Origin of the sequence: Streptomyces mutabilis, assembly GCF_046628145.1 — a bacterium.
Classification (GTDB): domain Bacteria; phylum Actinomycetota; class Actinomycetes; order Streptomycetales; family Streptomycetaceae; genus Streptomyces; species Streptomyces mutabilis.
In genome coordinates this window covers 3,997,131-4,053,600 of the sequence record NZ_CP176874.1, presented here as the reverse complement: position 1 = coordinate 4,053,600, position 56,470 = coordinate 3,997,131, and the positions used below count along the sequence as shown (strand labels likewise).

Below are 56,470 nucleotides of genomic sequence, written 5' to 3'. Positions count from 1 at the left end.
GTGCGGCCGTCCACCCGCAGCTCGGCGCGGACGTCCGGCGCGGCGGAGGCGGTACCGCCGGCCCGGGTCGGGGCGCTCGCCGACGGCGACGCGTCCGGGGCCCCGGACCCGGTGGCGCAGCCGGCCAGCGGGACGACGAGGGCGAGGGCGAGGGCGCCGGGCCACCGGCGGGCGCCGAGCGAGAGGTCACGGAGGGATCGCATGCCCCGAGCAGAGCAACCCTCGCGGCTCCTGTCCAAGATTCATATCGATGTCGATTCGATCAATCCCCGATATGATTACTGGTCGTGGACCTGGTGCGGCACCTGGAGTGCTTCGTGGCTGTTGCAGAAGAGTCACACTTCGGCCGTGCCGCCGCCCGCCTCGGCATGGCCCAGCCGCCCCTGTCGCAGCGCATCCAGCGACTGGAGAAGGAGCTGGGCGTCCGGCTCTTCGAACGCTCCAGCCGCCGGGTGACGATCACCGAGGCGGGCACCCTGCTGCTCGCCCAGGCCCGCGAGCTGCTCGCCCGTTCCGAGTCCTTCCTGGCCACCGCGCGCCGCATCCGGGACGGCGAGACGGGCCTGCTGCGCGCCGCGCTGTCCCCCGACGTCTCCGGCCGGACCGTGGCCGCCCTGCTGTCGGACTTCCGGCGCCGGCACGCCGGGCTGGAACTGGAGCTGCACGAGCTGTCCACCGCCGAGCAGCTCGCCGCCTTCGCCGCCCACGAACTGGACGTCGGCGTCATCCACCACCCCTGCGACGTCACCGGCCTGGAACTCGGCCCGGTCCTGCGCCGGGACCTCGGCGTGCTGCTGCCGCGCGGGGCCCCGCAGGCGACGGACGTCGAGGTGCCGCTGGCCTCCCTCACCGGCTACGACCTGGTCCTCTTCCCGCGTGCCCACGCCCCCGCGGTCTACGACGACCTGCTCACCGCGTGCGCCCGGGGCGGCTACACCCCCGCCGCCGTACGGCACGGCCGGGGCGCCAGTTTCGTACGCGGGCTGGTGCTGTCGTCCGGGGCCGTCGCCCTCGGTCCCCGCGACACGCAGCTCGCGGACCCGGCCGACCCGGACCTCGTTTGGCGTCCGCTGGCCGGGGCCCCGCTGGCCTGGCGGCACTCCGTGGCCTGGCCCAGGGGGCGCGGCGACGCCGCCGTCGACGCGTTCGCGGACGCCGCCGCCCACGCCCTGCGCACCACGGCCGACGCCCGCACCGAGACGACCGCCCGGCCCCTGCACCTTCGCCCGGCATCGGAGTACTGGCTTTGATCCACACCGCCCCCCTGAGCCACGCGTCCGCGACCGCCCCCGCGGCGCGCTCCGCCGACGCCCCGTACGCGGGCCCCCGGACCGCGGGGCGTCGGTCATGACCGACGCCGCCACCGCCGGCCGGCTGCACGCGGCCTTCGCCGACGCCGGGGTCACGGGGTGGCTGCACGCCGTGGACATCGACTCCGGAGCACAGGTCGAGGCCGGGGCGGACCAGCCGGTGTGCACGGCCAGCGTCCACAAGGTGTGTGTACTGGTGACGCTGCACGAACTGGCGGCGGCCGGGGAGATCGACCTGACCGAGCAGGTGGAGTGCCCGCCGGCCGGACGCACCCCCGGGCCCACGGGGCTCGCGGCGATGCTGGACCCGGTCCGGCTGTCGCTGCGCGACGCGGCGTTGCTGATGATGTCCGTCAGCGACAACACCGCCGCCGACCTGCTGCTGCGCCGGGTCGGACTGGACGCCGTCAACCGCACCACGGCCCGGCTCGGCCTCACCCGCACGCGTGCGGTGTACGGCTTCGCCGAGATGCTCGGCACCATGCGCGAGGACGCCGGGCCGACCGGCGCCCGGGCGCTGACCGACCCCCACGTCATCACCCGGCTGCGCGCCCTGGACCCGGCCCGCACCAACCGCAGCACGCCCAGGGACATGACCCGGCTGCTCAGCGCCCTGTGGCGGGACGAGACGTGCCCGTCCGAGTACGGCGCCGCCATGCGCCGCGTCATGGGCCTCCAGGTCTGGCCGCACCGCCTGGCCTCGGGCTTCCCCTTCGACGACGTCCACGTGGCCGGCAAGACCGGCACCCTGCCGACCCTGCGCAACGAGGTCGGTGTCGTCGAGTATCCCGACGGCGGACGGTACGCCGTGGCCGTCTTCACCCGCACCGCGAACCCGGCGGCCACGCTCCCGGCGGCGGACGCGGTGATCGGCACGGCGGCGCGGATCGCGGTGGACGCGCTGCGGGCGCCGTGAGGGGGGCGGCGGGCTGCAGTGGTGTGAGACGGGGCGGCGGGCTACGGCGCCGTAAAGCGGGACGGCGGGCAACGGCGCCGTGAGACGGGACGGCGTAGTCTCGGCGGGCGATCCGCATGGAGGGGGACGGCATGGGGAAGCGGGCGGCGATCGCCGTGTCGGCGCTGGTGGCGGTGGCCGGTGTGGCCACGGCCGTGGTGTACGGCGGCGGGGACGACGGGGACGGCCCGGACAGCGTGGAGTCCGTGACGGTCGGCGGCGGGGAGCAGCACGTGATCCCGTCGCCCGACGCGGGCCAACGGGAACTGCTGCTGAGCGATCTGGCGGCCGTCGACCCGGTCATCACCGCGGACGAGGACGAGGCGGTCGAGAACGCCCGTTGGCTGTGCGTCGACCTCCGCCAGGAACGGCCCGAGGACGAGGTGCGGGACGCGGCGGCCCAGCGGTTCCGGGTGACCTGGGAGCAGAGCGCGCAGGTGCTGGACGCCGTCCGGGGCACGTTCTGCTGATCCCGGGCGGTCGTGCTCCCGGCCGGCGGACCCGTCAGCCGTCGTTGTCCCGCCACCGGCCGCCGCTCGGGGCCGAGTCGAAGCGGGTGGCCGCCGAGGCGTTGCCGCTGAAGTCGTTGCCGGAGACCCGGCCGGCGGTCCAGGTGGCCTCGGGCGCGATCCACAGGGCGTGGGTCTGGGTGCGCGGGTGCCCGTCGTCCCGGATCCGGTTGCCGTGCACGTACGGGTGGGTGACGGCCGCGGCGGCGGTGAGGCCGGTGCGCGGCGACGGGGCGTCCGGGAGGCGGTAGGCGGCGCCGCGTGCGGGGGTGCCGTCGGACGGCCAGGCGGTCCGCGCTCCGGGGCGCCGCGGGGCGAGGGTGAGTTCGGTGGCGGTGTTGTCGGTGACCACGGCGGTGACCTCGGCGTTCCCGGTGGCGACCGTCAGCGTCTTGCCGCGGTGGCCGCCGGGGAACCAGTCGGCGTGCGCGTCGGTCAGGGACAGCGGGCCGCAGGTCACGTCATCGCCGCCGCCCTCCGTCGCCGGTGCGGCGCGGCGGCCGTTGTCGCGGACGCGGTTGCCGAAGATCGCCGGTTCGTGGAGCGGGGCGTCGACGCGGATGCCGTCCAGGCCGTTGTCGTGGATGTCGTTCGACTCCAGGACGATGTCCGTCGCGGGCTCCTGGTCGCCGCCGGCCAGGTTGTGCTGCCAGTAGCCGTACCGCCCGTTGTTGCCGACGCGGTTGCCGCGGAAGGCGTACGGCCCCGGAGTGTTGCCGAGCGCGATCCCGTCCCGCGCGTTGCCGTCGATCACGCACCCGGTGACGATGCCGCCGCGCCCGCCGACACTCGTGGTGCCCTGCGCCGACACGTCGAACCCGGCGACGTGGTTGCCGAGCATCGTGCAGGCGGTGACCAGCAGTCCCTCGGCGCCCCAGTCGGAGATGCCGTAGCGGTTGCCCTCGGTGTGGCAGGCGGTGACGCGGATGCCGCGCGGCGGGGCCCAGTGGTCCTGCTGGAGTTCGAGGAAGATGCCGTTGGTGCCGTTGCCGTTGGCCGTGCAGTCGGTCACCGCCAGTCGTTCGACGGATCCCCAGCCGCCGACCCCGATGCCGATGCCCGCACCGCCCATCTCCTCGCCGGGGTCCTGCCGTCCGCACCGTTCGGCGAGCACGCCCTCGACGACGGTGTCCTGGAGGAAGTCGCACCCGAAGCCGGTGGCGGCGGTGTCGTGGATGTACAGGTCGGTGAAGCGCCCGCGCAGCACGTACTGGAGGCCGAGCCCCTTGGCCAGCACGTCGTACTCCTCGGTCTCCACCCCCGAGCCGTCGATCTCGAAGTGCGCGAAGGTGACGTCGGCGATGTGGTTGTCCCGCCCGGCGCCGTGCTGGGCGGTGGTGAACCAGGCCAGCGGCACCGGCTGGGCGGGGGCGCCCGGGTTGGTGAGGGCGAAGCAGGTGGCGCCGCGTCCGGCGCCGATCAGTGAGACGCCGCTGCGCCACAGCACGGGCCGGTCCCGGATCACGTACCGCCCGGCGGGCACGCGGACGGTGCGCGGGCGGCCGTCCGCGGCGGTGGCGTCGCCGAGCGCGTCCACCAGTTTCTGCAGCGCCGGCCGGTCGTCGGCGGTGCCGTCCCCGACCAGGCCGTACTCCTGGGCGTCGGCCGTCAATGGCGCGGTCATACGGGCGCTCCTTCCGCCGGCGGGGCGAGGCGGCGCCTTCGGTACCGACGCCGCCGCACCGTCGGCCGGGTACCAGTGGGCGGCCGTCCTCAATCACGGCGGGCGCGCCCGGGGAGCACGGCGTTCCACAGACCCGCGACGCCCCGCGACGCTCTCGCTGCACACCCGCAGCACCCCACACCAGACTCGGACATACGTGGCGCTTTATCTCATTTGGGGGTACATAATCAGAACATGAGTACGGCAACGTATGAACTGCTGGCCGCGTCCTCGCACGCGCTCAACATGACCATCGCCTTCATCGGCGGGCTGGTGATCGCCGGCGCGCTGATCTGGGCCGTACGCATGGGCCTGAGGGTCATGGAACGAGAACCCGAACGCCCCCACGCCGACGAGCACGGCAAGCTCCCGGCCACCGGTGCCGTCCACGAGGAGCGGGAGATGCGGGAACCCGACGAGATCCCACTTGCGGCGGACGGCAGCCCACGGCTCATGCCGTACGAACTCCACCACTCGGGCAGCCGCCGCGGCGCGGACCAGAACCGCCGCCGCTGGCTGCCGGGGTCGAGCGGGTCCTTCGGCGGCGGCGGTCCGGGGCACGTCTGACACCGCTCCCCTGCGGACGCCCCGGACGGGGGACACCCGGAGTCCGGGTGTCCCCCGTCCGGCCCGACGCCGGCGTGCGCGGCGGTGTCCGCGGGCCTTCACTGAGGGAGACCCGCGTGCTCTCGCGGGCGGGTACTCCCCATGCTGCTGGAGGCGACGTGGCCGGTCACCGGGTGTTCAGTGCGGTCGGGGCGGTGGTCCTGGCGGGCACCGTGCTGGCCGGTTGCTCCGACGGCGGCGGTGACGGCGACGCACCGTCGGACGCCGGCAGCGCGGCGGCGAGCCGGGCCGCGTCGGCCGCCTCGTCGCTGGCCTCCGAAGGCGCGGACGCCGTGGCGTCGGCGACGGCGGAGGCCGGGCGGTGGCTGGAGGGCATCCGGGAGGGCGCCGACGTCGAGGCCGACGTACGGCTGGGCGACCCGAAGACGGCGGCCGACGGGCGCACCACCGTCGAGGTCACCGTCCGCAACACCGCCGACTCGACGAAGTCCTTCGCGGTGCAGGTGGACCTCACGGACCCGGGCGGCGGCCTGCGCGACACGGTCGTCGTCACCGTCCCCGACGTCCCCGCCGGCGAGTCCGCCCGCGCCACCGCACGCAGCAGCCACGACCTGTCGGGCGAGGTGCGCGCGGCGGTGGCCCGGGCCGTGCGCTACTGAGCGCCCTGAGCGCCCCTGGCGACCCGGGCGAGGTCACGGAGGCACGGCACCGGCCGCCGGCCCGGGGGAAATCCCCTCGCGCCGGCGCGGGGGCGTCGGTACCGTTTGGCGCATGAAGCGCGTCGGCCCCTTCCTGATGACGACGCCGGGGAGTGTCCCGGCGCGCTGACTGCTGACCAGAAGTCCGAAGCCCCGGGGCGAGCGCCCGGGGCTTCTTCGCGTGGTGCTCGTCCTCCGTCCGGAGGAGACCGACGTGCACGACGACGACCACAGCCACAGCGGCGGCCCGCAGGCCCACGATCACCCCCACGATCACGACCCCACCGACGCCCACGACCACCGGCGGCTCGGCCGCGAGCTCGGCCTGTTCGGCACCGATCCCCTGATGGGCGCGGGCCTGCCGTACTGGCTGCCCGACGGGGCGACCGTGCGGCACACCCTGGAGGAGTACGTCCGCGAGACCGAGCTGCGGGCCGGCTACCGGCACGTGTACTCGCCGGTCCTCGGCAAGCGCGAGCTGTACGAGATCTCGGGCCACTGGGAGCACTACCGCGACGACATGTTCCCGCCGATGGAGCTGGGCGGTCAGGAGGTCGTGCTCCGCCCGAGCCTGTGCCCCCACCACGCCCTCGTCTACCGCTCACGCTCCCGCAGCTACCGCGAACTCCCCCTGCGCATCGCCGAACTGGGCTCCATGTACCGCTCCGAGCCGTCCGGCGTGCTCGGCGGCCTGACCCGCGTACGGGCCATCCACCTCAACGACGCGCACGTCTTCTGCACCCCCGGCCAGGCCGCCGCCGAGGCCCGCGCCGCCCTCGGCCTGATCCGCCGGGCCCACGCCGACCTCGGCATCGAGGCCGCCCGGTACCGCCTCTCCCTGCCCGGTCCGGGCGGCAAGTACGTCGCCGCCCCCCAGTTGTGGCGGCGGGCCACCGCACTGCTGGAGGAAGCCCTGGACGGAGTGCCGTACGAGGCGGTGGAGGGCGAGGCCGCCTTCTACGGGCCCAAGATCGACGTGCAGATCGCGGACGCCGCCGGGCGCGAGTCCACCCTGTCGACCGTCCAGATCGACTTCCACCAGCCCGAACGCTTCGGCCTGCGCTACACCGGTCCGGACGGCGAGAAGCACCGCCCGGTCATGGTGCACCGCAGCGTCATCGGCAGCGTGGAACGGGCGGTCGCGCACCTGATCGAGGTGCACGGCGGGGCTTTCCCGGCGTGGCTGGCGCCCGTGCAGCTGGTCGTGCTCCCGGTCGGGGAGGAGCAGCGGGAGCAGGCGTACGCACTGGTGCGCCGGGCCGCCGCGCAGGGACTGCGCGCCGAGGTCGCCGGGCCGGAGCACGGCACCCTCGGCGCCCGGGTCCGGGCGGCGCGGAAGGTGCCGTACCGGGCGGTGATCGGCGCCCGGGAGGCGGCGGACGGCGACCTGGCGGACGTACGGCTGCGGGACGGGCGCCGGCCCGGGCGGCTGTCCGGCACCGAGTTGCTGCGGCGGATCACCGGCCGGGTCCGGGCGCGCGGCCCCGAGCTGTGGGAATCCGCCTGAGCTAGGGTCACCGGGACCGGCGCCCCCACGCAGACCGAGGAGCCCCCGCCGTGCCGACCGCCCCCGACCCGCAGCAGCCCGTTCCGGTGATCATCGACTGCGACACCGGCGTCGACGACGCCCTGGCCCTGCTGCTGGCGGTCCGCCACCCGGGGCTCGACCTGCGCGCGGTCACCTGCGTGGCCGGCAACACCGACGTGGAGGGGGTCGTACGCAACACCCTGACCGTGCTGGAGCAGGCCGGCGCCCCGGACGTCCCCGTCGCCCGGGGTGCCGAGCGTCCGCTGATCGAGGCGGTGCGCACCGCCCGGCACGTGCACGGGCACGACGGCATGGGCGACCTGGGCCTGCCCGCGCCCACCCGGGTCCCCGTCGACGTGGACGCCGTGACGCTGCTGCGCCGGGAGATCCTGGCCTCCCCGCGTCCGGTCACCCTGATCCCCACCGCCCCGGCGACCAACATCGCGCTGCTGCTGCGCACCCACCCCGAGGTCACCCGCAACATCGAGCGGATCGTCTTCATGGGCGGCGCGGTGGCCACCGGGAACGCCACGCCGGTCGCCGAGTTCAACGTCTGGCACGATCCGGAGGCCGCCGCGATCCTGCTCGGCGCCGGGGTGCCGGTCACGATGTACGGGCTGGACGTGTTCCAGCGGGTGATCGTGCCGGGCCAGGACGTGCGCCGGCTGCGCGCGAGCACCGAGCCCGGCACCCGGCTCGCCGGTGAGCTGCTCGCCCACCGCGGCCCGGCCACCGACGAGTCGGACCCCGGCGGCGGCCTCGGCGACGCGGGCGCGGTCTGCGCGGTGATCGACCCGGCGGGCCTGACCACGCACCGGCTGCCCGTCGAGGTCTGTCTGGCTCCCGGACCGGCCCGCGGCCAGACCCTCGTCGACCGCCGCGCCCGCGTCGGCGAGGCCGAACTCCACGGGGACACCCGCGAACAGCCCTTGGTGGACGTTGGGTTGGACGTGGATGTGGCACGGTACGTGGAGTTCTACCTGACCGCGGTGGAGCAGCCCCGGGGGCTCGTGTCCTAGGGCGGTTCCCTCCGGTCCGTACCGTCCGTACCGTCCGGGAGAAGCATGACGAGCAGGTTCACCGAGTTGACCGTCGACTGCCACGATCCGGAGAGGCTCGCGGCCTTCTGGTGCGAGGTCCTGGACTTCCAGGTGATCGACCGCGGCGAGGGCAAGGTCGAGATCGGCTCCTGGGTGCCGACCGTCGAGGACGTCCGGGCCCGCCAGATGCCGCCCACCCTGATCTTCGTCCGGGTGCCCGAGGGCAAGACCGTCAAGAACCGGCTGCATCTCGACGTCAGCCCGATCGACGGCAGCACCGAGGACGAGGTGACCAGACTGCTCGGCCTCGGCGCCACCAGGACGGACGTGGGCCAGGGCCGGGACCGGAACTGGGTGGTCATGGCCGATCCCGAGGGCAACGAGTTCGACGTCCTGCGCACGCTGGCACCGCGGGACCAGGACCGGCCGGGAGGGCGCCTTCTCTGAGCCGGACCCGGTGCCCGCCGTGTGCGGTGGAGACCGACGACGCGCCGAGGAGGAGGCGAGGGGAAGGGAGGCGGCGCGCACCGGTCACCGGTCCCCGCGCCGGCGCCAAGGTGTGCGGCGCCCGGCGCGTCGCGGGCGCGCGGGTTCGCTTTTCGGGTGATGTGGACAGATCTATTCGTGTCGCCCGCACGCACCGCGAAGGAGACCGCGTGTCCGTACGCAGCACCACCAGCACGCCCGACCTGTCGTCCAAGGACCCCAACTGGTGGCGGCAGGCCGTCATCTACCAGATCTACCCCCGCAGCTTCGCCGACGCCGACGGCGACGGGCTCGGTGACCTGCGCGGCATCACCCAGCGCCTGACCCACCTGGCCGCCCTGGGCGTCGACGCCCTGTGGCTCAGCCCGTTCTACCCCTCCGAACTCGCCGACGGCGGCTACGACGTCGAGGACTACCGCGACGTCGACCCCCGCCTGGGCACCCTGGACGACTTCGACGCCATGGCCGCCGAGGCCCACCGGCTGGGTCTGAAGGTGATCGTCGACCTGGTCCCCAACCACACCTCGCACCGCCACGCGTGGTTCCGCGAGGCCCTGGCGGCGGGCCCGGGTTCGGCGGCCCGCGACCGGTACGTCTTCCGCGACGGCCGCGGCGACCAGGGGGAACTGCCGCCCACCGACTGGCAGTCCGTCTTCGGCGGCAGTGCCTGGAAGCGGGTGCCGGACGGGCAGTGGTACCTGCACCTCTTCGCACCCCAGCAGCCCGACCTGAACTGGGAGAACGAGCAGGTCCGCGCCGACTTCCGCACCACGCTGAAGTTCTGGTGCGACCGGGGCGTCGACGGCTTTCGCGTCGACGTGGCGCACGCGCTGGTCAAGGACCTGACCGAGCCGCTGCGCGACCTCGGCTCCCCCGAGCTGAGCAGCGAGAGGGCGCTCACCGAGTTCGCCCCGGGCACCCACCCCTTCTACGACCGCGACGACGTCCACGAGGTCTACCGCGACTGGCGCAAGATCTTCGACACCTACACGCCGCCCCGGATGGCCGTCGCCGAGGCCTGGGTGCCGGGCGCCCGGCGCGCGCTGTACGCCCGTCCGGACGAACTGGGCCAGGCGTTCAACTTCGAGTACCTGCAAGCCGGGTGGGACGCGGCGGAGCTGCGCGAGATCATCACCGGCTCGCTCGCCGACGCCCGCGCGGCCGGGGCCTCGGCGACCTGGGTGCTCTCCAACCACGACGTGGTCCGCCACGCCTCCCGCCTGGTCCTGCCGCCGGGCACCGACACCGACGCCTGGCTGCTGTCCGGCGGCCGGGCCCCGGCCCTCGACGAGGCGGCCGGGCTGCGCCGGGCCCGCGCGGCGACGCTGCTGATGCTGGCGCTGCCCGGCTCGGCGTACGTCTACCAGGGCGAGGAGCTGGGACTGCCCGAGGTGGCCGACCTGCCCACCGAGGTGCTCCAGGACCCGATCTGGGAGCAGACCGGGCACGTCCGCAAGGGCCGCGACGGGTGCCGGGTGCCGCTGCCGTGGACCACGGACGGGCCGTCGTACGGCTTCGGCGCGGGCGCGGCGTGGCTGCCGCAGCCGCCGGGCTTCGCGGCGTACGCCGTCGACGCCCAGGACGGGGTCGAAGGCTCGACCCTGGAGCTGTACCGCACGGCCCTGCGCCTGCGCCGCAAGCTGCTCGACGGGGAGTCGCTGACCTGGGCGGACGACGTCCCGGACGGGGTCCTCCAGTTCGACCGCTCGGCCGGCTGGCGCTGCGTCACCAACCTCTCGGACCGGGTGGTGGACCGGCCGGCCGGTGAGGTGCTGCTGAGCAGCGCGCCGCTGGAGGACGGCCGCCTGGCCCCCGACACGACGGTGTGGCTGGCGCTGTAGGACCGCGGGGCCGGCGTCCGGGCCCGGGCCTGCTCACCCGGACGGCCCCGCACGCTGGTGGCGGGGCGGGCGGGGTGGTGCCGTGGAGGGTGCGACCGGCCCCGAACGGCGCCGCTCGCCCCGGCCCTCCAGGAGGCACCCCGATGCAGCACGCCGCGCTCGCCGCCCGTCCGCTGCCCGCCGCCGCGCTCTCGGCGCTGCTGGTGCTGACGGCGGCCGCCTGCTCCACCGGCGGGCGGGGAGCGGACCGGCCGGCCGGCACCGCGCCGGCGACCCCGCAGTCCCCGGCCGCGCTTCCGTCCGCCACCGTGCCGCCCGTGCTCACCCGGGAGCAGGCGACGGCGGCCCTGATCACGGCGGCCGACCTGGAAGGAGCGTGGGAGCCGACGCGGGGTGCGGCGACCTGGCGGGACGCGGTGCTCAAGTCGACCGCCGGGCGGCCCGACTGCGCCCGGCTGCTGGACGTCCTCTACACCGAGGACCTCTTCGGCGCCGACACCGCCCCGCGGGCCGCCACCGCCCTGGACGAGGTGACGGGCGGGGCCCAGCTCCACTACCGGATCACCTCCCACCGCGCCGCCGACATCGACGCCACGCTGGCCTGGCTCGGCACGCTGCCGGACACGTGCGGGCACTTCACGGCCCGCGCCGCACGCGGCGTCCCCCGGGACGTCCGGGTCACCGGCGTGACACTGCCCGGGGCGGGGGACGCCCGGCAGGGCCTACGGGTGACGGTGCACGCCGAGGACGCCGTCCTCACGGTGTCCCTCGCCGCCGTACGCCTCGGCGACGACGCGATCAGCCTCACCAACGGCACCCTCGACGAACCGGCCGACGACGCGACCCTGGCGGCCGTGGAGGCGGGCGCGGCACGCCTGGCGGAGGTGCGGCGACAGGGGCGGGCGCAGGTCTAGGCGCGGCCGGGCGCTCTGGCCGGCGGGGGCTGTCGGTGGGGGGCACCCCCTGGCCCGGGGCTGTCGGTGCGGGCGGCACCCTGGCCGGGGCTGTCTGTGGGGGCGGCACCCTGGCCCGGGGCTGTCAGTGGGGGCGCACCCTGGCCGGGGGCTGTCGGTGGAGGTCCGGGCACCCCGTCCGGCGGGACCTGCCGAGCGCGGGTCCGGCACCCCGCCCGGCGGGACCTGCCGGTCACGGGTCCGGCACCCCGCCCGGCAGATCCGATCGGTCGCGAATCCGGGCACCCTGCCCGACGGGTCCTGTCAATCGCCACCCTGGGCACCCCGCCCGGCGGCCCTACCGGTCGCGCTCGAAGCGTTGGCGGTGGGCCAGTACCTCGCGGGCCACGTCGTAGGCGCTGCGGCCGCGGGCGAAGGCGTCCGCGCGCAGGCGGGCCAGGGCCTCGTCGGCGCCGACACCCAGCTGGGCCATGATCATGCCGACCGCGCGGTAGACCTCGTCGTGGTCGCCGGCCAGCTCGTCCAGCCAGGCTTCCTCCCCGCGCGGCAGCGCCATCAGCGCCACCGTCATCACCCCGGCCACGAGCCGTGCCGTGCTCAGCTGGGGGCCGGTCAGCCCGCCGGGGGTGTCCCGGTAGAGGTCGAGGGTGCCCAGGCACACGGCGTCGCTGCCCAGCGGCAGCGCGTACACCGCCCGTACGCCGACGGCCGTCGCCTGCTGGGCGAAGACGGGCCACCGCCCCGCGTCCGCGTCCGACGTCAGGTCGCAGGCGAGCACCGGGGCGCCCGCCTCGGCGGCGCTCACACAGGGGCCGTCGCCCAGGGTGGCCTGGATCTCCGCCAGGTACGAGGCCCGGTCACCGCTGGCGCACAGCCGCACCGGCACGCCCTCGCCGCGCAGCGACGCGCTCGCGCCGGTCACCGGCAGCAGCCGCACCGCCATCCGGCACAGGCGGCCCGGCACCTCTCCGGGCGGGGCGCCGCGAACCTGGGCGGCGATCGCCTCGGCGGCGCGTGTCCCGTCCGGGGGCCAGGCGGGTTCCTCGCTGGGCCGCACGCGTACCGCCTCCTTCTCCGACGCGGCCGCAGGCTCGACTACCCGTGCCCGAACGGGGGAAACACGGGCCGCCGGCGGGTCGCGTACGAGGTCTCAGCGCTTCTCGTACGGGTTCGCGGGCTGCTCCACCCGCCGTACGTCCGTCGCGTCGAGGACCGGCGGCCAGGCCGCGTCCGAGCCGAGCGCTCCCTCCGGGTGCCAGGTGCCGGTGACCGTGACCCAGGTGTCGGCGGGCGGCGCGTCGGCCCCGCGGATCTCGGCCTTGCCGGTGGTGGCGTCGGCGGCGCAGCAGGAGACCTGGAGCCGGGTGACGTACCAGACCCCGTCGTCGCGGGTGACGAAGCCGGTCAGGCGGACGGTGCGGCCGGTGAGGGACCGTCCGCTGTCGTAGACCGCGCGGGAGCCGAACTCGGCGAGGGTCAGCTCCACCGGGTCCCCGGACGGCAGCGCCGGGAAGGTCCCGACGCCCTGCGCCGCACGCTGTGCCGCCTCGCGCTCGGCGCTGTAGGAGCCCAGGGCGGGCGGCGGGAACAGCAGCAGGGCGAGGGCGGGCAGGGTGAGCAGCCAGGCGACTCGGGGGCCGACGGGGCCGTGGGTGTGTGCGTGGTCGGGTGCGTCATCGGACGCGTGGCCGGGCGCCTGGTCGGGTGCGTTGTCGGACGCGTGGTCGGACGCGTGGCCGGGCGCCTGGTCGTCCGCAGGCCGGTCGGCGGGTGCCGGGCCGGGGTCGCGCTCGGACCCCTGGTCCTCCCCGGCCCCCGGCGCCGCACGCGCCGTCGTCGCCGTCGTCACCGCCGCGAGCAGCACCAGCACCGCACCGGACACGATCAGGTACGGCCGCAAGCCCGGCTGCACGTACCGCAGGTACAGGTCGCCGAAGAGCGAGATGCGCAGCACCGCCGCGCCGGTCAGCGCGAGCAGGACCGCCGGTCCGTACCGCCTCACAGCAGCCACCACCCCACCAGCACACTGCTCGCCACGGCCACCACCCACGTCACCGACGCGAACCGCACCGCGAAGGCCCGCCCGAAGGTGCCGGTCTGCAGGGCGATCAGCTTCAGGTCGACCATCGGCCCCACCACCATGAACGCCAGCCGCGCGGTCGGCGAGAACCCGCTCAGCGAGGCGGCGACGAAGGCGTCCGCCTCGCTGCACACGCACAGCACCACCGCGAGGACCGCGAGCAGCAGCACGGACAGCCAGGCCGAGTCGGTGAAGACGTCCAGGACGGAGCGGGGGACGGTGATGTTGAAGGCCGCCGCCGCGCCCGCGCCGACCACCAGGAAGCCGCCCGCGTGCAGGAAGTCGTGCCGCAGCCCGGCGACGAAGCCGGCCCAGCCCCGGGAGGAGGCCTCCGGAGCGGTACGGGTCCTCGGCAGCCGCAGCCACTCGTCCTTCCCGAACCGGGCCCACAGCCAGCCCATCACCACCGCCGCCGCGAGCGAGGCGACCAGGCGCGCGCCGACCATCGCGGGCTGCCCGGGGAAAGCGATCGACGTGGCCACCAGCACCACCGGGTTGATCGCGGGCGCCGAAAGCAGGAAGGCGAGGGCCGCCGCCGGGGCCACCCCGCGCCGCATCAGGCTCCCGGCCACCGGCACCGACGCGCACTCGCAGCCCGGCAGGACCACGCCCGCCGCCCCGGCGACCGGCACCGCGAGGGCCTGGTTGCGGGGGAGCAGGCGGCGGAAGACCCGCTCCGGCACGAACGCCCCGATCGCCGCCGAGACGACCGTGCCCAGCAGCAGGAACGGCACGCCCTGGACGACGACGGCGGTGAACACCGTCCACCAGGCGGCCACCGCGGGCGTGTAGAGGTCCAGCGTCAGCGCCGGCCCCAGCACCGAGACGACGGTCGCGATGGCGAGCAGCGCGGTGCCGCCGAGCACGGCGTACACCAGCGCGCGCACGGTGAGCCGGACGGCGTCCGCCACCGTCCGTCCCGTCACCACCCGTCGGTCGTCCACGTGCCTCGTCCCACTCCTCCCGAACCTCGCGGGCACGCTAACCGGCGCCGCTGTGCGCCGCCCAGGATTCCCTACAGCGGCGGCTGTGCGGGCGCCGGCCCCAGGGTCGTCGTACCGGGCGCCGTACGGTGCCCGAGGCCGGTGCGGTAGGCGTCCAGGGCCGCCTCCACCCGGCCGGTGCGGCGCAGCAGGTCGCCGAGGAGCCGGCACAGGTCGGCCAGGTCGCCGGCCGCGCCCGCCCGCTCCAGCAGGCTCAGCGCGCGGACGTAGTGCTCCTCGGCCGCCTCGGTGTCCCGGGCGTCCTCGGCGATGATGCCGAGCAGCCGGTGCGCGCCCGCGGAGTGCACCGCGCCGCGCTCGGAGGACAGGTCGTCCAGCACCCCGTGCAGCAGTTCGGCGGCCTCGGCGGACTTGCCCCGGCGGTGCAGTACGTCGGCCAGCTCGACGGCGACCTGGCTGCTGTAGAGGGTGGCGCGGCTGGCGGCGAGCATGCCGAGGGCCTCCCGCATCTCCGCCTCCGCGCGCGGCAGTTCCCCGTTCTGGGCGCAGACGTAGCCGCGCATCCAGTGGCAGTTGGCCAGTTCGGTACGGAGTTGCAGCGTGCGGTACAGCTCGGCCGCCTTGGCGAGCGACGCGTCGGCCTCGGCGAGGCGGCCCTCGGCGAGCAGGGTGCGGGCGACGGAGCGGTGCATGCGGGCGACCAGTGCGGGGTCGCCGGCGCTGGGGGCGAGGGAGAGGGCGAGCTCGGCGGCCTGGGCGGCGCGGGCGTGGGCGCCCATGTCCATGTAGGGGCCGATGGCGCTGGCGTAGAGGAGCAGCAGCGCGTCGGGGTCGTGCAGGCCGCCGCGGTTCAGCTCGTCGAGGGTGGTTTCGAGGAGGTAGACGGCGTAGCGGAGTTCACCGGCGAGGTAGTGGGCGAGGGCGCGTCCGCGCAGGGCGGGTACCCGGGCGGGCAGCGGGGCGCCGGCGTCGGCGAGGCACTGCTCGGCCTGCTCGAAGTACTGGCGTCCGGTGACCAGTTCACCGGTCTCCACGGCGCACTCGCCGAGCCCGAGCAGCGCGGCGGCCCGCTCCTCGGGCAGCTCGTACGCCTCGGCCTCGGCGAGCAGCCCGGCGTACTGCCCGGCCGCCTCCTCGGCGCCCTCGGTGGCGAGCGCGCGCTGCGCCTCGGTGAGCCGCAGCCGCAGATCGGTGGCGAGCCGCGCCGGGCGCCCGGTGGCCAGCTCCTCGTAGCCGACGCCGAGCCGCTCGGCGAGGTGCCGCAGCGCCTCCTCGGAGGGGCGGACCCGGCCGGCCTCCAGGGTGGATATGTAGGCGGGGGTGTAGGCCGGTTCGGCGAGCTGACGCTGGGTCATCCCGCGCTCTGCCCGCAGCCGCTGCACCCTGCGTCCGATGGTCTCCCGGTCGTCGCGGTCGCCCACTGCCAACTCCCCCTGCGGCTCTTGCCGTTCTGCCCCGGCGGCTCTAGGTTAAACCGCGGATTAAGCGCGCTTAACCGCACTTGACACGATCCGCAGAGGACGCCGTGCCCGTACGCACACGCACCGTCCTGGGGATACCTCCCAGGCCCTTCAGGCACTGGGGGAGGCACGCCAGGGCCGTCGCCGCCGCCGTCACCGCCGTGACGTGCCTGGTGCTGGCCTCGAACGCGGGACCGGCGGGCACGGCGCGCGCCCCGGCGCCCGCCACGGAACAGGACACCACCCCGGTCACGGACGCGGTCCCGGAATCGGTCACCGACCCGCTGGTCACCGTGGGCCACTGACCATTGGCCACCGGCCCGACTGACCACTGACCACTCGGCACCGCTGCCGGCCGCCGGCTCCGGCCACCGGGCCGGTCACTCCGGCAGGGCGCGCCGCAGCGCCTCGTCCAGCCGCCGCGCCAGCTCCGCGTCGCCCGGCGGGTCATCGGCGAACAGGGCTCCCAGTTCGGTGGTGAAGGTCTGGGTGAACGCCCCGTACAGCGGTGTGCGCGGACGGTGGACCGCGTCCCGGAGGGCGGGCAGCAGGACGTCGCGGGCGTACTCCGGCCGCCCTGCGGCGTCACGCGGCACCGTGTCGGCGCCCTCGCCGGTCGGTGCCGCCGAGGGCGTCGCGGCGGCCACCGCGCACGTCACCGCGTCGTCCGTGTACGCGGAGGTGCGCGTCGCCGCGAAACCGGCGTCGAGCAGGCAGCGCTCGCTCTCCCTCCCGGTCAGGTACCTGATCAGCTCGGCGGCCTTCGACGCCCGGGGCGATCCCGCGGTCACGGCGAGGTTCTGGCCGCCGAGCACGGCCCGCCCCGGCAGCGCGGTCACACCGAGCCGGTCGCCGCCCGGGAACGACTGGTGCAGCGCGGGGTACACGTACGGCCAGTGCCGCAGGAATGTGGTTCGGCCGGCGGCGAAGTCGCCGAGGGAGGCCGCCTCGTCGGAGTCGAACGCGTCCGGCAGGACGGTCCCCGCCTCGGTGCGGCGGCGCAGTTCGGTGATGCCCTCCGTCAGCTCCTCGACGGTGGCGTCGTAGTGGCCGTCCTCGTCGGTGAGCGCGAACTCGTCCCCCGCGGCGGACGCGAACGCCTCCACGGCGTTGACCGTGCGCCCCTCGTAGCCGGCGAGCTGGGTCGTCCACCCCTTCTCGTAGCCCTCGGGCTTGTGGTCGTCGAGGGTGGAGATCAGCCGCTTCAGCTGCGGCCAGTCCAGGCCGCCCGTCAGGTCGGGGCGCTCGACGCCCGCCTGCCGCAGGTGGTCGCGCCGGTAGTAGAGCAGGCCGACGTCGCTGTTGAAGGGCGCGGAGTACACCTCGCCCCGCCAGCGGGCCGTACTCGCCACGGCCGGGATGACGTCCTTGTCGAGCAGCGACCCGGGCAGCGGACTGATCAGGCCCGCGGCGGCGAACTCCGGGACCCAGGTGACGTCGAGGTTGACCACGTCGTAGGCGGCGCTGCCGGACTGGAGCGCGCCGAGCAGCTGACTGCGCTGTTCGTCGGCGTTCCCGGGCAGTTCGACCAGCCGGGCGCGGTAGCCGGTGCCCGCCTTCTCCTGCTCGGTGTTCCAGGCGTCGATGAGCCGCTGGCGGATGCCGTTCTTGCCGGTGACGTCCCGGCCGCTGGCGACCACGATGTCGCCGGGTACGCCGGTGGAGGGGGTGGCGGCGGGCACGCCACCGCCGTCGCCACCGCCGCTGCACGCGGTCGGCAGAAGCAGGAGCACCGCGGCCGGCAGGACGGCGAGCCACCGGCGCCGTGACCGTTGTGACTGACGTGGGCCCCGTGAGTGCCGGAGTCGCGGCATCTGCCGTCGTCGGACCATCAGGCCTCCCCCGTGCCGATGCGCGCGACCTCGTCGTGCAGGGCGGCGCCGAGGTCCTCGTCGGCGTCCACGCAGCGGCCGCCGCTCGCCTCGGAGACCTGGGCGTCCGGCTTCCCCTCGTCGCACGCGCCGCCCTTGAGGGAGACCATCGCGACGGGTACGTCCACCGCGCGGGCGAGGACCAGCAGGTCGCCGAAGCGGTCGCCGCTGAGCGCGCCCACGTCCTCGTCGTCGGTGACGAAGACGATCAGCCCGGGGCGCTCGTCCTCGGCTCCGCGCTGCCTCATGGCGTCGAGCGCCGCCAGCAGCGCGCCGAGCGGGTCGGCCTCGGCGTCCCGGACCCGGGCCCCGCGGTCGATGGTGCGCTCGGCCGCCTCGCGGGTGTGCCGGCCGAAGGACAGCAGGGGCTCGTACGTGTCCCCGCCGGTGCCGGACACCTCCCACACGGCGTACTCGTCCCGTTCGCCGAGGCCGCCCAGGGACTGTTTCAGCAGGCCGGGGCCGCCGCTGGGCCCCTCCCACTGGCCGGCCATGGAGCCGGAGCCGTCCAGCAGGAACAGCACCCGGCCGGGGCCGTTGGCGCCCTTGTAGCCCTCCAGGGACGCCTCCATCGCGTCCCGTCCGGCGGACTCGGTCAGCGGGGACGGCGCGTGCAGCACTCCGTCGGCCTTGGTGTCCAGCAGGGCACGGTCACCGCCGGCCGCCCGGAAGCCGTCCCGGGCGAACGCCGCCCGGCCCCCCTCCCCTGCGAGCCACCGCCGGAAGCCGTCCGCCGCGCGGTCCCGGTCCGCCCGGTCGCGGTCGGCGCCCTGCCAGCGGACCCGGACGAAGAGGGGCTCCAGGCCGGGTACGTCGCCGGGGTACTGCGCCATGCGCGGGGTGCGGCGGGCGCTGTCACAGCCGACGCCGCTCTTCAGCAGGAACTCGGGGACGAGGGCCGCGGTGCGGTTGTCGACGGCGTCGTCGTCGGGCAGCGAGCACAGCAGCTCGGCGGCGGTCGGCGCGGGCGGGCCGGTCTGGGCGACCCGGTCCTCGGCGCGGCGGCGGTCACGGGAGGTGTCGCCGGTGCCGCGGTACAGGCCGATCGTCGCGAGCAGCCCCGTGTCGGTGTGCTCGGGGTCGGGACGGCGCACCCGGGCGGACGCGTCCCGGGCGCGCAGGGCGTCGATCATGCCGGTGAGCGGCGGGCCGGTGCGCTCGTCGCGGGCGTCGGCGGCGAGATCCTGGGGCACGGCGAGCACGATCGGGGAGTACGCGATGGGCTCCTCGTCGGCGTCCAGTTCGGCCACGGCGTCGGTGTCCTGCCCCGCGGTGACCCGGGCGGCGTCGGCGGGCGAGCCGGGTATCCACACGTCGGGCTGCGGGCCGACGTCGCGCTGCGGGTTGGTGTCGTCGTCGGGGGGCTCCTGCCAGGCGCGGGTCTGCTTGCGCAGGGCGGTGACCGCGTCGGCGGCGCCCGCGCTGTAGACGGTGATGCCGCTGAGCCGGCAGCCGTCGTCGGTGGTGTTCTCCCCGGACGTCAGGTACGCGTCGGCGGCGGCCCGGACGGTGGGTTCGAGGTCGGGGTCGGTCAGGACGCGCAGCTCCAGGGGCGGGGCACAGGAGGGCGGGCCGTCGGGGCGGCCGGTGAGCTGATGGACGCCGAAGCCGCCGGCGGCCAGGACGAGCAGCGCCGCGGCCCCGACGACCAGCCGCCGGGCCCATCCGCCCGGCTCCGGCCCGGGCACCAGGGAGTCGGCGACGCGAACGATGCCGCGGACCAGCGCCCGCCCGGCTCCGCCGACGGCACCCAGCAGCCTGACCAGCCGCGCCAGGGCCCGGCGGAGGAACCCCGGGCCGGGCGCGGGATCGGGTTCGGGTCGGGGGTGGGGGTGGGGGCCGGGCTCCGGACCGGCTCCGGGGGCGGGGCCGGGCGTGGGATCGGGGCCAGGACCCGGCACAGGGCCAGGACCCGGCACAGGGCCAGGACCCGGCACGGGGCCGGCACCTGGGCCGGGACCGGGCACACGACCACCACCGGGCCCGGAACCAGGCACAGACCCGGGCCCCAGGTCAGGCGCAGGACCTGCCGACCCGTCGAGGGCCTTCGCACCGGCGGCGAGGAGCACGTCCTCCCCCGGCTCGACGCGGCTCTCCGGCTCCCAGGCGTCACCCCGCACCGTCCGGCGCCCGGCGGCGGCCATCCGCGTCCGCAGGCCGTCCGCGAGAGCGCGGAACGAGACGTCGCCACCCTCCTTCAACAGCGCCACCAGCTCGGCGGTGAACGGTGTCGGCGTCTCGGGATCGCCCGCGTCGATCCGGTGGTTGGCCTGCACGCTCATCAGCAGCAGCACGCGCCGCTTGTCCCGCGGATCGGGGCGGATCCAGGCGGCGTTGCCCGCGAAGCAGCAGTCGAGGACGATCACGATCCGCCGGGCCGGACTGGCGGCGAGCACCGCCTGCACGGTGCTGAACATCTCCGCGCCGGGGAAGACCGCGTGCCCGCCGGCGACCACGCGCGCGTTGCGCATCTGGAGGAACAGCTCGTCACCGGCGTTCGGTATCGCCCCGTGCCCGGCGAAGTACAGCAGCAGGACGCCCTCGGCCTCCTTCGTGGCTGTCCACAGCTCCCGGCCGAAGGTGACCTGGTCGGGAGAACGGCACACCGCGATCTCCCGGTCGCCGAACACCCCGCCGTGCCGCAGAGCCTCCGCCAGTTGGTTCAGGTTGTGCTTGACCGCCGGGAGGTCGCCGGGCACACCGTCCGGGGGCGCCGTGTTGTCGTACTCGGACACCCCGACCAGCAGCGCCCGGTTCGCCTTTCCACGCGGGTCGTAACCGGTGTTCGCCTTCCCCCGCGAGTCGTGACCGGTCACCGGCCGCCTACCTGTCGTCGGGACGCACCGGCTCGACGCTGGCCTCGGGAGGCTCGCCGTCCTCCACCGCGCGGCGGTTGGCCCGCCATGCCTCCACGGAACGGATGACCTGGTCCACCACCGTCTGGAACATCGCACCGGCGGCGCCCCCGATCACCGCCACGACGATGTCCATGCCGATGCCCATCGGGGCGCCGGCCTCGTCGGTCCGGCTCCGTTCGTCGATGCGCAGCTGGTCGGTCCGGGCCAGATCCGCGAGCGGTTTCTCCCGTTCGAGCCATTTGTGCAGGGCGCCGATGTCACTCTCGCTCGCGGTCCCGTCCAGCCGGATGCGGATACCGCGCGTCACCACTCCATCCCCCTCAGCCATAACTCACCATCATGGCACCGCTGTTGCGCGCGGGGGAGGGTCCGTACGCCGCTTCCATGACGCGCACGCGGGCGCACACCGGCCAGGTGCGCCCCGGGCCGCCGCACCGGGGCCCCGCCTCGCTCAGCCCTGTGTCTGCAACCGGCTCAGCTCCCGCTGCACATGGTCCAGGGCGCCCTCGCGCCGGCCCGGCACCCGGCCCCGCAGCGCGGCGAGTGCCGTGCCCAGTTCACGGGCGGCGCCGGCGTCGCGGACCCGGCCCCACTGGTGGTGGGCCCGGTCGACGGCCGCCTCCACGGCGGGCGCCCCGGGCGGCTGGCCGGCGCCCAGGCGGGTCTCGGCGACCGTCAGCCAGGCCCGGCAGCTGCGCACCGGGTCCCCCGCGAACATCGCCAGGTCGGCCCGGACCTCCGCCCAGTGCAGCGCGTCCTCGGACGCGGGCCCGTGCGCGTGGGCGGCGGCCGCCTCGTGCCGGGCGGCGAGCGCGTCCGCGTCCGCGTGCCGGCCGGACTGCACGGCGGCGGCGATGACGGCGTGCGGGTCGCCCGCGGCGGGCCCCGGCACGGTCAGCACGAGGTCCGCCCCGGACGGCGTGCCGCCGGCCGCGGCGTCGGCCGCGACACGGGCCAGCGCCTGCTGGTGCAGCTGGTCCGTCGGCGGCCGGTGTCCGCTGCGCAGGATCGTCGCCACGGCCCGCATGTACGCCGGGGTCGCCACCGTCCGCCGCGAGGGCGGCGGCGCGATACGACCGTGAACCGCGTTGTTGCGACCGCAGTCCAGCGGGTTCGCCCGCAGCCACTGCCAGGTCTCCTGGTCGGCGTGCAGATCGAGCAGCAGCGTCGTCGCGCCGCTCGGCCGCAGCCTCAGCTCCTCCTTGATCCAGTGCCAGGGCAGCGCGGTGTAGCGGACGGTCGCCGGGGTGGTGCGGGCCAGCGCGAGGTGCGGCAGGCGCTGGCGCCGGTCGAGCTGGAGCTGCCCGACGACGTAGACGGTCAGCGGTCCGGGGGCCGCCGCGGCGGCACGCAGCCGGGTGAGGACGGCCTGCGGCTCCAGCGGGTCGGCGAGCTCGACGACGTTCGCGGTGTCGGCGCCGGAGAGCACGGCGGGCTCCACGGCCGCCAGCACCGGGAGCACGGAGGCGGCGTCCACCAGGCACCCCTTGCCCACGGGCGACGCCGCGAGCAGCAGCACGGTTCCGGGCATGTCCCCTCCCCCTGTCGATCACGTACGGCAGCACGTTAACCGCTGCGGCTGCAAAGCGGGGCACTCAGCCGTACGCCGGTCCGCCCCTGCGCCGTACCGCGAAGACCGTGGTGTCGTCCGAGAGCCGCCCCCGGCAGTGCCGCAGCGTGCCGTCCCGCACGAGCGCCACCAGCCGGGACGGCGCGGCGTTCGCGGGGTCGGCGGTGACGGCGCGGGCGACGTCGTCGGCGTGCCGGTAGAAGCAGCCCGCGGCGTCGCGCGCCTCCGTCACCCCGTCGGTGACCACCAGCAGCGTCTCCCGGGGGCCGAGGGCCTGCCGGGTGACCGGTGGCGTCGACGGACCGGGGAGGAGGTCGCCCATGCCCAGCGGCAGCCCGCCGGTGACCGGCAGGAACCGTACGCCGCCGGGTCCGGCCGCCAGCGGGGGCTCGTGGCCGAAGACGACGGCCTCGACGGCGTCCGGCAGGTCCTGGCTGAAGCCGATCAGCACGGCGGTGGCGAAACGGTCGCCGTCGGACCGGCCGAGGGCCGCGGTGTGCGCGCGGTGGCGCCGGATGCGGATCTCCAGGCGTTCGGCGACCGTGGCGAGGTCCGGCTCGTGGTACGCCGCCTCGCGGAACGTGCCGAGCAGCGCGGCGGCCGTCTCCACCGCGCCCAGCCCCTTGCCCTGCACGTCGCCGACGAGGACGCGGGTGCCGTGCGGGCCGGGCTGGATGTCGTAGAAGTCGCCGCCCACCCGGGCCACCGTGTCGGCGGAGAGGTAGACGGCGGCGTGGTCGAGGCCGCCGAAACCGGCCGGGATCGGGCGCAGCACGGTGCGCCGGGTGGTCTCGGCGATGTCCCGCATGTGCAGCATGCGCTGCTCCTGGCCGACCCGGACCGCGGCGGCCAGCACGGCGATGCACCCGCCGAGGGTGACCAGGATCAGGCCGGGCAGTCCGGTCTGCTCACGGTGCTGCCAGGTGGTGTCGGCGAGGACGTAGACGGCGACGGCGGCGACCGCGAACACGGCCGTGACCCGCACTCCGCAGATCGCCGCGGCGACGCCGGGCACGAGGACGGTCCAGGAGATGATGTGGAAGGCGCCGGTCGCGGTGTCGATCGCCGCGATGGCGACGAGCATCAGCAGCGGGAACAGCCAGCCCACGCTGTGGCCGCGCACGCTGAGCAGTTCGTGCCGGGACACGGCGTCGCCCTGGCCGGCGGCGTGGACGAGCCGGCCGAGCGGCCGCCACCGGCCGCGCACCGGCCTGCGGACGCGACCCCTCACGGGCCCCAGCGAAACACGGTCCCCGGCTGCCCGCATCCTGACTTGCCGGTCGGCGCGGGCAGGTGTGCCCTGGTAGGCGGGGGCGAGGCGAGAGGAGTGCTCTCATGGCTCACGCGGTACCGACAACCGGCACCTCCACCGGAAGGGGCGCACGCGGCCGTGCGCCGAACGCCCTGCCCGACGTGTTCAGCGAGCGGACCCACCTGATGGCGAAGTGGGCGCTGCCCGTCCTGGCCGGACTGGTCTACGGCTACTGGGCCGCGTCCATCAGCCGCCGCGGCGGCCCCATCACCGGCTGGAACCTGCTGTTCGGCTTCATGACCGCGCTCGCGTTCGCCATCCTCTACGCCGTGGTCCGCGCGGTCGCCCAGCGGCTGCCCCGCGAGGGCCACGCGGTGCTGTGGGGCGCGTTCGCGGGCAGCGCGGTGGGGTTCCTGTACTCCCGCAGCGGCGTGGCCATGTTCACCTGCGTCCTGGTGTCCCTGCTGGTCGCGGCTGCGGTCACCGGCGCCTTGTTCTACCGCTACTACACCTGCGAGGACGCGGAGGGCCACCGCATCGCCTGAGGGGCCGCGCGGCATCCGGTCGGTCAGCGGGGCGGCGAGGGCGGCGAGGAGCACCACCGGCTCCCCGCCGCGCCGCCACCGCGGCGTCCCCGGGAAGCCGCACGCCCGCCCGCGTGAGCGGGCGGACCGGGGCGGCGCCCGTTCGATGGGCCCGGGGCGGCCATATGCAGTCGCCCCGGTCGCCCCCGCCACGCGCGGGTCCTTGCCTGGAGGGGTGTCCCCACGTCCTCGCACCGCCCTGTCGGCCGCCCTGATCGCCCTCGCCTGCCTGCTCGCGCCGTGCGGCACGCTGGCCGCCTGGGCGGCGTACGGGCTGGCCGACACCGGGCGGTACGTCGCCGTCATGGCCCCGCTCGCCGGGGACCCGGACGTCCGGGACGCGGTCGCGGACGCCGTGGGCGACGGTGTCGCGGGCGAGGTCGCGGCGGCCGGCCCGCTGCACGGCACTGTGCGGGACTTCGTGGAGGACGCGGCACGCTCGTTCACGCGGACCGATGCCTTCCGCGAGGGCTGGAACGAGGCCAACCGGACCGTGCACGAGGCCGTCCTGCGCGCCCTGCGGGACGACCGGACGGCCGGCCGCCCCGTCACCGTCGACCTGGCCCCCGTCACCGCCCGCGTCAAGGACCGCCTCGCCGAGGACAACGTGCCCTTCGCGCGGCGCATCCCGGTCCGGCACACCGCGGTCACCGTGCTCCCGGCCCACGAGGCGGACCGGCTCAGGAAGGGCTACCACGTGCTCGACGTCGCCGCCTTCTGGCTGCCGCTCGCGGCCGTCGTCTTCGCGCTCACCGGCATCGCCGTCGCCGCCTGCCGCCGGCGCGCGGTCACGGCCGCCGGGATCGGTACCGCGCTCGGCGGGGCGCTGCTCGCCCTCGCCGTCGTGATCGGCCGCCGGGTCACCCTCGCCGGACTGCCCGGCGCGGTGGACGGCCCGGCCGCGGGCGTCGTCTACGACGCCCTCACCGAGACCCTGCGCACCGCCGCCTGGCTGCTGGTCGGCCTCGGCCTCGCGGTCGCCCTCGCCTCCTGGCTCACCGGCCGGTACGGCCACCTGCTGAGCCGCCGCCGGGCGCCCGCGGGCCCACCCGTCGGCCCGGCACCGTCCCGGCCGCCCCGCGCCCGGCTCTGAACCGCCCTCCCCACCGGGCAAGCGGAAGTCGCGGAAGCGTGGGGAGCGCAACTTTCCACCCGCCGCTCCCGTCTTTGAGGGAGGATCCGGACATCGCGGAGGCATGCCCCGCGGGACGAGGCACCGCAAGGCACGCACCGCCGAGACAGGCACCGCAAGGCACACGCACCCGCAAGACAGGCACCGCCGGGACAGGCAGCGCAAGGCAGGCACCGCACCCGCGAGCGAAGGGCCGGGACTTGGACACCGACACGGCGACCGGCGAATGGACGGACTCCCGCGACCGGCCGGCGGCCCGCCGCTCCGGAGGGCGGCGGTTCGGGGCGTGGTGCGCGGGCCTGCTGTTCGCCGGGGTGAGCGTGGTCGTCGGCTGCCGCGCCGCCGACACCGACGGCGTCACCCCCGTACCGCAGCTGCTCGCCTTCCTGCCCTGGCTGCTCGTACCGGCCGGCGCCGGACTGCTGCTGACGCTGCTCGCCCGGTGGTGGACCGGGGCGGTGTGGGGAGTCGTGCTGCTGGGGCTGCTGGCGTGGTTCATCGAGCCGTACGGCAAGACCGCCGAGCCCGCCGGACCGCCGCTCGCCGACCTGCGGGTGCTGACCTCCAACGTCGAGTTCGGCCAGGGCACCGACGAGCTGATCTCCGCCGTACGGCGCGAGAAGCCGGACCTCGTGTTCGTGCAGGAGTGCGAGTACACGTGCGACGCGGCGCTGCGGCGCGAACTCTCCGCCGACTACCCGCACCGGCGGGCCGTGGAGGGCGGCGGCTCCGAGGGCTCGGTCATCCTCAGCGCCTTCCCGCTCGAGGACGCCCCCGGCGTTCCCGGCACCATGGGCATGCCCGGCGCCGTCGCCGACGTGCGCGGCCACGCCGTACGGCTCCAGCTCGCCCACCCGATGCCGCCGCTGCCGGACCAGGTCGGGCTGTGGCGCGAGGAACTGGACGCGGTGCGCGACGCCGTCGCCGGGGCCGACGGGACCCCGACCGTCCTCGCCGGGGACTTCAACGCCTCCCAGGACCACGCCGCCTTCCGCCGCATCCTCGACACGGGGCTGTACGACGCGGCCCGGCCGGCCGGGGCCGACCGCACGGTCACCTGGCCGGCCCGGACCGCCCCGGCGTTCGGCGTGCAGATCGACCACGTCCTCGTCTCCGAGGAGTTCGCCGCGCACCGCGCCCGGTTCCTGGACCTTGCCGACACCGACCACCGGGCCCTGGTCGTCGACCTCACGCTGCACGGGGCCGGCTGACACCGGCCCCGTGCGGGAGAGCGCGTCCGGGGACCGGACTCAGACGCCGATGTCGCGGCCGTCCGCGCGCCACACGGCCACGACCGCCGGGCGCACGTACGTGCCGGGCCCGTCGGGCCAGGTGCTGGCCGGCTCCGCCACGGAGGCGCCGTCGACCTCGCCCGGGTGCTGCACGGCGACCAGCACACGCCGGTCCTGGATGAGCGGGCCGCAGGTCTCCGCGCCGGTCGGCACGGTCAGGAACTGCTTCAGCTCACCGCGCCGGTCACCCTTGGTCGCCACGCCGAAGAGGCCGTCGTGGCTGCCGAGCGCGTTGCCGTCGGTGGACAGCCACAGGTTGCCGTGGTCGTCGAAGGCGACGTTGTCCGGGCAGGAGATCGGGCTGACCCGGTCCTTGGGGAAGCCCGCGAAGTACGTCGCCGGGTCCTCCGGGTCACCGGCGACCAGGAACAGCGACCAGGCGAAGCGGGTGGCGTCGGCCCGGTTCCAGCGCTCGGTCAGCTCCAGGACATGGCCGTGCTTGTTGGAGTTGCGCGGGTTGGCCTCGTCGGGACCGGCGTAACCGGTCTTGCCGCGGTTGGAGTTGTTGGTGAGGGCGACGTAGACCTTGCCGGTCTTCGGCGACGGCTCGATGTCCTCGGGCCGGTCCATCTTCGTCGCGCCGACCTTGTCACCGGCGAGCCGCGTGAAGACGCACACCTCCTCGGGGGTCATGCCCTCGACGTGCGAGACGGCGCCGTCCTCGGTGGCGGTGACCAGCGGGATCCACGTGCCGCTGCCGTCGAACTCGCCGTCGCTCGGCAGCTTGCCCGTGCCGTCGATCTCGATCGAGGGGGAGTCGCCGGAGAGCTTGGCGACGTACAGGGTGCCCTCGTCCAGCAGCGACAGGTTGTGCTCGCGGGCCCAGCGGGAGTTGCCGTGCCGCATGCGCTTGCTGCCGACGAACTTGTAGAAGTAGTCGAACCGCTCGTCGTCGCCGGTGTAGACGACCGGGCGCCCGTCGTGGGTCAGCCGCACGGTCGCCGCCTCGTGCTTGAAGCGGCCCAGCAGGGTGTGCTTGCGCGGGGTGGACTCCGGGTCGTACGGGTCCAGCTCGACGACGTACCCGAAGCGGTGCGGCTCGTTCGGCTCCTGGGCGATGTCGAACCGCTTGTCGAAACGCTCCCACTTGCGCTCGGTGGCACCGGTGCCGATCCCGTACCGCTTGTCCGTCGCACTGCCGCCGTTGGCGAAGTACTGGTTGAAGTTCTCCTCGCCGTGCAGCGTCGTGCCCCACGGGGTGGTGCCGCCGGAGCAGTTGTTGAGGGTGCCGAGGACCTTGCGGCCGGTGCGGTCGGCGGAGGTCTTCACCAGGTCGGACCCGGCGGCCGGGCCGGTCAGCCGGAACTCGGTGGTCGCGGTGATCCGCCGGTTGAGGCGGTGCCGCGTGACGGGCGTCAGCTTCCCGCTCCGGCGCTCCTCCTCCACGACCACGGCGGACAGGCCGTGCGCGGCCCAGGCGATCTCCACCTGCTCGCGGGTCGGGTTCTCGGGGTCGTAGTCGCGGAACATGAGCACCTCGTCGGTGTACTCGTGGTTGGCGACGAGGACCTGCCGGCCGTGCTCACCGCGCAGCGGCAGCAGCGCCAGGAAGTCGTTGTTGTAACCGAACTGCCCCGCCTGCGCCTTCGCGGTCTGGTTCTCCGGGTCGAAGGCGGGCGCCCCGCGCAGGATCGGCTCGCCCCAGCGGATCACGACGTCCTGCCGGTACCCCTCCGGGACGGTCACCACGTCGTCGGTGTTGGGCGCGACGGGCGCGAACCGCAGCCCGCGCGCACCGTCCGTCTTCGACGGTTTCCCCGTCCCGTGTCCCTTTCCGGCCGCCGGCGCGGCCTGCGCCGACGGCGCCCCGGCCACACCCACGGCACCCGCGCCGGCCGCGGCGACGGTGACGACGGCGGCGGCACGCATCATGGAGCGGCGGCTGAGCGCGCCGGCGATGACGTCGCCGACGTACTCGTTGGAGCTGGTGTTGGGCACCTCGTGGAAGCAGGCGTCACCACACCGGAAACGGCAGGTCATGGCGGACCGGCCGCCGGGGTGCGAACCGGACGGCGTTCCGATCAACGGCAGCAGCTTGCGCACTGTGTTCTCCCTGAGATGCCCTCGTATGCCCTTGGTATCAGCGCGACCGTAGGTGCACATACGTGCGGGAGACGGGCGTCGCGGTGAACGACGGGTGAACCCGTGGCAGCCGGAAGGGAATTCGCGCGGCGTCTCGATCCCGCCTTGACGCGCCACCGCTTCCGTGGCAGACCCTGCACAAGATCACAAGTCGGGGCCGCTAACCTTACGTGTCCGTCCTGGCCAGGGATCTACGGGCATCAACTCACGCGAAGGGTTGCGCACATGGGCATTCTCACTCTCCTGCGGAACGCGTTCGGCCGGTCACGCAAAGACCGGGCCGCCCAGGCGGAGGGTGCGGTGCAGGAGACGGCACCGCCGGCCACCGCGCCGGAGCCGAAGCTCCCGTCCCAGCCCGCCGCGCCCACGGAGCCGGCCGAGGAGCCGGCCCCGTCGGAGTCCGCCCAGGTCCCCGAGCCCCGCCGGGAACCGGCCGCCCCCGACGAGCACGAACTCGTCAAGGCCGCCTTCGCCAACGTCACGGTCCCGAAACCGACGGAGTCCCCGGACCCGACCCCGGCTCCGGCCTCCGACCCGACCCCGGCTCCGGCCTCGGATCCGACCCCGGCCTCCGAGACCGTGGCAGAGCCCACGGCCGAGACCGAGCCGAAGCCGCCGGCCGACGCGGAACCCGTGGCGGAGGTGGCGGCTGAGACCCGGCCGGAGCCTGTGGACGGGGCGAAGCCTGCGGACGAGGCGGAGCCCGTGGTCGTGGTCGAGCCCGAGCCCGAGGCCGATCCCCAGCCCGAGGCGGAGTCCAAGCCCGACGCGGAGCCCGCAGCCGACGCGTCCCCCGAGCCCCAGCCGGAGCCCGAGATCGAGCCGGAGCCCGAGCCCCAGCCGGAGCGAACGGAGCCCGTGGTCGAGGCCGAGCCCGAGCCGAAGCCGGAAGCCGAGGCAGAGCCCCAGACCGAAGCGGACCCCACAGCGCCCGCGACCCCCGGAACCGAGCCGGAGCCCGCAACCGGCGCCACCACCGACACCCGGCCGGAGCCCGCAGCCGACACGGCCCCCGAGCCCCAGCCGGAGCCGGAGCCGGAGCCGGAGCCGGAGACTGCCCCGGCCGCGGCCCCCGCCCCCGAACCGTCAGCCGCCGACGGCGAACCCGCCCCACAGGGGCCACCCGCACCCGACGACGAAAGCAGCACGGGTGGTGCGGGTGGGAACACCCCCGCCGAAGGCGAAGCCGAGGCGCCCCCCAAGCCCACCACCCCCGCCACCCCCGCCACCCCCGCAGCCCGCATCCGCACCCGCGCCCCCGGCCTCACCACCGCCTACAAGGCCGCCGCGGCCGCCCTCAAGAAGCACGACCTCACCGGCACCCGCGCCACCGTCCACCTGGTCCTCGACCGCTCCGCCTCCATGCGCCCGTACTACAAGGACGGCTCCGCCCAGGCCCTCGCCGAGCAGACCCTCGCCCTCGCCGCCCACCTCGACTCCGAGGCCACCGTCCACGTCACGTTCTTCTCCACGGAAGTGGACGGCACCGGTGAGCTCACCCTCACCGACCACGAGAACAAGATCGACGAGCTGCACGGCGCCCTCGGCCGCATGGGCCGTACGAGCTACCACGCCGCCGTGGAGGCGGTTCTCGCCCGCCACGAGAAGCAGGCGCCCGGCACCCCCGCCCTGGTGGTCTTCCAGACCGACGGCGCCCCGGACGCCAAGACCCCCGCCACCCAGTCCCTCACCAAGGCGGCGGCCGACCACCCTGACGTCCACTTCTCCTTCGTCGCCTTCGGCGACCCGGAGAACAAGGCCTTCGACTACCTCCGCAAGCTCAAGACACCCAACACCTCCCACTTCCTCGCCGGCGAGACCCCGAAGGAACTCACCGACAAGGAGCTCTACGAGGGCGTCCTGGCCGCCTGGCGCCCGTAGGCGAACGGCGCCACCCCGGCGCCACCGCAGCCTCACCCTCGGGGGGTGGGCCGGAAGGACCCGGTCCACCCCCCGAAACGCGTGTGAGCCGATCCCCACCGGACCAGTAGGATTTCGCCCATGGCGGCCACTGGAACCGAGAAGCAGGGGGCGAAGGCGTACTACGTCTCGACCCCCATCTACTACGTCAACGACGCTCCTCACCTGGGCCACGCCTATACGACCGTCGCAGGCGACGTGCTCACCCGCTGGCACCGCCAGCGTGGCGAGAAGGTGTGGTACCTCACCGGCACGGACGAGCACGGTCAGAAGATCATGCGCACGGCCGAGGCCAACGGGGTCACCCCGCAGGCCTGGGCCGACAAGCTCGTCACGGAGTCCTGGAAGCCCCTCTGGGAGCACCTCGACATCGCGAACGACGATTTCATCCGCACCACGCAGAAGCGGCACACCGACCGCGTCCAGGAGTTCGTGCAGGACCTGTACGACAAGGGCGAGATCTACAAGGGCGGCTACGAGGGCCCGTACTGCGTGGGCTGCGAGGAGTACAAGCTCCCCGGCGAGCTGCTCGACGGCGAGGGCGAGTACGCGGGCCAGAAGCTGTGCCCGATCCACAAGAAGCCGGTGGAGATCCTCAGCGAGGAGAACTACTTCTTCAAGCTGAGCGAGTACAGCGAGAAGCTGCTCGCCCACTACGAGGCCAACCCGGGCTTCATCCAGCCGGAGTCCGCGCGCAACGAGGTCGTGAACTTCGTCCGCCAGGGCCTTCAGGACCTCTCCATCTCCCGCTCGACGTTCGACTGGGGCGTGCCGGTCCCGTGGGACGAGAAGCACGTGATCTACGTGTGGGTCGACGCGCTGCTGAACTACGCCACGGCGGTCGGCTACAACGAGAACCCGGAGAAGTTCGAGGCCACCTTCCCCGCCGACGTCCACCTGGTCGGCAAGGACATCCTCCGCTTCCACGCGATCATCTGGCCCGCGATGCTGATGGCGCAGGGCCTCCCGCTCCCCGGGAAGATCGCCGCGAACGGGTGGCTGATGGTCGGCGGCGAGAAGATGTCCAAGTCCAACCTGACCGGCATCAAGCCGCAGGACCTGACCTCGCACTTCGGCGTGGACGCGTACCGCTGGTACTTCCTGCGCGCGATCGCGTTCGGCCAGGACGGCAGCTTCTCCTGGGAGGACTTCTCCGCCCGCTACACCAGCGAGCTGGCCAACGACTACGGCAACCTCGCCTCCCGTGTGGCGGCCATGGTCAACAAGTACTTCGGCGGCGCGCTGCCGGCCGCGACCGCCGACGGCGACGCGGAGCGGGCGATCCACGACGGCCTGACCAAGGCGGTCACGGAGGCCGACCGGAAGATCGGCGAGGAGCTGGACTTCCAGGGCGGCATCCTGGCGGTCTTCGACTTCGTCAAGCAGGTCAACGGCTACATCACCGAGCAGGAGCCCTGGAAGGTCGCCAAGGACGACTCGCCGGAGGGCAAGGCCCGCCTGGCGACGATCCTCTACACGGCCGCGGAGTCCCTCCGCGCGGTGGCGGTGCTCCTCAACCCGGTCATGCCGGACACCTCCCAGAAGCTGTGGGACTCACTCGGCGCCGAGCCCTCCCTCGGCGCCCTCGCGGACCAGAAGGTCCAGGAGGCGGCGGACTGGGGCCGGCTGCCGGCCGGTTCGACGGTCACCAAGGGCGCGGTGCTGTTCCCCCGTCTCGAGGAGAAGCCGACCGCGTAACGCGCTCGCTACAGGGCGGGGCCCGGGAGGAGCTGAGCTTCCTCCCGGGCCCCGCCCTTTGCGAGGATCGGACCCACGACAAGCTCACCCGGGGGGACCGATCCATGGCACTGTTCGGCAACGCGCACCGCATAGACCCGGCGCAGGCTCAGCAGGAGTACGCCCGGCTGCTCGGCCACGGCGAGCAGATCCACGCCGCCTACCTGCTGATCCGCGACACCATCCTGTTCACCGACCGGCGTCTGATCCTGGTCGACAAGCAGGGCATCACCGGCAAGAAGACCGAGTACCACTCGGTCCCGTACCGCAGCATCACGCACTTCTCGGTCGAGACGGCCGGCCACTTCGACCTCGACGCCGAACTGAAGATCTGGCTCTCGGGCTCCCAGACCCCCATCCAGAAGACCTTCACCAAGGGCGTGGACATCTACGAGGTACAGGCGATCCTGACCCAGTTCGTGGCGCGGTAGGTCTCCCGGGACGAGGAGACGCGGCAGGCCGCGAGGCGAGGAGACGAGGGCCCGGCACCGGAGGTCGATCCAGTGCCGGGCCCTGCGCCGTGCCGTCGGCGGACTACTTCGGCTGCGGCTTGCGCACCGTCAGGTGCAGCTCCCTCAGCCGGGTCTCGTCCAGCTCGGTCGGCGCGCCCATCATCAGGTCCTGGGCGTTGCCGTTGAGCGGGAAGGCGATGGTCTCGCGAATGTTGGGCTCGTCGGCCAGCAGCATGACGATGCGGTCGACGCCCGGGGCGATGCCGCCGTGCGGCGGGGCGCCGAAGCGGAACGCGCGCAGCATGCCGGCGAACTCGCGCTCGACGGTCTCCGCGTCGTAGCCCGCGATCTCGAAGGCCTTGAGCATGATGTCCGGCTCGTGGTTCCGGATGGCGCCGGAGGACAGCTCGACGCCGTTGCAGACGATGTCGTACTGCCAGGCGAGGATGTCCAGCGGGTCCTGGTTCTCCAGGGCGTCCATGCCGCCCTGGGGCATCGAGAAGGGGTTGTGGGAGAAGTCGATCTTCCCCGTCTCCTCGTCCTTCTCGTACATCGGGAAGTCGACGATCCAGCAGAACCGGAAGACGTTCTCCTCGAAGTGCCCGGCACGCTGGGCGGCCTCGACCCGCACCGCGCCCATGATCTTGGAGACCTCGTCGAACTCGCCCGCGCCGAAGAACACCGCGTGGCCGGGGGCCAGGGCGAGCCGCTTGGTCAGCTCCGCGACGTTCTCCTCGGTGAGGAACTTCGCGATCGGGCCGGACAGCGTGCCGTCCTCGCCGACGCGGACCCAGGCCAGGCCCTTGGCGCCCTGCGAGACGGCGTAGTCGCCGAGCTGGTCGAAGAACTTGCGGGGCTGCGCCGAGACGTCCGGGACGGGCAGCGCGCGCACGTGCTTGCCGGCGAAGGCCTTGAACTCCGAGCCCTCGAAGATGTCGGTGATGTCGACGAGCTCCAGCTTGGCGCGCAGGTCCGGCTTGTCGGAGCCGTACTTCAGCATCGCCTCGCGGAACGGGATGCGCGGGAACGGGGAGGTGACCTCGCGGCCGCCGCCGAACTCGGTGAACAGCTCCGTCATCAGCTGCTCGATCGGGCGGAAGACGTCCTCCTGCTCGACGAAGCTCATCTCGACGTCGAGCTGGTAGAACTCGCCCGGCGAGCGGTCGGCGCGGGCGTCCTCGTCGCGGAAGCAGGGCGCGATCTGGAAGTACCGGTCGAAGCCGGAGATCATCAGCAGCTGCTTGAACTGCTGCGGCGCCTGCGGGAGGGCGTAGAACCGGCCCGCGTGGAGGCGGGAGGGCACGACGAAGTCGCGGGCGCCCTCGGGGGAGGTCGCGGTGAGGATGGGCGTCGCCATCTCGTTGAAGCCCAGGGCCACCATCTTGTGGCGGATGGCGGAGATGACCGCCGTGCGCAGCATGATGTTGCGGTGCATGCGCTCGCGGCGCAGGTCCAGGAAGCGGTACTCCAGGCGCCGCTCCTCGTTGACCCCGTCCTCGGTGTTGATGGTGAAGGGCAGCGGCTGGGCGGCGCCGAGCAGCTCGACCTCGCCCACCTCGACCTCGACCTCACCGGTCGGCAGGTCGGGGTTGATGTTCTCGGCGCCGCGGGAGACGACCTTGCCGTCGATCCGGACGGTCGACTCCTTGGTCAGCTTGTCGAGCGTCTCGTACGCCTCCGTGCCCGGACGGGCGACCAGCTGCGTGATGCCGTAGTGATCGCGCAGATCGATGAAGAGGATGCCGCCCAGGTCGCGCCGATTGTGCAGCCAGCCACTCAGTCGGACGTCGGTGCCGACGTCAGAGGAGCGGAGCTCGCCGCAGGTGTGGGACCTGTACCGATGCATCGTCGTTCATCCAGCCTTCGCGGATCGGGAGTGGTGTTTCGCGTTTCACGTGAAACAACCCCAGCGTACCGGGCGGCCACCGCTGCCATCCTCCCCATTGACTCCCGTCGGCTCCCGCCGACCGCCCCTCGGCCCCCCGTCCGGCCCCCTCCGGGCCCGGTCGCCGCCGGGACGAGCGGTGGCAGCGTCCGATCACCTCTTCTTAAAGTGGGGCAATGCGCACTGGTGAGCCCCTGCCCGAGGTGGGGGACGTCCTTGCCGCTCTCGCGACCGGTCTGTGGCACTGGAACACCGCCACCGGCGAGGTCACGGTCGACGCGGAGGCGGCCCGGCTGCTCGGGCTGCCCGCCGAGCGCGCCCGGCTCACCGAGGCCCAGGTACGGTCCCGGCTGCACCCCGTCGACTGGAACGAGATCACCGGGGTGGTCCAGCTCGCCGTCGCCGAGGGCACCCTCGCCGAGGTCCGCGTCCGGATCATGGACGAGCGGGGCCACATCGTCCGGATCGTACGCAGCCGCTCCAAGCCGTCGTTCGACCCCGTGCACAAGACGTACGAGCTGACCGGCACCCTCCAGGAGGTCGCCGAGCCCACACCGGGCACGCCCGCCGGGCGCAGCGCGGTCACCGGTGAGTGGCGCCGCTCGCGGGAGGCGTTCCTGCTGGACGCGGGGCGGGCGCTGGCCGAGGCACGGTCCACGGCGGAGGTGCTGCGCGTGGCGGCGGGCCTGGCGATGCCGGGGTTCTCACCGGACGGGCTCGCGGTCTTCGGCGTCTCGGGCGACCGTCTGACGGTCATCGGCCACCACGGGCAGCCGCACAACGACATGAACCCGTTCGTGAACATGCCCCTGGACACGGACTACCCGGCCGCCGAGGTGGTCCGCACCGGCCGCGCCGTCTACCTGTCCTCCCCCGAGCAGTACCGCTCCCGCTACCCCCTCACCTGGCCGCTGGCCGAGCGCTACGGCCGCCGCTCCTGGGCCTTCCTGCCGCTGACGGTGGCGGGCCGCCCGATGGGCGCGTGGATGGCCGCCTTCGCCTACCCGGTGGCGTTCACGCCGGACGAGCGCTCGGTGCTGACCACCGTGGCGCGGATGCTGGCGCAGGCCCTGTCCCGGGCGGGCGCCGCCGAGACCCAGCGGGAGCTGACCGACGGCCTGCAACGCAGCATGCTGCCCGTGCTGGGCCCGGAGATCCCCGGCATGGGCATCGCCGCCCGTTACGTCCCCACCGGCGGCGGCCTCCAGGTCGGCGGCGACTGGTACGACATGATCCCGCTGCCCGCGGGCCGCTTCGCCCTGGTCATCGGCGACGTCCAGGGACACGACGTGCGCGCGGCCGGCCTGATGGGCCAGTTGCGCATCGCCCTGCGCGCCTACGCCGCCGAGGGGCACCGTCCCGACGCGGTGCTCGCCCGCGCCTCCCACTTCCTGCACGGCCTCACCTCCTCCGAGGACGACCCCGGCGACACCCGCTTCGCGACCTGCTACTACGCCGAGGTGGACCCGGCGACCGGCACCGTGGAGAGCGCCCGCGCCGGACATCTCGACCCCGTCGTCCGGATGGCGGACGGAACGGCGCTGATCCGGGCCACGGCGGGCGGGCTGCCGCTGGGCATCGACCCGGACTCGGACTACCCGACCACCCGGCTGGCCCTGGAGCCCGGGGACACCCTGATGCTGTGCACGGACGGCCTGGTCGAGACCGGCGGCCACGACCTGCACACCGGCTGGGACCGCCTCCGCGTCATCCTGGAGCGGCACGAGGGCGATCTGGAGGAGCTGGCCGACGCGCTGGTCCAGGCCGTGCACGGACCCTCCTCGCACCACACCACCGGCCCCCTGGCCGACCGGCGGGAGGACGACATCGCCCTGCTCCTGCTCTGCCGCCAGGGCGAGGGGTGCGGCTGCGGCGACAGCCCCGTCATCCGGACGCCGGTGCGCCGCACGATGCTGACGGTCGCCCAGGCCGAGCCGGAGCGGATCGCCACCGCCCGGCGGCACCTGCGCGACCTCCTGCACGACTGGCCCAGCGAGGACCAGCTGGACGCCGCGGTGCTCCTGCTCTCCGAGATGCTGACGAACGTCCTGGTCCACACCGACGCCGACGCCCTGCTGGTCGCCGAGGTCACCGGGGAGCCGGGCGAGCGCCGCATCCGGGTGGAGGTCACCGACACCGGTGACGACCTGCCGCACAAGCGCCGGCCCGGCGAGATGGCCTCCTCGGGGCGCGGTCTGATGCTGATCGAGCTGCTCGCCGACGAGTGGGGCGTCGCCCCGCGCGGCGACGGCAAGAGCATCTGGTACGAGGTCTACGAGTCCACGGGCCCGGAGGACGGCCGCGGCGGCGGCCCGGAGGACGGCGCCGACGCCGCGTAACGCCCCTGGAGTTCGTGCACGATCCCGAACGCCGCCGCGGTCAGCGGGACGGCGAGCAGCATCCCCAGGATGCCCGCCACCGACGCCCCCGCGGTGAGCGCCAGGAGCACGATCACCGGATGCATGTGCACGGTCCGGCTCTGGATCATCGGCTGGAGCACGTGCCCCTCCAGCACCTGCACGGCCAGCACCACCCCGAGGGCCCACAGCGCGATGACGAATCCCCGGTCGGCCAGCGCGACCAGCACGGCGACGGCCCCGGAGATGAATGCGCCGAGGTAGGGGATGTAGGCGCCGACGAAGACCAGCGCGCCGAGCCCGACCGCGCCGGGCACCCGCAGGATCAGCAGCCCGACCGTGATGCAGACGGCGTCGATCAGGGCGATGAGGGTGGTGCCCCGCATGAAGCCCTCGACGGCCCCGAAGGCCCGCCGGGCCATCGCCTCGACCATGTCGGCGCCGCCGGGCGGGGCGACGGAGCGCACCGTGCCGACGGCCCGGTCGGAGTCGCGCAGGAAGAAGAAGACGAGCAGCAGGGCGAGCACGGCCATGGCCAGCATCTCCCCGACGACGCTGATCCCGGTGACCACCCCGGAGGCGGCGGTACCCCCGAACCTGCCCAGCAGCTCGCGCGCGTTGGAGGCGATGTCGTCCAGCGAGGTCCCGGCCGCCCCGAAGTGGTCGGCGATGTCCCGCGCCGCGGTCCGCAGCGAGGCGACGATCTGGTCCCCGGTCTCGATGAGCGCGGACACCACGATGTACACGGCCCCGCCGACCACGGCCACGACGGCGACGCAGGTGAGCCCGGCCGCCAGCGACCGCTGCACGTGCGCCTTCACCATCCGCCGGTGCAGCGGCCTGAGCAGCGCGGTGCCGAGCAGCGCGAGCAGCGCCGGGGTCACCGCGGTGCGGAACTCGACGCAGAGCCGGATCGCCACGTAGACGACGCCGCTGGCGAGCAGGATGACGGCGCACCAGGCGGCGAACCGGCGCACCGGGGCGGGAAGCAGCTGCACGCCCCCAGCCGATCACGCACCCGGGCGGGCTGTCCTGCGCGGACGGCCCGCCCGGGTGACGCGTCGCGGGCGTCGGCGTGTCAGGCCTCCGGCCCCGCCTCGGACATGCCGTGCACCGCGGGAACGGTCCCCAGCCGGCCCTTCTGGAAGTCCTCGAAGGCCTGCATCAGCTCGTCCTTGGTGTTCATGACGAACGGGCCGTAGTGGGCCATGGGCTCCCGGATCGGCCGGCCGCCCAGCAGCACGACCTCCAGGTCGGGCGTGTGCGAGTCCTGCTTCTCGTCCGCGCGGACGGTCAGCGAACCGCCGGCGCCGAAGACCGCCGTCTGACCCAGGTGGATCGGACGCCGCTCGGCGCCCACCGATCCGCGTCCGGCCATCACGTACGCCAGGCCGTTGAAGTCCTCCTGCCAGGGCAGGGTGACCTCGGCGCCGGGCGCGAGCGTCGCGTGGACCATGGTGATCGGCGTGTGCGTGATGCCGGGGCCCTCGTGGCCGTCCAGCTCACCGGCGATGACACGCAGCAGCGCGCCGCCGTCGGGGGAGGTGAGCAGCTGGACGCTGCCGCTGCGGATGTCCTGGTAGCGGGGGGCCATCATCTTGTCCTTGGCCGGGAGGTTCACCCACAGCTGGAGGCCGTGGAAGAGACCGCCGGACATGACCAGCTGCTCCGGCGGCGCCTCGATGTGGAGGAGGCCGGAGCCGGCCGTCATCCACTGGGTGTCGCCGTTGGTGATGGTGCCGCCACCGCCGTTGGAGTCCTGGTGGTCGAAGATCCCGTCGATGATGTAGGTGACGGTCTCGAAGCCGCGGTGCGGGTGCCAGGGCGTGCCCTTGGGCTCCCCGGGCGCGTACTCCACCTCACCCATCTGGTCCATCATGATGAACGGGTCGAGGTGGCGGTGGTTGATCCCGGCGAACGCGCGGCGCACCGGGAAGCCCTCGCCCTCGAAACCGCTGGGCGCGGTCGTGACGGTGAGCACGGGGCGTGCGACGGCGTCGGCCGGTGCGGATACACGGGGCAGCGTCAGCGGGTTCTCGACGGTCACGGCAGGCATGTCGACCTCCTCGGGCGGCGTGCGCCCCACTTTAGTTGAGCGTTGAACTTCTTGCCACCCAGAACCGAGAAAGCCCGGAGGGCATTCCCTCCGGGCTCACGGGCTCCGGCCGCACCGATCAGCCGTCCGCGCGGCATCGGCGTCTAGCCGTACATCCGGCGCATCGCGAAGTCGACCATCTGCTCCACGGCCTTGGCGTCGAACACCATCCGGTGCTCGCCCTCCATGTCCAGCACGAAGCCGTAGCCGGTCGGCAGGAGGTCGATCACCTCCGCGCCGGTGATCACGAAGTACTTGGACTCCTTGCCCGCGTACCGGCGCAGCTCCTTGAGGCCGGTGAACATCGGGATCACCGGCTGCTGGGTGTTGTGCAGCGCGAGGAAGCCGGGGTTGTCGCCGCGCGGGCAGTAGACCTTCGAGGTGGCGAAGATCTGCTGGAAGTCCTCGGCGGACATCTGGCCGGTGGTGAAGGCCCGCACCGCGTCCGCGAGCGAGGGCGGGGACGGCTCGGGGTACAGCGGCGGCTGCTGCCCGTACCCACCGGACATCGGCTGCTGCGGCGGTGCGTACTGCTGCTGCTGTTGGCCAGCGGTCTGGTCGTAGCCGTACATGCGACAAAGAGTAACGAGTGACGAGTCACAGATGGCCCGCTCGGGGTTGCTTCTTATTACCGGCGGGTAGCATCATCGTAGCTACTGCTCGGTACGTGCAGTCGGTATGTGTACAGATGCGAGGAGTCAGTGCCTCGCCGATCTCTCAACGGAGCCGTCGCCATGGGGCACTACAAGCCGAATCTCCGGGACATCGAGTTCAACCTCTTCGAGGTGCTCGGCCGTGACAAGGTGTACGGCACCGGCCCGTTCGCGGAGATGGACACGGACACCGCCAAGAGCGTCCTGGAGGAGCTGACCCGCCTCTCGGAGAACGAGCTGGCCGAGTCCTTCGCCGACGCCGACCGCAACCCGCCGGTCTTCGACCCGGAGACCAACACCGCGCCGGTCCCGGCCTCCTTCAAGAAGAGCTACCAGGCCTTCATGGACTCCGAGTACTGGCGCCTGGGCCTGCCCGAGGAGATCGGCGGCACCACCTCGCCGCGCTCCCTGATCTGGGCCTACGCGGAGCTGATCCTCGGCGCCAACCCGGCCGTGTGGATGTACTCCTCCGGTCCGGCGTTCGCGGGCATCCTCTTCGAGGAGGGCAACGAGGTCCAGAAGCACATCGCCAAGATCGCCGTCGACAGGCAGTGGGGCTCCACCATGGTCCTCACCGAGCCGGACGCCGGCTCGGACGTGGGCGCCGGCCGCACCAAGGCCGTGCAGCAGGAGGACGGCTCCTGGCACATCGAGGGCGTGAAGCGCTTCATCACGTCCGGCGAGCACGACATGTCGGAGAACATCCTCCACTACGTCCTCGCCCGCCCCGAGGGCGCAGGCCCCGGCACCAAGGGTCTCTCCCTCTTCCTCGTCCCGAAGTACGAGTTCGACTTCGAGACCGGCGAGCTGGGCGAGCGCAACGGCGTCTACGCCACCAACGTCGAGCACAAGATGGGCCTGAAGGCCTCCAACACCTGCGAGATGACCTTCGGCGACCGCCACCCGGCCAAGGGCTGGCTGATCGGCGACAAGCACGACGGCATCCGCCAGATGTTCCGCATCATCGAGTTCGCCCGCATGATGGTCGGCACGAAGGCGATCTCCACCCTCTCCACGGGCTACCTCAACGCCCTGGAGTACGCCAAGGAGCGCGTCCAGGGCCCCGACCTGGCCAACTTCATGGACAAGACGGCCCCCAAGGTCACCATCACGCACCACCCGGACGTCCGCCGCTCCCTGATGACGCAGAAGGCGTACGCCGAGGGCATGCGCGCGCTGGTGATGTACACCGCCTCCGTCCAGGACGAGATCCAGATCAAGGAGGCGAACGGCGAGGACGCCTCGACCGAGCACGCCCTCAACGACCTGCTCCTGCCGATCGTCAAGGGCTACGGCTCGGAGAAGGCCTACGAGCAGCTCGCCCAGTCGCTCCAGACCTTCGGCGGCTCCGGGTTCCTCCAGGAGTACCCGATCGAGCAGTACATCCGCGACGCCAAGATCGACACCCTGTACGAGGGCACCACGGCGATCCAGGGCCAGGACTACTTCTTCCGGAAGATCGTCCGCAACCAGGGCGCCGCGCTGAACTCGCTCGCCGAGGACATCAAGAAGTTCCTCGCCCTCGGCACCGGCGGCGAGGAGCTGTCCGGCGCCCGCGAGCACCTGGCCAAGGCCGCCGTCGAGCTGGAGGCCATCGTCGGCCTCATGCTGACCGACCTCGCCGCCACCGAGCAGGACGTCAAGAACATCTACAAGGTGGGCCTCAACACCACCCGCCTCCTGCTGGCCTCCGGTGACGTGATCGTCGGCTACCTGCTCCTCAAGGGCGCCGCCATCGCCGCCGAGAAGCTGCCGACGGCCTCCGCCAAGGACAAGGCGTTCTACACCGGCAAGATCGCGGCGGCGAAGTTCTTCGCCGCGAACGTCCTGCCCGGCCTCACCCTGGCCCGCAAGGTCGCCCAGGGCGTCGAGCTGGACCTGATGGAGCTGGACGAGGCCGCCTTCTAGGACCGGCCCGGCCCCTCCACCAATTCCACACACCCTGACGAGGGCCCGCTCCCGCTCCACGGGAAGCGGGCCCTCGCACGTCGTTAAGGTGAACCCCATGAGCGCACCCTCCCGCTTCGACCGCGGCCACACCGACGACCTCATGACCTTCCTGGCGGCGAGCCCCACGCCGTACCACGCCGTGGCGAACGCCGCCGAGCGGCTGGAGAAGGCAGGCTTCCGGCAGGTCGCGGAGACGGACGCCTGGGAGGGGACGGCGGGCGGCAAGTACGTGCTGCGCGGCGGCGCGATCGTGGCCTGGTACGTGCCCGAGGGCGCCGAGCCGCACACCCCGTTCCGCATCGTCGGCGCGCACACCGACTCCCCCAACCTGCGCGTGAAGCCCCGCCCGGACACCGGCGCGCACGGCTGGCGCCAGGTCGCCGTGGAGATCTACGGCGGACCGCTGATGAACTCCTGGCTCGACCGCGACCTGGGCCTGGCCGGCCGCCTCACCCTGCGCGACGGCTCCACCCGCCTGGTCAACGTCGACCGCCCGCTGCTGCGTGTCCCCCAGCTCGCCATCCACATGGACCGCAACGTCTCGGCGGAGGGCCTCAAGCTCGACAAGCAGCGCCACCTCCAGCCCGTCTGGGGACTCGGCGACTCCGTCCGCGACGGCGACCTGATCGCCTTCCTGGAGGAGGAGACGGGCCTCGCCCGCGGCGAGGTCACCGGCTGGGACCTGATGACCCACTCCGTGGAGGCCCCGGCGTACCTGGGCCGCGACCGGGAGCTGGTGGCCGGGCCGCGCATGGACAACCTCCTGTCCGTGCACGCCGGTACGGCCGCCCTGGCCGCCGTCGCGGCCTCCGGTGCCGACCTGTCGTACATCCCCGTCCTGGCCGCCTTCGACCACGAGGAGACCGGCTCCCAGTCGGACACGGGCGCCGACGGCCCGCTCCTCGGCAGCGTCCTGGAACGCTCGGTGTTCGCCCGCGGCGGCTCCTACGAGGACCGGGCCCGCGCCTTCGCCGGCACGGTCTGCCTGTCGTCCGACACCGGCCACGCCGTGCACCCCAACTACGCGGAGCGGCACGACCCGACGCACCACCCGCGCGTCAACGGCGGCCCCATCCTCAAGGTCAACGTCAACAACCGCTACGCCACCGACGGTTCGGGCCGCGCGGTGTTCGCCGCCGCCTGCGAGAAGGCGGACGTCCCCTTCCAGACCTTCGTCTCCAACAACGCCATGCCCTGCGGCACCACCATCGGCCCCATCACCGCGGCCCGGCACGGCATCAGCACCGTCGACATCGGCGCGGCCATCCTCTCGATGCACAGCGCCCGGGAGCTGTGCGGCGCCGACGACCCGCACCTGCTGGCGAACGCGCTGGTGGCCTTCCTGGAGGGCTGAGCCCCGGGCCTTCCCGGCCGGAACACCCTTGCCCCGCATGTGTGTTCCGGCCCGGGGTACCCGCACGGAACCGGATCGACCGGAAACCCGGAACCGACCGGATCTGACAGGGAGGCAACACTCATGGGCCTCGGCGGGTGCATCATCCTCATCGCCGTGGGAGCCATCCTCACGTTCGCGACCGACTGGGACATGCAGGGCGTCAACCTCGACCTGGTCGGTGTCATCTTCATGATCGTCGGCCTGATCGGTGTCGCGACGTTCAGCAGCATCGCCCGGCGCCGCCGCGTCGTGATGCCGCCGACCACCCCGGTCGTCGAGGAACGGCCCCACACCCACACCCGGGACGGGTACAACAACGGCTACGGCGCCTGATCCGGACGCGGGAGCAGCACGGCTCCCGCGCCCTCGCGGCTTCACGTCAGCGCGTGCCCCGTCGTCGCGTCCACGTGGTCGGGCACCTCGTCGTGCCGGTCGCCCACGGTCGACGTCCCCGTCGGCTCGAGGAGCAGGATCGCGGTGCGCACGGGGGCGGACGGCTTGTGCTCCGTGCCGCGCGGGACGGTGAAGACCGAGCCCTCGGGCAGGACGACCGTGCGTTCCCCGCCGGCTTCGCGCAGGGCGATGTGCAGTTCGCCCTCGACGACGAGGAAGAACTCGTCGGTGTGGTCGTGCACGTGCCAGACGTGCTCCCCCTCGACCTTGGCGATACGGACGTCGTAGTCGTTGACGGCGGTGACGATGCGTGGGCTCCACAGCTCGGCGAAGGACGCGAAGGCGGCGGCGAGAGCGACGGGTTCCTGTGTCATGACGCCATCGTTTCGCCACCGCCTCCGTCGGACGAGTGCTAGAAATCGCACATGCCGCAAGGATCCTCTCAACGCCCGCGTACCCATCGCGTCGCCGTGATCGTCGACGAGGGCACCAATCCGTTCGAGGTCGGTTGCGCCACCGAGCTGTTCGGTCTGCCGCGCCCCGAACTGGGCCTGGCCGGGCCGCTGTACGAGGTGGTGGTGTGCGGGCCGGCCACCGGCATCCGGATGAACCACGGGTTCTTCACACTCACCGACGTGCCCGGCCTGGAGGCCGCGGACGGGGCCGACACGCTCGTCGTCCCCGGTCGGCCGGACAACGTCGTACCGCGCGGCCCGGCCGTCCTGGACGCCGTCCGGCGCGCGCACAAGCGGGGCGCACGCATCGTCAGCCTGTGCACCGGCAGCTTCGCGCTCGCCGAGGCGGGGCTGCTGGACGGGCGGCGGGCCGCCACGCACTGGTTGTGGGCGGACTCCTTCCGGCGGCTGCATCCGCGCGTGCTGCTGGAACCGGACGTGCTGTTCGTGGACGAGGGCGACGTGCTCACCGCCGCGGGCAGCGCGGCGGCGCTCGACCTGGGACTGCACATCTGGCGCAAGGACCACGGCGCCGAGATCGCGAACGCCGTCTCCCGGCGGCTGGTGTTCGCCGGCCACCGGGAGGGCGGGCAGCGGCAGTTCGTGGAGCGGCCGGTGCCCGACGTACCCGACCTGTCGCTGGCGCCGCTGCTTGAGTGGGCGCGGGGGCGTCTGCACGAGCCGCTGACCGTGACGGACCTCGCGGACCGCGCCGCGGTGTCACCGGCGACGCTGCACCGGCGTTTCCGGGCCCAGCTGGGGACGACGCCGCTCGCCTGGCTGACGGCCGAGCGCGTGACCCTCGCGCGCAGGCTCATCGAGCTGGGGGAGGAGCGACTGGACGTGGTGGCGGCCCGCAGCGGCCTGGGCACCGCCGTGAACCTCCGGGTGCGGCTGCGCCGCGAGACCGGACTCAGCCCGTCGGCCTACCGACGGCGTTTCGCGACGGACGCCGGGGAAGCGATCTCGCCATGAGATTCCTCGTGCACGACCGGCTCCTCGGCTTCGGCGACGACTACTGGATCGAGGACGACAGCGGCAACAAGGTGTTCCTCGTCGACGGCAAGGCGATGCGGCTGCGGGACACCTGGGAGCTGAAGGACGCCCAGGGGCGGGTCCTCGTCGACATCCACCAGAAGATGCTCGCGCTGCGCGACACGATGGTGATCGAACGGGACGGCGAGCCGCTGGCCCGGATCAAGCGCAAACGGCTCTCGCTGCTGCGCAACCACTACCGGGTCGCCCTGGCCGACGGCAACGAGCTGGACGTCAGCGGCAAGATCCTCGACCGGGAGTTCGCCATCGAGTACGACGGCGAACTGCTGGCCGTCGCCTCCCGGCGGTGGCTCACCCTCCGGGACACCTACGGCCTGGACGTCGTACGGGACGACGCGGACCCGGCGCTGCTGATCGCGCTGACGGTGTGCGTGATCCACCTCGCGGAGAAGGAACGGGAGGGGCGGGAGGAGCAGGACTAGTGCCCGGGGGTGTCCAGGCCCAGCACCCGGTCCTTCAGGGCCGGGAACTGCTCCCTGGTACGGGCCACCTTCGCCGGGTCGAGGTCCACGGTGAGGATCTCCTCGCCGGCGCCGGCCTCGGCCAGCACCTCGCCCCACGGGTCGACCACGATCGAGTGGCCGGCCTGCGGGACCGAGGCGTGCGTCCCGGCCGTTCCGCAGGCGAGGACGAACGCCTGGTTCTCCACCGCCCGCGCCCGCGCCAGGAGCGTCCAGTGGGACCGGCGGCGCTCCGGCCAGCCCGCCGGGACGACGAGGGTCTCGGCGCCGGCGTCGACGAGGCCGCGGAAGAGTTCGGGGAAACGGAGGTCGTAGCAGGTCGCCACGCCGAGGGTGGTCTCCGGCAGACGGACCGTCACCAGCTCGCGTCCCGCGCCCATCAGCACGGCCTCGCCCTTGTCGAAGCCGAAGCGGTGGATCTTGCGGTAGGCGGCGGCCAGGTCACCGGAGGGGGAGAAGACGAGGGACGTGTTGTAGAGCGTCCCGTCCCCGTCCCGTTCCGGCACGGAGCCGGCGTGCAGCCACACGCCCGCGTCGCTCGCCGCCTTCGCCATCGCCTCGTACGTCGGGCCCTCCAGCGGCTCCGCCTCCGCGGCGAACCTCTCGAACGCGAACGCCCCCGTGGTCCACAGCTCCGGCAGGACGACGAGGTCGGCGGCGTCCGCCCGCTCCCGGACGAGGGACGCCACGCGCCGACGGCGCGCTTCAACCGTTTCGTCCTCGTTCACGGCGATTTGGATCAAAGAGGCGCGCACACTACCACCGTCCTGGCATTCGACCCGTCCACACGGGCCTACGATCGTCACACGAAAGCACTGCCGGGGTGCCGCACAGCAGCGTAACTTGGGGGTCCTCCCGGATCGAGCGCAGCCGAGAGCCGGGGGAGTGCCAAGCCGACGCCGACCGCAGCCACCTCCCACTGGCACCGCCGCCACCACCCACCCGAGTACCGACCGCCGAGGGGTCCCGTTCCGTGAGTCTGCATCCCACCCTCCAGCCCTACGCCGACGCTTGGACTCACTCCATCGAGGCGATATCCGAGCTGGTCCAGCCGCTCGCGGAGGCGGAGTGGAACCGGCGCACCCCCTGCCCGGCCTGGTCGGTGCGGGACGTCGTCTCCCACGTGATGGGTCTGGACTCGGAGATGCTGGGCGACCCGCGCCCCATCCACACGCTCCCGCGCGACCTGTTCCACGTCACCACCGACCACCAGCGCTACATGGAGATGCAGGTCGACGTCCGCCGCCACCACACGGCGCCGGAGATGACGTCCGAGCTGGAGTACATGATCATCCGGCGCAACCGCCAGCTGCGGAACGAGTCCCGGGACCCCGGTACGAAGGTGCGCGGCCCGCTCGGCGCCGAGCTGACCCTCCAGGAGTCGATGCGCCGGCACGCCTTCGACGTGTGGGTGCACGAACAGGACCTGCGCAAGGCCCTCGGCCGCCCCTTCGACCTCGACTCCCCCGGCGCGCACGTCGCCCGTGACGTGCTGCTCGACGAGCTGCCGGCCGTCGTCGCCGAGCGGGCGAACGCGCCGCGCAGCTCGGCCGTCGTCTTCGACGTCCACGGGCCGGTCGAGTTCCTGCGCACCGTCCGCGTCGACATCCAGGGCCGGGGCACCCTGGAGACGTCCCCGGCCCTCGGCCCCGCCGCGACCATCGCCCTCGACTGGGAGACGTACGTCCGCCTCGCCTGCGGCCGGGTGACGCCCCGGGCGGCGGAGGACCGCATCAAGACGGAGGGCGACCCGGACCTGGCGGCGGCCATCCTGCGCAACTTCACGGTGACGCGGTGACGCGGTGACGCGGTGACGCAGGCGGACGCCTCCAGCCCGTCCGGCGGTCGAGGGGGCGGCGGCGCATCCCGGCCCGCCCCGCCTCCCCCGCCGGGTGCCTACACGGGAACGTGCACCGTCTCCACCCGGCTCGCCACCAACCGCTCCCGCTCCCGGCGTGCCGCCCGCCTCCGCAACCGCAGGATCTGCGTCACCCCGAGCACCTGGAGCACGAACACCGACGAGAACGCGACGGTGTAGTCGTCGCCCGTCGCGTCCAGCAGCACGCCGATCGCGAAGAGCGTGGTCATCGACGCGATGAAGCCGCCCATGTTCGTGATGCCGGACGCCGTCCCCTGCCGCTCCGGCGGGTTCGCCGGCCGCGCGAAGTCGAAGCCGATCATCGACGCCGGCCCGCAGGCGCCCAGCACCGTGCACAGCACGACGAGCAGCCACATCGGCGCCCGGTCGGCCGGATAGGCCAGCGTCGCCGCCCACAGGGCCGCCGTCGCGCCCACCGTGCCGAGAGCCAGCGGCAGCCGCGCCGCGTGGTGCCGGGCGATGACCTGCCCGTAGACCAGGCCGACCGCCATGTTGGAGAGCACGACGAGGGTGAGCAGTCCGCCCGCCGTGCCCGGGACAGGCCCTGCGCCTCCACCAGGAAGGGCATGCCCCACAGCAGCAGGAACACCATCGCCGGGAACTGGGTGGTGAAGTGCACCCACAGCCCGAGCCGCGTCCCCGGCTCCCGCCAGGACAGGGCGATCTGGCGTCGTACGTACGCGGCGCCCTGGTGCGGCACCGGCTCCGGCTCGTGCCCCTCGGGGTGGTCCTTGAGGAAGAGCAGCAGCAGGACCAGCACCACGACACCCGCCAGCGCGCTGCCCGCGAACGCGGCCGTCCAGCCGATGCCGTGCAGCAGCCGGGCCAGGACGAGGGTGGAGACCAGGTTGCCCGCCATGCCGACCAGCCCGGCGAGCTGGGCGACCATCGGCCCGCGCCGCGCCGGGAACCAGCGGCTGCCCAGCCGCAGCACGCTGATGAAGGTCATCGCGTCCCCGCAGCCCAGCAGCGCCCGCGAGGCGAGCGCCATGCCGTACGACGGGGAGAAGGCGAAGCCCAGCTGCCCCACCGTGAACAGCACGACGCCGATGCCGAGCACCTTCTTGGTGCCGAGCCGGTCGACCAGCAGACCGACGGGTATCTGCATGCCGGCGTAGACCAGCAGCTGGAGGATGGAGAAGGTGGACAGGGCCGACGCGTTGACGTGGAAGCGGTCGGCGGCGTCGAGACCGGCCACCCCCAGGGACGTGCGGAAGATGACGGCGACGAAGTAGACGGCGACGCCGATGCCCCACACGGCGATCGCGCGCCGGCCGCCCGGAGGATCCCCGGGCAGGGCCTTGCCGCCCGACGTGGCCGAACTCATCGGACCTCCCCCCGGGCCAGGTGCGAGAACCAGCCCACGTGCCGGTGGACCACGCCGACGGCCGCGTCCGCGTCGCCGGAGCGCAGCGCGTCGAGGATCTCCTCGTGCTCGGCGAGGGTCTTGGCGATCCGGTCGGGGTGGGAGTGCATGACGGCGACGCCCATGCGCAACTGGCGGTCGCGGAGCTGGTCGTAGAGGCGGGAGAGGATCTCGTTGCCGCCGCTGCGGACGATCTCGGCGTGGAAGCAGCGGTCGGTGACGGAGGCAGCGGCGAAGTCACCGGCGGCGGCCTGTTCCTTCTGCCGGGCCAGCAGTTTCTCCAGCCGCTCGACCAGACCGGGCGGGGCGGGTACGGCCTTGCGCGCCGCGTGCTCCTCGACCAGCAGCCGGGTCTCCACCACGTCGGCGATCTCCTGCGCGGAGACGGGCAGCACCAGCGCGCCCTTCTTCGGGTAGAGCCGGATCAGCCCCTCGACCTCCAGCCGCAGCAGCGCCTCGCGCACCGGAGTGCGGGAGACGCCCACCGCCTCGGCGAGCTCCCCCTCGGTGAGCAGGGTTCCGCCCTCGTAGCGGCGCTCCAGGACGCCCTGTTTGACGTGGGTGTAGACGCGGTCCGCCGCTGGGGGCTGCTTCACTGCCGTGGTCATGCCGACAGGATAGATACAACAGGGACACAAGAAGGACGCCGTCCACGATGCGGACGCCCCGCCACCCGTCGGAGGGACCCGGCGCCCTCGCCCCGCCACCGCACAACCATCCGTGCTATTCACATGTCGCACAGACACGGCCGAACCCGCACCGACCACAACTCGGCCGCGCCTCAGGGGAATTCATCACAATCGGGGTACTCAACTTGATAAACGTCATTCCGGGCGCCCGTGTCCGCAGAGCCGTAGCCGTCGCCCTGACCAGCGGCGCCGTACTCGCGGCCGGCGCCCTCGCCACCACGCCCGCGCAGGCCGCGCCCGCGCACACGTCCGCTCAGGCCGCTCAGGCCGCTCTCGCGCGAGGCGTGCCCGCGCGAGCCGCCGCCGCGCCGTCGATCGTCGCCAAGGGCGGCTTCGTGATGAACAACGCGGACGGCAGGGCGCTCTACACCAAGGCCGCGGACACCAGGCGCGCCACCGGCTCCACGACCAAGATCATGACCGCCAAGGTGGTGCTCTCGCAGCCCAAGCTGAACCTGGACGCCAAGGTCACGATCCAGATGGCGTACAGCGACTACATCGTCTCGAAGAACGCCTCCTCCGCCCGCCTCATCGTCGGCGACAAGGTGACGGTCCGGCAGCTGCTGTACGGGCTGATGCTGCCGTCGGGCTGTGACGCCGCGTACGCCCTCGCCGACAGGTTCGGCTCGGGCAAGACCCGTGCCGCCCGCGTGAAGTCGTTCATCGGCAAGATGAACGCGGAGGCGAAGAAGCTGGGCATGAAGAACACCCGCTTCGACTCGTTCGACGGCATCGGCAACGGCGGGAACTACTCCACGCCGCGCGATCTGACGAAACTGGCGAGCAGCGCCCTGAAGAACTCCACCTTCCGCACGATCGTGAAGACGAAGAAGTACACGGCGAAGACGGTCACGAGGAAGGGCGGCACCCGCACGATGGCGCCCTGGGTCAACACCAACACGCTGCTGGACAGTTACAGCGGCGCGATCGGTGTGAAGACCGGCTCGGGTCCGGAGGCCAAGTACTGCCTGGTCTTCGCCGCGACCCGGAAGGGGAAGACCGTCGTGGGCACGGTCCTGACCTCGTCGTCCTCGGCGCAGCGCGCCAAGGACGCGACGAAGCTCATGAACTACGGCTTCGCCAGGCTGAACTGAGCCGGCCCGACCGCACGAGGGGCCCGTCGCAACCGCGACGGGCCCTTTTCCCGTTCCGGCGCGCCTGCCCGTTTGGAGCTGATGGTGATAGTGTCATTAGCACCATGCTGCTGAGTCTGGACACAACCGACACCCGCCCGCTGCACGAACAGGTCGCGGGCGCCGTACGGCGCGCCATCGCCGAGGGCGAGTGCGCCCCCGGGGACCGCCTGCCCTCCGCGCGCGACCTCTCGGCCGCGCTGGACGTCAACGTCAACACCGTGCTGCGCGCCCTGCGCGGACTGCGGGACGAGGGCCTGCTGGAGTTCCGCCGAGGCCGGGGGGTGACCGTCGCCGAGGGGGCCCGGCCGCACTCGGGCCTGCAGATCCGCGTACGGGAGCTGGTCGCCGAGGCGGCCCGGCTGGGCTACAGCAGGACCGATCTCATCGACATGATCAGGGGGATGCCGTGAAGGACACGACGGTGGCGGTGCGGACGACGGCGGTGGTCTGGACGGTCGGTGTCACGGCCGTGCTGGCCGGAATGCCGTTCATGGTGCGGGAGCGGCTGCCCGACCCGCTGGCGACCCACTGGGGGCTGGGCTCGGGGGAGCCCGACGGATCGATGCCCCTGTGGGCGGCCTCCCTCTTCCCGGCGCTGATCTGGCTGGTCACGGCGGGGCTGACGCTCGGCGTGCTGCTGCGCCGACGCTCCACGCCGCACCACCCGTGGACCGCCGCGACCCTGCTGCCCACCGGCATCGTGCTGGCCGGCGCGCAGGCCGCCCTCGTCCGGGCCAACCTGGACCGCACCGACTGGCACGAGGCCCGGCAGCCGACCGGCTGGATCGTCGCGATCCTCGTCGCGGCCGTCGTCACGGGAGTGGGCGCCTGGTTCGTCACCACCCGGCGCCCGGCGGACACCGCGGCCGCCGGTGCGCACGCGTCCGGCGTCCCGGCCCTGGACGTCCCCGACGGCCGACGGGTGGCGTGGTTCTCCCGGACCGCCAACCCCTGGCTCCGGCTGGTGGCGGCCGTGACCGGCCTCGTGGCCGTGGGGCTCCTCGTCGCCGTCGTCGGCGGCCTCGCGGACCCCGGCGGCCTGTGGGCGGCGTTCGCCGGCTGCGCCGTCGCGTCCCTGTCCTGCGCCCTGTTCTCCTCGGTGCAGGCGCGGGTCTCGGAGCGGGGCCTGGAGGTGTCCTTCGGTCCGCTCGGCTGGCCCGCGCGGCGCTGGGCGCCCGGCGACATCGACGCGGCGCGCGCCGAGGTCCGCGGTCCCGCCCAGGTGGGCGGCTGGGGTTACCGCGTCAGCGGCCTGGGCACCACGGTGATGCTGCGCGCCGGGGAGTGCCTGGTGATACGGCCCCGAGGGCGCCGTACGGACTTCGCGGTGAGCGTCGACGACGCGGAGCGGGGCGCCGCCCTGCTCAACGCGGTGCGCGCGGGCCGGGCTTCCTGAGTCCGGCGGTCAGCGAGGGTCGAGGCCGCCGACCAGGCGGTTGAGGAAAGGCTTCCGCGACGGAGCGGTGTCACCGGGACTCCGCCCGCTCCCTGAGCGCCCGCACGAGAGCGTCCGGTCTGTCGGCGGACACGTAGACGGTGTCGACGGTGACGGTGTCACCGTCGCCGAGATCCATCGGCACCGGCGGGTCCAGGTGCAGCCGGACACCGGTCGTGCCGCCGAGTGAGCAGGCGACGGCGGCCGGCTCGGTGGGTACCCGGCGCAGACCGCGGCCGGGGATCGTCCGCAAGGTGAGGGCCGCCGAACGCACCGCCGTACGCGGCAGGTCGAGGCTGCCCATGAAGCCGGTGTGCAGGACGACCCGGGACGCGGTGACCGTGTGCGGTTGCCGGGCGAGCGCCGCCAGGACGCCGAAGCCGGTGAGTACGAGGGCGGCTTCCAGGAGCGCGTGGAACGGCCGGGCCGGCGGCGGCAGGATCCCGGAGAGGAGGAAGGCCACCGGGATCTCGGTGAGCGTCAGGGCCAGGACCATGGCGCGCAGTTCGGAGGAGTGGCGCATCGCCGTCGCGCCCGGCTCGCCGTGGGCCGGCGGGCGGCGCGTGACGGCGGCGAGGAGAGACCGGTACAGGATGTGCGCCCGGTGGCGCACGGGCGGCTTCGGGTTCACCTCGGGCACGGCTCCTGAGACCTCCTGACCGGCGGCCCGGCCGGCCCCTCGGTCCAGCTTGGGCCGCCCGGACCCCCGGTACCAGTGACATACGTCATCGACCGGCCGTGAACGACGGAGCCGCGTGCCCCGGGCCGGGACACGCGGCTCCGTTTCTCGTGTTCCCGTGCCTACGCCCAGGTGAGCAGCCGCTTCGGCTGCTCCAGGATCGCCGCGACGTCGGCGAGCACCTTGGAGCCCAGCTCGCCGTCGACCAGACGGTGGTCGAAGCTCAGCGCCAGGGTGGTCACCTGACGCGGCTTCACCTTGCCCTTGTGCACCCACGGCTGGAGCTTGATCGCACCGACCGCCAGGATCGCGGACTCGCCCGGGTTGAGGATCGGCGTACCGGTGTCGACGCCGAAGACGCCGACGTTGGTGATGGTCACCGTGCCGCCCTGCATGGCGGCCGGGGAGGTCTTGCCCTCCCGGGCCGTCGAGACCAGCTCGCCCAGGGACTCGGCCAGCTGCGGGAGCGTCTTGGCGTGCGCGTCCTTGATGTTCGGGACGATCAGGCCGCGCGGCGTCGCGGCGGCGATGCCCAGGTTGACGTAGTGCTTGACCACGATCTCCTGCGCCGCCTCGTCCCAGGAGGCGTTGATGTCCGGGTTGCGCTTGATGGCGACCAGCAGGGCCTTGGCGATGAGCAGGAGCGGGTTCACGCGCAGGCCGGTGAACTCCTTGTCCTGCTTCAGCTCCTCGACCAGCTTCATCGTGCGCGTCACGTCGACCGTCACGAACTCGGTCACGTGCGGCGCCGTGAACGCCGAACCGACCATCGCCGCCGCCGTCGCCTTGCGCACACCCTTGACCGGGATGCGGGTCTCACGCGCGGTGTCGTACGACACCGCCGCCGGGGACGGGGTGGGGGCCACGGGGGCGGCGGGAGCCGCTGCCGCCGGTGCCGTCGCCGGCTCGGGCGCCTGCGCGAGGGCCACCGCCGCGTGCACGTCCTCCCGGGTGATGACGCCGTCCGGGCCGGTCGGGGTGACCGTGGCCAGGTCGACACCGAGGTCCTTGGCCAGCTTGCGCACCGGGGGCTTGGCGAGCGGACGCTCGCGGGTGGCCGGTGCGGCCGGTCCGTGGCCGTTCATCTCGGCCTGGATCGCGGCGGAGGCCGCCGGCGCCTCCTGGGCCGGGACCTGTGCGCCCTTGCGGGGGCGGCGGCGGGTCGAGGAGGTGGACACCCCGTACCCGACCAGGACCGGCTGGCGGGCCTCGGGCTTCTTCTCCTCCGCGGCCTCGGTCGCGGCCGGCGCCGCGGCCGGGTCCTCGACGGCCTCCTGCGCCGGTTCCGCCGCGGCCGCGTCGCCGACGGCCACCGCGATGATCGAGGTGCCCACGTCGACCGTGGTGCCCTCGGGGAAGTGCAGCTCGCGGACCACGCCGTCGTAGGGGATGGGCAGTTCGACGGCGGCCTTCGCCGTCTCGACCTCGCACACCACCTGGCCGTCGGTGACGGTGTCACCGGGCTGGACGTACCACTTGAGGATCTCGGCCTCGGTGAGTCCCTCGCCCACGTCGGGCATCTTGAACTCGCGTACGGACCCTTCGGTCATCGTCGTCACGACCCTCTCCTCAGTACGCCAGCGAGCGGTCGACGGCATCCAGCACCCGGTCCAGGTCGGGCAGGTACTCCTCCTCCAGACGCGCCGGCGGGTACGGCGCGTGGTAGCCGCCGACCCTCAGCACCGGGGCCTCCAGGTGGTAGAAGCAGCGCTCCGTGATCCGGGCCGCGATCTCCGCGCCCGAGCCCAGGAACACCGGCGCCTCGTGGACCACGACCAGGCGGCGGGTCTTCTCCACCGAGGCCTGGATCGTGTCGAAGTCGACTGGGGAGATCGAGCGCAGGTCCACGACCTCCAGGGACCGCCCCTCCTCGGCCGCCGCGTCGGCGACCTCCTGGCAGAGCTTCACCATCGGGCCGTACGCGGCCAGCGTCAGGTCGGAGCCCTCGCGCACCACACGCGCGGTGTGCAGCGGGCCCGGGATGGCCTCGGCGTCGACCTCGCCCTTGTCCCAGTAGCGCCGCTTGGGCTCGAAGTAGATCACCGGGTCGTCGCTCTGGATGGCCTGCTGCATCATCCAGTAGGCGTCCGCCGCGTTCGACGGGGAGACCACCTTGAGGCCGGCGACGTGCGCGAACAGCGCCTCCGGCGACTCGGAGTGGTGCTCGACCGCGCCGATGCCGCCGCCGTAGGGGATGCGGATGACGACCGGCATCTTGACCTTGCCCAGCGAACGGGCGTGCATCTTGGCCAGCTGCGTGACGATCTGGTCGTAGGCCGGGAAGACGAAACCGTCGAACTGGATCTCCACCACCGGGCGGTAGCCGCGCAGGGCCAGGCCGATGGCGGTGCCCACGATGCCGGACTCGGCCAGCGGGGTGTCGATGACCCGGTCCTCGCCGAAGTCCTTCTGCAGACCGTCGGTGACCCGGAAGACGCCGCCCAGCTTGCCGACGTCCTCGCCCATGATCAGGACCTTGGGGTCCGACTCCAGCGCGCGGCGCAGCGACTCGTTGATCGCCTTGGCCAGCGCCATCTTTTCGGCTGCCATGTCAGACCCCCTCGGCCTCTGCGAACGACGCCTGGTAGGCGGCGAACTGGGCCCGCTCCTCGTCGACGAGCGCGTGCCCGTCCGCGTACACGTTCTCGAAGATGGCGAACCGGTCCGGGTCCGGCATGGCACGGACCACTTCGCGCACTCGTTTGCCCAACGCCTCGCTCTCCGCCTCCAGTTCCCCGAAGAATCCCTCGTCCGCGTGGTTTGCGGACTCCAGGAAGCGGCGAAGGCGCAGGATCGGGTCCTTGGCCTCCCAGGCGGCGCGCTCGTCGTCGTGCCGGTAGCGGGAGGGGTCGTCCGAGGTGGTGTGGGCGCCCATGCGGTACGTGTACGCCTCGATCAGCGCCGGTCCCTCACCGCGCCGGGCGCGTTCCAGGGCCCAGCGGGTGACGGCGAGGGAGGCGAGGACGTCGTTGCCGTCGACGCGCACGCCCGGGAAGCCGAAGCCCTGGGCGCGCTGGTAGAGCGGCACCCGGGTCTGCTTCTCGTTGGACTCGGAGATCGCCCACTGGTTGTTCTGGCAGAAGAACACCACGGGGGCGTTGTAGACGGCGGCGAAGTTGAACGCCTCGCTCACGTCGCCCTGGCTGGAGGCGCCGTCGCCGAAGTACGCGATCACGCCGGAGTCCGCGCCGTCCTTGGCCACGCCCATCGCGTAGCCGGTGGCGTGCAGCACCTGCGAGCCGATGACGATGGTGTAGAGGTGGAAGTTGTTGCTGTTGGGGTCCCAGCCGCCGTTGTTCACGCCGCGGAACATGCCGAGCAGGTTGGTCGGGTCCACCCCGCGGCACCAGGCGACGCCGTGCTCGCGGTAGGTCGGGAAGACGTAGTCGTCCTCGCGGGTGGCCCGGCCGGAGCCGATCTGGGCGGCCTCCTGGCCCAGCAGCGAGGCCCACAGACCCAGCTCGCCCTGGCGCTGCAGGGCGGTGGCCTCGGCGTCGAAGCGCCGGGTGAGCACCATGTCGCGGTACAGGCCGCGCAGCTCGTCGGGGGTGATGTCGGCGACGTACTGGGCGTACTCGGCGTAGGCCGGGTCCTCGATCCGTTCGCCCTCGGGCGTCAGCAGCTGCACCAGCTCCGTCTCGGAGCCCTTCGCGGCTGCGGTGCCGGTCTTGCGAGTGGTGCGCTTGGCGCCGGTCGTGCCGGCCGCCTTGCTTCCGGCGCTGCGTCGCGGCTTGCGCGCGGCAGTGCTCTCGGTCACGTGTGCTCCTCCGTCGGTCCGGCCCCCGGGTTCGCCGGAAGCCAGTGCGGCTCACCTGCGGCCCGGCGGACGCACAAGGGTGG

Annotated in this window: 50 protein-coding genes and 1 pseudogene (1 of these 51 running past the window's edge); 27 read left to right on the top strand and 24 right to left on the bottom strand. The window is 73.5% G+C overall.

Annotated elements, in window-relative coordinates; all coding sequences use genetic code 11:
* Window positions 1-203 carry the 5' portion of an alpha/beta hydrolase family esterase gene (locus ACLIN4_RS18175; protein WP_290013111.1) on the bottom strand. Its footprint begins 796 nt before the window's first position, so 203 of the gene's 999 nt are visible here — the first part of the coding sequence; the start codon lies at window positions 201-203; its stop codon lies beyond the left edge, outside the window.
* A 114-nt stretch (window positions 204-317) separates the two neighbouring features.
* Between ACLIN4_RS18175 and ACLIN4_RS18170 the strand changes: the two genes are divergently transcribed.
* The 3 genes from ACLIN4_RS18170 (at window position 318) to ACLIN4_RS18160 (ending at window position 2,735) form a co-directional block, all read left to right on the top strand.
* On the top strand, window positions 318-1,250 hold the full coding sequence (locus ACLIN4_RS18170; RefSeq protein WP_411576010.1) for a LysR family transcriptional regulator: 933 nt from the start codon (window positions 318-320) through the stop codon (window positions 1,248-1,250).
* A 97-nt stretch (window positions 1,251-1,347) separates the two neighbouring features.
* Window positions 1,348-2,226, top strand: a complete 879-nt coding sequence (locus ACLIN4_RS18165; RefSeq protein ID WP_411576009.1) for a serine hydrolase — start codon at window positions 1,348-1,350, stop codon at window positions 2,224-2,226.
* 131 nt (window positions 2,227-2,357) lie between these two features.
* Window positions 2,358-2,735: a DUF732 domain-containing protein gene (locus tag ACLIN4_RS18160; protein WP_100046527.1), complete on the top strand. Its 378-nt coding sequence runs from the start codon at window positions 2,358-2,360 to the stop codon at window positions 2,733-2,735.
* Window positions 2,736-2,769: 34 nt separating this feature from the next.
* Here the strand turns inward: ACLIN4_RS18160 and ACLIN4_RS18155 are convergent, their stop codons facing one another.
* Window positions 2,770-4,398, bottom strand: coding sequence for a right-handed parallel beta-helix repeat-containing protein (locus ACLIN4_RS18155; protein WP_411576008.1), 1,629 nt, complete (start codon window positions 4,396-4,398; stop codon window positions 2,770-2,772).
* 234 nt (window positions 4,399-4,632) lie between these two features.
* Here ACLIN4_RS18155 and ACLIN4_RS18150 point away from each other — a divergent pair, with 234 nt between their 5' ends.
* The 7 genes from ACLIN4_RS18150 (at window position 4,633) to ACLIN4_RS18120 (ending at window position 11,511) form a co-directional block, all read left to right on the top strand.
* Window positions 4,633-5,004 carry a DUF6479 family protein gene (locus tag ACLIN4_RS18150; RefSeq protein WP_100046525.1) on the top strand — a complete coding sequence of 124 codons (372 nt, stop codon included), beginning with the start codon at window positions 4,633-4,635 and terminating at the stop codon, window positions 5,002-5,004.
* Between the two features lie 158 nt (window positions 5,005-5,162).
* Window positions 5,163-5,663, top strand: a complete 501-nt coding sequence (locus tag ACLIN4_RS18145; RefSeq protein ID WP_290013107.1) for a hypothetical protein — start codon at window positions 5,163-5,165, stop codon at window positions 5,661-5,663.
* Window positions 5,664-5,916: 253 nt separating this feature from the next.
* Window positions 5,917-7,209 carry a threonine--tRNA ligase gene (gene thrS / locus ACLIN4_RS18140; RefSeq protein ID WP_411576007.1) on the top strand — a complete coding sequence of 431 codons (1,293 nt, stop codon included), beginning with the start codon at window positions 5,917-5,919 and terminating at the stop codon, window positions 7,207-7,209.
* 50 nt (window positions 7,210-7,259) lie between these two features.
* Window positions 7,260-8,249: a nucleoside hydrolase gene (locus ACLIN4_RS18135; protein ID WP_411576006.1), complete on the top strand. Its 990-nt coding sequence runs from the start codon at window positions 7,260-7,262 to the stop codon at window positions 8,247-8,249.
* 45 nt (window positions 8,250-8,294) lie between these two features.
* Window positions 8,295-8,717, top strand: coding sequence for a VOC family protein (locus ACLIN4_RS18130; RefSeq protein ID WP_107480163.1), 423 nt, complete (start codon window positions 8,295-8,297; stop codon window positions 8,715-8,717).
* Window positions 8,718-8,926: 209 nt separating this feature from the next.
* Complete coding sequence (locus ACLIN4_RS18125) at window positions 8,927-10,597, top strand: glycoside hydrolase family 13 protein (RefSeq protein ID WP_307652446.1); 1,671 nt, start codon at window positions 8,927-8,929, stop codon at window positions 10,595-10,597.
* Between the two features lie 143 nt (window positions 10,598-10,740).
* Window positions 10,741-11,511: a hypothetical protein gene (locus tag ACLIN4_RS18120; RefSeq protein WP_289908585.1), complete on the top strand. Its 771-nt coding sequence runs from the start codon at window positions 10,741-10,743 to the stop codon at window positions 11,509-11,511.
* Between the two features lie 337 nt (window positions 11,512-11,848).
* Here the strand turns inward: ACLIN4_RS18120 and ACLIN4_RS18115 are convergent, their stop codons facing one another.
* The 4 genes from ACLIN4_RS18115 to ACLIN4_RS18100 form a co-directional block, all read right to left on the bottom strand.
* Window positions 11,849-12,568: a GAF and ANTAR domain-containing protein gene (locus ACLIN4_RS18115; RefSeq protein WP_257101641.1), complete on the bottom strand. Its 720-nt coding sequence runs from the start codon at window positions 12,566-12,568 to the stop codon at window positions 11,849-11,851.
* Between the two features lie 93 nt (window positions 12,569-12,661).
* Complete coding sequence (locus ACLIN4_RS18110) at window positions 12,662-13,513, bottom strand: TIGR03943 family putative permease subunit (RefSeq protein WP_411576760.1); 852 nt, start codon at window positions 13,511-13,513, stop codon at window positions 12,662-12,664.
* A complete protein-coding gene (locus ACLIN4_RS18105) occupies window positions 13,510-14,535 on the bottom strand; it encodes a permease (RefSeq protein ID WP_382051568.1) in 1,026 nt (341 codons plus the stop codon). Before ACLIN4_RS18105 ends, ACLIN4_RS18110 begins: the two co-directional genes overlap by 4 nt.
* Before the next feature lie 71 nt (window positions 14,536-14,606).
* Window positions 14,607-15,956 (bottom strand): helix-turn-helix domain-containing protein, encoded by a 1,350-nt coding sequence (locus ACLIN4_RS18100; protein ID WP_289908582.1) that lies wholly within the window; start codon window positions 15,954-15,956, stop codon window positions 14,607-14,609.
* Window positions 15,957-16,060: 104 nt separating this feature from the next.
* Here ACLIN4_RS18100 and ACLIN4_RS18095 point away from each other — a divergent pair, with 104 nt between their 5' ends.
* Window positions 16,061-16,300: a hypothetical protein gene (locus ACLIN4_RS18095; RefSeq protein WP_107480301.1), complete on the top strand. Its 240-nt coding sequence runs from the start codon at window positions 16,061-16,063 to the stop codon at window positions 16,298-16,300.
* Window positions 16,301-16,375: 75 nt separating this feature from the next.
* Here the strand turns inward: ACLIN4_RS18095 and ACLIN4_RS18090 are convergent, their stop codons facing one another.
* The 5 genes from ACLIN4_RS18090 to ACLIN4_RS18070 form a co-directional block, all read right to left on the bottom strand.
* Window positions 16,376-17,809: an extracellular solute-binding protein gene (locus tag ACLIN4_RS18090; protein WP_381911183.1), complete on the bottom strand. Its 1,434-nt coding sequence runs from the start codon at window positions 17,807-17,809 to the stop codon at window positions 16,376-16,378.
* Window positions 17,810-17,826: 17 nt separating this feature from the next.
* Window positions 17,827-20,682 carry a substrate-binding domain-containing protein gene (locus ACLIN4_RS18085; protein WP_411576005.1) on the bottom strand — a complete coding sequence of 952 codons (2,856 nt, stop codon included), beginning with the start codon at window positions 20,680-20,682 and terminating at the stop codon, window positions 17,827-17,829.
* A gap of 7 nt (window positions 20,683-20,689) precedes the next feature.
* Window positions 20,690-21,052, bottom strand: coding sequence for a hypothetical protein (locus ACLIN4_RS18080; RefSeq protein WP_107480575.1), 363 nt, complete (start codon window positions 21,050-21,052; stop codon window positions 20,690-20,692).
* 123 nt (window positions 21,053-21,175) lie between these two features.
* The gene (locus ACLIN4_RS18075) at window positions 21,176-22,255 is read right to left on the bottom strand and encodes a hypothetical protein (RefSeq protein ID WP_289908579.1); all 1,080 of its coding nucleotides are present in this window, start codon (window positions 22,253-22,255) and stop codon (window positions 21,176-21,178) included.
* A 64-nt stretch (window positions 22,256-22,319) separates the two neighbouring features.
* Window positions 22,320-23,561 carry a PP2C family protein-serine/threonine phosphatase gene (locus ACLIN4_RS18070; protein WP_107480153.1) on the bottom strand — a complete coding sequence of 414 codons (1,242 nt, stop codon included), beginning with the start codon at window positions 23,559-23,561 and terminating at the stop codon, window positions 22,320-22,322.
* A gap of 68 nt (window positions 23,562-23,629) precedes the next feature.
* Between ACLIN4_RS18070 and ACLIN4_RS18065 the strand changes: the two genes are divergently transcribed.
* From ACLIN4_RS18065 to ACLIN4_RS18055, 3 genes are all read left to right on the top strand, one after another.
* The gene (locus ACLIN4_RS18065; protein ID WP_107480154.1) at window positions 23,630-24,091 is read left to right on the top strand and encodes a hypothetical protein; all 462 of its coding nucleotides are present in this window, start codon (window positions 23,630-23,632) and stop codon (window positions 24,089-24,091) included.
* Between the two features lie 214 nt (window positions 24,092-24,305).
* The gene (locus ACLIN4_RS18060; RefSeq protein WP_290013097.1) at window positions 24,306-25,223 is read left to right on the top strand and encodes a hypothetical protein; all 918 of its coding nucleotides are present in this window, start codon (window positions 24,306-24,308) and stop codon (window positions 25,221-25,223) included.
* Window positions 25,224-25,462: 239 nt separating this feature from the next.
* Window positions 25,463-26,473 carry an endonuclease/exonuclease/phosphatase family protein gene (locus ACLIN4_RS18055; protein WP_381910938.1) on the top strand — a complete coding sequence of 337 codons (1,011 nt, stop codon included), beginning with the start codon at window positions 25,463-25,465 and terminating at the stop codon, window positions 26,471-26,473.
* Between the two features lie 39 nt (window positions 26,474-26,512).
* Here ACLIN4_RS18055 and ACLIN4_RS18050 read toward each other — a convergent pair whose 3' ends face one another.
* A complete protein-coding gene (locus ACLIN4_RS18050) occupies window positions 26,513-28,597 on the bottom strand; it encodes a PhoX family protein (RefSeq protein WP_289908574.1) in 2,085 nt (694 codons plus the stop codon).
* A 264-nt stretch (window positions 28,598-28,861) separates the two neighbouring features.
* On the opposite strand from ACLIN4_RS18050, the gene ACLIN4_RS18045 reads away from it, so the two are divergent.
* The 3 genes from ACLIN4_RS18045 to ACLIN4_RS18035 all read left to right on the top strand — a co-directional run bounded on the left by ACLIN4_RS18045 (window position 28,862) and on the right by ACLIN4_RS18035 (window position 32,724).
* Window positions 28,862-30,517, top strand: a complete 1,656-nt coding sequence (locus tag ACLIN4_RS18045; protein ID WP_411576004.1) for a VWA domain-containing protein — start codon at window positions 28,862-28,864, stop codon at window positions 30,515-30,517.
* Window positions 30,518-30,637: 120 nt separating this feature from the next.
* Window positions 30,638-32,254, top strand: a complete 1,617-nt coding sequence (metG, locus tag ACLIN4_RS18040; RefSeq protein ID WP_107477860.1) for a methionine--tRNA ligase — start codon at window positions 30,638-30,640, stop codon at window positions 32,252-32,254.
* Between the two features lie 104 nt (window positions 32,255-32,358).
* Complete coding sequence (locus ACLIN4_RS18035) at window positions 32,359-32,724, top strand: PH domain-containing protein (protein ID WP_100049374.1); 366 nt, start codon at window positions 32,359-32,361, stop codon at window positions 32,722-32,724.
* A gap of 103 nt (window positions 32,725-32,827) precedes the next feature.
* Here ACLIN4_RS18035 and aspS read toward each other — a convergent pair whose 3' ends face one another.
* On the bottom strand, window positions 32,828-34,591 hold the full coding sequence (gene aspS / locus ACLIN4_RS18030) for an aspartate--tRNA ligase (protein ID WP_100049375.1): 1,764 nt from the start codon (window positions 34,589-34,591) through the stop codon (window positions 32,828-32,830).
* A gap of 215 nt (window positions 34,592-34,806) precedes the next feature.
* Between aspS and ACLIN4_RS18025 the strand changes: the two genes are divergently transcribed.
* On the top strand, window positions 34,807-36,969 hold the full coding sequence (locus ACLIN4_RS18025; RefSeq protein ID WP_107477859.1) for a SpoIIE family protein phosphatase: 2,163 nt from the start codon (window positions 34,807-34,809) through the stop codon (window positions 36,967-36,969).
* On the opposite strand, the gene ACLIN4_RS18020 is transcribed toward ACLIN4_RS18025, so the two are convergent.
* From ACLIN4_RS18020 to ACLIN4_RS18010, 3 genes are all read right to left on the bottom strand, one after another.
* On the bottom strand, window positions 36,903-37,985 hold the full coding sequence (locus ACLIN4_RS18020) for an AI-2E family transporter (RefSeq protein ID WP_289908570.1): 1,083 nt from the start codon (window positions 37,983-37,985) through the stop codon (window positions 36,903-36,905). The two genes, ACLIN4_RS18025 and ACLIN4_RS18020, sit on opposite strands and share 67 nt — an antisense overlap.
* Before the next feature lie 80 nt (window positions 37,986-38,065).
* Window positions 38,066-39,043, bottom strand: a complete 978-nt coding sequence (locus tag ACLIN4_RS18015) for a pirin family protein (protein WP_411576003.1) — start codon at window positions 39,041-39,043, stop codon at window positions 38,066-38,068.
* A gap of 143 nt (window positions 39,044-39,186) precedes the next feature.
* Window positions 39,187-39,654, bottom strand: a complete 468-nt coding sequence (locus ACLIN4_RS18010; RefSeq protein ID WP_107477858.1) for an SseB family protein — start codon at window positions 39,652-39,654, stop codon at window positions 39,187-39,189.
* Window positions 39,655-39,816: 162 nt separating this feature from the next.
* Here ACLIN4_RS18010 and ACLIN4_RS18005 point away from each other — a divergent pair, with 162 nt between their 5' ends.
* The 3 genes from ACLIN4_RS18005 (at window position 39,817) to ACLIN4_RS17995 (ending at window position 43,414) form a co-directional block, all read left to right on the top strand.
* Window positions 39,817-41,643: an acyl-CoA dehydrogenase gene (locus tag ACLIN4_RS18005; RefSeq protein WP_107477857.1), complete on the top strand. Its 1,827-nt coding sequence runs from the start codon at window positions 39,817-39,819 to the stop codon at window positions 41,641-41,643.
* 97 nt (window positions 41,644-41,740) lie between these two features.
* Window positions 41,741-43,039: a M18 family aminopeptidase gene (locus ACLIN4_RS18000; protein ID WP_100048844.1), complete on the top strand. Its 1,299-nt coding sequence runs from the start codon at window positions 41,741-41,743 to the stop codon at window positions 43,037-43,039.
* A gap of 123 nt (window positions 43,040-43,162) precedes the next feature.
* Window positions 43,163-43,414 carry a DUF6458 family protein gene (locus ACLIN4_RS17995; protein WP_100048845.1) on the top strand — a complete coding sequence of 84 codons (252 nt, stop codon included), beginning with the start codon at window positions 43,163-43,165 and terminating at the stop codon, window positions 43,412-43,414.
* Between the two features lie 41 nt (window positions 43,415-43,455).
* Here the strand turns inward: ACLIN4_RS17995 and ACLIN4_RS17990 are convergent, their stop codons facing one another.
* Window positions 43,456-43,848: a cupin domain-containing protein gene (locus tag ACLIN4_RS17990; protein WP_289908568.1), complete on the bottom strand. Its 393-nt coding sequence runs from the start codon at window positions 43,846-43,848 to the stop codon at window positions 43,456-43,458.
* 51 nt (window positions 43,849-43,899) lie between these two features.
* Between ACLIN4_RS17990 and ACLIN4_RS17985 the strand changes: the two genes are divergently transcribed.
* Together ACLIN4_RS17985 and ACLIN4_RS17980 are read left to right on the top strand one after the other, a co-directional pair.
* On the top strand, window positions 43,900-44,904 hold the full coding sequence (locus ACLIN4_RS17985; RefSeq protein ID WP_290013092.1) for a helix-turn-helix domain-containing protein: 1,005 nt from the start codon (window positions 43,900-43,902) through the stop codon (window positions 44,902-44,904).
* Window positions 44,901-45,407, top strand: coding sequence for an LURP-one-related/scramblase family protein (locus ACLIN4_RS17980; RefSeq protein WP_100048846.1), 507 nt, complete (start codon window positions 44,901-44,903; stop codon window positions 45,405-45,407). Before ACLIN4_RS17985 ends, ACLIN4_RS17980 begins: the two co-directional genes overlap by 4 nt.
* On the opposite strand, the gene ACLIN4_RS17975 is transcribed toward ACLIN4_RS17980, so the two are convergent.
* The gene (locus tag ACLIN4_RS17975) at window positions 45,404-46,201 is read right to left on the bottom strand and encodes a carbon-nitrogen family hydrolase (protein ID WP_290013091.1); all 798 of its coding nucleotides are present in this window, start codon (window positions 46,199-46,201) and stop codon (window positions 45,404-45,406) included. The two genes, ACLIN4_RS17980 and ACLIN4_RS17975, sit on opposite strands and share 4 nt — an antisense overlap.
* A 218-nt stretch (window positions 46,202-46,419) precedes the next feature.
* Here ACLIN4_RS17975 and ACLIN4_RS17970 point away from each other — a divergent pair, with 218 nt between their 5' ends.
* On the top strand, window positions 46,420-47,244 hold the full coding sequence (locus tag ACLIN4_RS17970; protein ID WP_100048848.1) for a maleylpyruvate isomerase family mycothiol-dependent enzyme: 825 nt from the start codon (window positions 46,420-46,422) through the stop codon (window positions 47,242-47,244).
* Window positions 47,245-47,342: 98 nt separating this feature from the next.
* On the opposite strand, the pseudogene ACLIN4_RS17965 reads toward ACLIN4_RS17970, so the two are convergent.
* Window positions 47,343-48,652 (bottom strand): annotated as a pseudogene (locus ACLIN4_RS17965) (MFS transporter).
* Window positions 48,649-49,299: a GntR family transcriptional regulator gene (locus ACLIN4_RS17960; RefSeq protein ID WP_411576002.1), complete on the bottom strand. Its 651-nt coding sequence runs from the start codon at window positions 49,297-49,299 to the stop codon at window positions 48,649-48,651. The pseudogene ACLIN4_RS17965 and the gene ACLIN4_RS17960 overlap by 4 nt, the downstream one beginning before the upstream one ends.
* A gap of 206 nt (window positions 49,300-49,505) precedes the next feature.
* Between ACLIN4_RS17960 and ACLIN4_RS17955 the strand changes: the two genes are divergently transcribed.
* From ACLIN4_RS17955 to ACLIN4_RS17945, 3 genes are all read left to right on the top strand, one after another.
* Complete coding sequence (locus ACLIN4_RS17955) at window positions 49,506-50,474, top strand: D-alanyl-D-alanine carboxypeptidase family protein (protein ID WP_179342445.1); 969 nt, start codon at window positions 49,506-49,508, stop codon at window positions 50,472-50,474.
* Window positions 50,475-50,578: 104 nt separating this feature from the next.
* Entirely contained in the window at window positions 50,579-50,926 is a 348-nt protein-coding gene (locus ACLIN4_RS17950) for a GntR family transcriptional regulator (RefSeq protein ID WP_100048851.1), read from the top strand.
* Entirely contained in the window at window positions 50,923-51,912 is a 990-nt protein-coding gene (locus ACLIN4_RS17945; protein WP_107477855.1) for a DUF1648 domain-containing protein, read from the top strand. Before ACLIN4_RS17950 ends, ACLIN4_RS17945 begins: the two co-directional genes overlap by 4 nt.
* 70 nt (window positions 51,913-51,982) lie before the next feature.
* On the opposite strand, the gene ACLIN4_RS17940 is transcribed toward ACLIN4_RS17945, so the two are convergent.
* The 4 genes from ACLIN4_RS17940 to pdhA all read right to left on the bottom strand — a co-directional run bounded on the left by ACLIN4_RS17940 (window position 51,983) and on the right by pdhA (window position 56,387).
* Entirely contained in the window at window positions 51,983-52,591 is a 609-nt protein-coding gene (locus ACLIN4_RS17940; RefSeq protein WP_411576001.1) for a hypothetical protein, read from the bottom strand.
* 161 nt (window positions 52,592-52,752) lie between these two features.
* The gene (locus ACLIN4_RS17935) at window positions 52,753-54,180 is read right to left on the bottom strand and encodes a dihydrolipoamide acetyltransferase family protein (RefSeq protein ID WP_107477861.1); all 1,428 of its coding nucleotides are present in this window, start codon (window positions 54,178-54,180) and stop codon (window positions 52,753-52,755) included.
* Between the two features lie 19 nt (window positions 54,181-54,199).
* Window positions 54,200-55,165, bottom strand: coding sequence for an alpha-ketoacid dehydrogenase subunit beta (locus tag ACLIN4_RS17930; protein WP_179342446.1), 966 nt, complete (start codon window positions 55,163-55,165; stop codon window positions 54,200-54,202).
* Window positions 55,166-55,181: 16 nt separating this feature from the next.
* Window positions 55,182-56,387, bottom strand: coding sequence for a pyruvate dehydrogenase (acetyl-transferring) E1 component subunit alpha (gene pdhA, locus ACLIN4_RS17925; protein WP_411576000.1), 1,206 nt, complete (start codon window positions 56,385-56,387; stop codon window positions 55,182-55,184).
* Between the last annotated feature and the right edge of the window lie 83 nt (window positions 56,388-56,470).

What these genes read in the sequence shown, in the direction of transcription:
- ACLIN4_RS18090 (WP_381911183.1), bottom strand. Translation starts at nt 17,809, where the DNA reads ATGCCGCGACTCCGGCACTCACGGGGCCCACGTCAGTCACAACGGTCA.
- ACLIN4_RS18005 (WP_107477857.1), top strand. Translation starts at nt 39,817, where the DNA reads ATGGGGCACTACAAGCCGAATCTCCGGGACATCGAGTTCAACCTCTTC.
- ACLIN4_RS17980 (WP_100048846.1), top strand. Translation starts at nt 44,901, where the DNA reads ATGAGATTCCTCGTGCACGACCGGCTCCTCGGCTTCGGCGACGACTAC.
- ACLIN4_RS18065 (WP_107480154.1), top strand. Translation starts at nt 23,630, where the DNA reads ATGGCTCACGCGGTACCGACAACCGGCACCTCCACCGGAAGGGGCGCA.
- ACLIN4_RS17935 (WP_107477861.1), bottom strand. Translation starts at nt 54,180, where the DNA reads ATGACCGAAGGGTCCGTACGCGAGTTCAAGATGCCCGACGTGGGCGAG.
- ACLIN4_RS18070 (WP_107480153.1), bottom strand. Translation starts at nt 23,561, where the DNA reads ATGCGGGCAGCCGGGGACCGTGTTTCGCTGGGGCCCGTGAGGGGTCGC.
- ACLIN4_RS18155 (WP_411576008.1), bottom strand. Translation starts at nt 4,398, where the DNA reads ATGACCGCGCCATTGACGGCCGACGCCCAGGAGTACGGCCTGGTCGGG.
- ACLIN4_RS18120 (WP_289908585.1), top strand. Translation starts at nt 10,741, where the DNA reads ATGCAGCACGCCGCGCTCGCCGCCCGTCCGCTGCCCGCCGCCGCGCTC.
- ACLIN4_RS18045 (WP_411576004.1), top strand. Translation starts at nt 28,862, where the DNA reads ATGGGCATTCTCACTCTCCTGCGGAACGCGTTCGGCCGGTCACGCAAA.
- aspS (WP_100049375.1), bottom strand. Translation starts at nt 34,591, where the DNA reads ATGCATCGGTACAGGTCCCACACCTGCGGCGAGCTCCGCTCCTCTGAC.
- ACLIN4_RS18035 (WP_100049374.1), top strand. Translation starts at nt 32,359, where the DNA reads ATGGCACTGTTCGGCAACGCGCACCGCATAGACCCGGCGCAGGCTCAG.
- ACLIN4_RS18025 (WP_107477859.1), top strand. Translation starts at nt 34,807, where the DNA reads ATGCGCACTGGTGAGCCCCTGCCCGAGGTGGGGGACGTCCTTGCCGCT.
- ACLIN4_RS17995 (WP_100048845.1), top strand. Translation starts at nt 43,163, where the DNA reads ATGGGCCTCGGCGGGTGCATCATCCTCATCGCCGTGGGAGCCATCCTC.
- metG (WP_107477860.1), top strand. Translation starts at nt 30,638, where the DNA reads ATGGCGGCCACTGGAACCGAGAAGCAGGGGGCGAAGGCGTACTACGTC.
- ACLIN4_RS18130 (WP_107480163.1), top strand. Translation starts at nt 8,295, where the DNA reads ATGACGAGCAGGTTCACCGAGTTGACCGTCGACTGCCACGATCCGGAG.
- ACLIN4_RS18160 (WP_100046527.1), top strand. Translation starts at nt 2,358, where the DNA reads ATGGGGAAGCGGGCGGCGATCGCCGTGTCGGCGCTGGTGGCGGTGGCC.
- ACLIN4_RS18080 (WP_107480575.1), bottom strand. Translation starts at nt 21,052, where the DNA reads ATGGCTGAGGGGGATGGAGTGGTGACGCGCGGTATCCGCATCCGGCTG.
- ACLIN4_RS18010 (WP_107477858.1), bottom strand. Translation starts at nt 39,654, where the DNA reads ATGTACGGCTACGACCAGACCGCTGGCCAACAGCAGCAGCAGTACGCA.
- ACLIN4_RS17990 (WP_289908568.1), bottom strand. Translation starts at nt 43,848, where the DNA reads ATGACACAGGAACCCGTCGCTCTCGCCGCCGCCTTCGCGTCCTTCGCC.
- ACLIN4_RS18000 (WP_100048844.1), top strand. Translation starts at nt 41,741, where the DNA reads ATGAGCGCACCCTCCCGCTTCGACCGCGGCCACACCGACGACCTCATG.
- ACLIN4_RS17985 (WP_290013092.1), top strand. Translation starts at nt 43,900, where the DNA reads ATGCCGCAAGGATCCTCTCAACGCCCGCGTACCCATCGCGTCGCCGTG.
- ACLIN4_RS17950 (WP_100048851.1), top strand. Translation starts at nt 50,579, where the DNA reads ATGCTGCTGAGTCTGGACACAACCGACACCCGCCCGCTGCACGAACAG.
- ACLIN4_RS18075 (WP_289908579.1), bottom strand. Translation starts at nt 22,255, where the DNA reads ATGCCCGGAACCGTGCTGCTGCTCGCGGCGTCGCCCGTGGGCAAGGGG.
- ACLIN4_RS18165 (WP_411576009.1), top strand. Translation starts at nt 1,348, where the DNA reads ATGACCGACGCCGCCACCGCCGGCCGGCTGCACGCGGCCTTCGCCGAC.
- ACLIN4_RS17960 (WP_411576002.1), bottom strand. Translation starts at nt 49,299, where the DNA reads ATGACCACGGCAGTGAAGCAGCCCCCAGCGGCGGACCGCGTCTACACC.
- ACLIN4_RS17930 (WP_179342446.1), bottom strand. Translation starts at nt 55,165, where the DNA reads ATGGCGCTGGCCAAGGCGATCAACGAGTCGCTGCGCCGCGCGCTGGAG.
- ACLIN4_RS18150 (WP_100046525.1), top strand. Translation starts at nt 4,633, where the DNA reads ATGAGTACGGCAACGTATGAACTGCTGGCCGCGTCCTCGCACGCGCTC.
- ACLIN4_RS18015 (WP_411576003.1), bottom strand. Translation starts at nt 39,043, where the DNA reads ATGCCTGCCGTGACCGTCGAGAACCCGCTGACGCTGCCCCGTGTATCC.